Source organism: Wolbachia endosymbiont of Dirofilaria (Dirofilaria) immitis, assembly GCF_013365455.1.
Taxonomy (GTDB): Bacteria; Pseudomonadota; Alphaproteobacteria; order Rickettsiales; family Anaplasmataceae; genus Wolbachia.
The window spans coordinates 519044-576714 of record NZ_CP046578.1; the positions used below are offsets into that span (position 1 = coordinate 519044).

General features: G+C 33.2%; 48 protein-coding genes and 2 tRNA genes (1 of these 50 cut by a window edge). 14 read left to right on the forward strand and 36 right to left on the reverse strand.

Annotated features, from left to right (window positions below; translation table 11 throughout):
* Positions 1–596 precede the first annotated feature (596 nt).
* The gene (gene dapF, locus GOY12_RS02050; protein ID WP_175818411.1) at positions 597–1391 is read left to right on the forward strand and encodes a diaminopimelate epimerase; all 795 of its coding nucleotides are present in this window, start codon (positions 597–599) and stop codon (positions 1389–1391) included.
* A gap of 7 nt (positions 1392–1398) precedes the next feature.
* Here the strand turns inward: dapF and sucD are convergent, their stop codons facing one another.
* The 4 genes from sucD to secB all read right to left on the reverse strand — a co-directional run bounded on the left by sucD (position 1399) and on the right by secB (position 4374).
* Positions 1399–2277 (reverse strand): succinate--CoA ligase subunit alpha, encoded by an 879-nt coding sequence (gene sucD / locus GOY12_RS02055; RefSeq protein ID WP_175818412.1) that lies wholly within the window; start codon positions 2275–2277, stop codon positions 1399–1401.
* Between the two features lie 3 nt (positions 2278–2280).
* Positions 2281–3441 carry an ADP-forming succinate--CoA ligase subunit beta gene (gene sucC, locus GOY12_RS02060; protein WP_175818413.1) on the reverse strand — a complete coding sequence of 387 codons (1161 nt, stop codon included), beginning with the start codon at positions 3439–3441 and terminating at the stop codon, positions 2281–2283.
* Between the two features lie 33 nt (positions 3442–3474).
* Positions 3475–3675 carry a 30S ribosomal protein S21 gene (locus GOY12_RS02065; RefSeq protein WP_175818414.1) on the reverse strand — a complete coding sequence of 67 codons (201 nt, stop codon included), beginning with the start codon at positions 3673–3675 and terminating at the stop codon, positions 3475–3477.
* Positions 3676–3870: 195 nt separating this feature from the next.
* Complete coding sequence (gene secB / locus GOY12_RS02070) at positions 3871–4374, reverse strand: protein-export chaperone SecB (RefSeq protein ID WP_175818415.1); 504 nt, start codon at positions 4372–4374, stop codon at positions 3871–3873.
* Between the two features lie 164 nt (positions 4375–4538).
* Here secB and GOY12_RS02075 point away from each other — a divergent pair, with 164 nt between their 5' ends.
* The 3 genes from GOY12_RS02075 to GOY12_RS02085 are packed head-to-tail and all read left to right on the forward strand — an operon-like array spanning position 4539 to position 6579.
* Positions 4539–5204, forward strand: a complete 666-nt coding sequence (locus tag GOY12_RS02075; protein ID WP_175818416.1) for a Tim44/TimA family putative adaptor protein — start codon at positions 4539–4541, stop codon at positions 5202–5204.
* 18 nt (positions 5205–5222) lie between these two features.
* Entirely contained in the window at positions 5223–5918 is a 696-nt protein-coding gene (dnaQ, locus tag GOY12_RS02080; RefSeq protein WP_175818417.1) for a DNA polymerase III subunit epsilon, read from the forward strand.
* A 43-nt stretch (positions 5919–5961) separates the two neighbouring features.
* On the forward strand, positions 5962–6579 hold the full coding sequence (locus GOY12_RS02085; protein ID WP_175818418.1) for an SCO family protein: 618 nt from the start codon (positions 5962–5964) through the stop codon (positions 6577–6579).
* 82 nt (positions 6580–6661) lie between these two features.
* Here GOY12_RS02085 and GOY12_RS02090 read toward each other — a convergent pair whose 3' ends face one another.
* The 12 genes from GOY12_RS02090 to GOY12_RS02145 form a co-directional block, all read right to left on the reverse strand.
* Positions 6662–7912, reverse strand: coding sequence for a citrate synthase (locus tag GOY12_RS02090; protein WP_175818419.1), 1251 nt, complete (start codon positions 7910–7912; stop codon positions 6662–6664).
* Positions 7913–7994: 82 nt separating this feature from the next.
* Entirely contained in the window at positions 7995–8264 is a 270-nt protein-coding gene (gene rpsT / locus GOY12_RS02095; RefSeq protein ID WP_175818420.1) for a 30S ribosomal protein S20, read from the reverse strand.
* A gap of 34 nt (positions 8265–8298) precedes the next feature.
* The gene (locus GOY12_RS02100; protein ID WP_175818421.1) at positions 8299–8901 is read right to left on the reverse strand and encodes a lysophospholipid acyltransferase family protein; all 603 of its coding nucleotides are present in this window, start codon (positions 8899–8901) and stop codon (positions 8299–8301) included.
* 194 nt (positions 8902–9095) lie between these two features.
* Complete coding sequence (locus GOY12_RS02105; protein WP_175818422.1) at positions 9096–10082, reverse strand: tyrosine-type recombinase/integrase; 987 nt, start codon at positions 10080–10082, stop codon at positions 9096–9098.
* Positions 10072–10242 (reverse strand): hypothetical protein, encoded by a 171-nt coding sequence (locus tag GOY12_RS02110; protein ID WP_175818423.1) that lies wholly within the window; start codon positions 10240–10242, stop codon positions 10072–10074. Before GOY12_RS02110 ends, GOY12_RS02105 begins: the two co-directional genes overlap by 11 nt.
* 152 nt (positions 10243–10394) lie before the next feature.
* On the reverse strand, positions 10395–11048 hold the full coding sequence (locus tag GOY12_RS02115) for a DnaA ATPase domain-containing protein (protein WP_175818424.1): 654 nt from the start codon (positions 11046–11048) through the stop codon (positions 10395–10397).
* A 115-nt stretch (positions 11049–11163) separates the two neighbouring features.
* Positions 11164–12237, reverse strand: coding sequence for an AI-2E family transporter (locus GOY12_RS02120; protein WP_175818425.1), 1074 nt, complete (start codon positions 12235–12237; stop codon positions 11164–11166).
* A 531-nt stretch (positions 12238–12768) separates the two neighbouring features.
* Entirely contained in the window at positions 12769–15246 is a 2478-nt protein-coding gene (gene lon, locus GOY12_RS02125; protein WP_175818426.1) for an endopeptidase La, read from the reverse strand.
* A 15-nt stretch (positions 15247–15261) separates the two neighbouring features.
* Entirely contained in the window at positions 15262–16539 is a 1278-nt protein-coding gene (gene clpX, locus GOY12_RS02130; RefSeq protein WP_175818427.1) for an ATP-dependent Clp protease ATP-binding subunit ClpX, read from the reverse strand.
* Positions 16540–16550: 11 nt separating this feature from the next.
* Positions 16551–17150, reverse strand: coding sequence for an ATP-dependent Clp endopeptidase proteolytic subunit ClpP (gene clpP / locus GOY12_RS02135; RefSeq protein ID WP_175818428.1), 600 nt, complete (start codon positions 17148–17150; stop codon positions 16551–16553).
* A 10-nt stretch (positions 17151–17160) separates the two neighbouring features.
* The gene (tig, locus tag GOY12_RS02140) at positions 17161–18504 is read right to left on the reverse strand and encodes a trigger factor (protein WP_175818429.1); all 1344 of its coding nucleotides are present in this window, start codon (positions 18502–18504) and stop codon (positions 17161–17163) included.
* 150 nt (positions 18505–18654) lie between these two features.
* A tRNA-Leu gene (locus GOY12_RS02145) sits at positions 18655–18736 on the reverse strand.
* Between the two features lie 285 nt (positions 18737–19021).
* Here GOY12_RS02145 and GOY12_RS02150 point away from each other — a divergent pair.
* Both GOY12_RS02150 and gshB read left to right on the forward strand, forming a co-directional pair.
* Positions 19022–19615, forward strand: a complete 594-nt coding sequence (locus tag GOY12_RS02150) for a BON domain-containing protein (protein ID WP_175818430.1) — start codon at positions 19022–19024, stop codon at positions 19613–19615.
* 50 nt (positions 19616–19665) lie between these two features.
* Complete coding sequence (gene gshB / locus GOY12_RS02155; RefSeq protein ID WP_175818431.1) at positions 19666–20604, forward strand: glutathione synthase; 939 nt, start codon at positions 19666–19668, stop codon at positions 20602–20604.
* Here the strand turns inward: gshB and GOY12_RS02160 are convergent.
* The 12 genes from GOY12_RS02160 to rpsD form a co-directional block, all read right to left on the reverse strand.
* On the reverse strand, positions 20589–21626 hold the full coding sequence (locus GOY12_RS02160; protein WP_175818432.1) for a UDP-N-acetylglucosamine--N-acetylmuramyl-(pentapeptide) pyrophosphoryl-undecaprenol N-acetylglucosamine transferase: 1038 nt from the start codon (positions 21624–21626) through the stop codon (positions 20589–20591). The genes gshB and GOY12_RS02160 overlap by 16 nt on opposite strands.
* A 435-nt stretch (positions 21627–22061) precedes the next feature.
* The gene (gene lpdA, locus GOY12_RS02165; RefSeq protein WP_175818433.1) at positions 22062–23447 is read right to left on the reverse strand and encodes a dihydrolipoyl dehydrogenase; all 1386 of its coding nucleotides are present in this window, start codon (positions 23445–23447) and stop codon (positions 22062–22064) included.
* Positions 23448–24328: 881 nt separating this feature from the next.
* Positions 24329–25705, reverse strand: coding sequence for a PleD family two-component system response regulator (locus tag GOY12_RS02170; protein ID WP_175818434.1), 1377 nt, complete (start codon positions 25703–25705; stop codon positions 24329–24331).
* Positions 25677–25973 (reverse strand): Sec-independent protein translocase subunit TatB, encoded by a 297-nt coding sequence (gene tatB, locus GOY12_RS02175; protein WP_175818435.1) that lies wholly within the window; start codon positions 25971–25973, stop codon positions 25677–25679. Before tatB ends, GOY12_RS02170 begins: the two co-directional genes overlap by 29 nt.
* A gap of 4 nt (positions 25974–25977) precedes the next feature.
* Positions 25978–30711, reverse strand: a complete 4734-nt coding sequence (locus GOY12_RS02180) for an NAD-glutamate dehydrogenase (RefSeq protein WP_175818706.1) — start codon at positions 30709–30711, stop codon at positions 25978–25980.
* 24 nt (positions 30712–30735) lie between these two features.
* A complete protein-coding gene (clpB, locus tag GOY12_RS02185; protein WP_175818436.1) occupies positions 30736–33297 on the reverse strand; it encodes an ATP-dependent chaperone ClpB in 2562 nt (853 codons plus the stop codon).
* A gap of 200 nt (positions 33298–33497) precedes the next feature.
* Entirely contained in the window at positions 33498–34370 is an 873-nt protein-coding gene (lipA, locus tag GOY12_RS02190; protein WP_175818437.1) for a lipoyl synthase, read from the reverse strand.
* Positions 34363–34677, reverse strand: coding sequence for a 50S ribosomal protein L28 (gene rpmB / locus GOY12_RS02195; RefSeq protein ID WP_175818438.1), 315 nt, complete (start codon positions 34675–34677; stop codon positions 34363–34365). Before rpmB ends, lipA begins: the two co-directional genes overlap by 8 nt.
* A 37-nt stretch (positions 34678–34714) precedes the next feature.
* Positions 34715–35056 carry a DUF721 domain-containing protein gene (locus tag GOY12_RS02200; RefSeq protein ID WP_175818439.1) on the reverse strand — a complete coding sequence of 114 codons (342 nt, stop codon included), beginning with the start codon at positions 35054–35056 and terminating at the stop codon, positions 34715–34717.
* A gap of 885 nt (positions 35057–35941) precedes the next feature.
* Positions 35942–36136 carry a Fe-S cluster assembly protein IscX gene (iscX, locus tag GOY12_RS02205; protein ID WP_175818440.1) on the reverse strand — a complete coding sequence of 65 codons (195 nt, stop codon included), beginning with the start codon at positions 36134–36136 and terminating at the stop codon, positions 35942–35944.
* 22 nt (positions 36137–36158) lie between these two features.
* Positions 36159–36245: transfer RNA gene (locus tag GOY12_RS02210), tRNA-Leu, on the reverse strand.
* Positions 36246–36257: 12 nt separating this feature from the next.
* Entirely contained in the window at positions 36258–36872 is a 615-nt protein-coding gene (gene rpsD, locus GOY12_RS02215) for a 30S ribosomal protein S4 (protein WP_175818441.1), read from the reverse strand.
* Between the two features lie 112 nt (positions 36873–36984).
* Between rpsD and tkt the strand changes: the two genes are divergently transcribed.
* A complete protein-coding gene (gene tkt / locus GOY12_RS02220; RefSeq protein ID WP_175818442.1) occupies positions 36985–39009 on the forward strand; it encodes a transketolase in 2025 nt (674 codons plus the stop codon).
* 460 nt (positions 39010–39469) lie between these two features.
* Here tkt and prmC read toward each other — a convergent pair whose 3' ends face one another.
* Positions 39470–40306 (reverse strand): peptide chain release factor N(5)-glutamine methyltransferase, encoded by an 837-nt coding sequence (gene prmC, locus GOY12_RS02225; RefSeq protein WP_175818443.1) that lies wholly within the window; start codon positions 40304–40306, stop codon positions 39470–39472.
* A 1214-nt stretch (positions 40307–41520) separates the two neighbouring features.
* Between prmC and GOY12_RS02230 the strand changes: the two genes are divergently transcribed.
* From GOY12_RS02230 to GOY12_RS02260, 7 genes are all read left to right on the forward strand, one after another.
* A complete protein-coding gene (locus GOY12_RS02230; RefSeq protein WP_175818444.1) occupies positions 41521–43503 on the forward strand; it encodes a heme lyase CcmF/NrfE family subunit in 1983 nt (660 codons plus the stop codon).
* A gap of 861 nt (positions 43504–44364) precedes the next feature.
* Positions 44365–45246 carry a protein translocase subunit SecF gene (secF, locus tag GOY12_RS02235; protein WP_175818445.1) on the forward strand — a complete coding sequence of 294 codons (882 nt, stop codon included), beginning with the start codon at positions 44365–44367 and terminating at the stop codon, positions 45244–45246.
* 460 nt (positions 45247–45706) lie between these two features.
* Positions 45707–47425: a membrane protein insertase YidC gene (gene yidC, locus GOY12_RS02240; RefSeq protein ID WP_175818446.1), complete on the forward strand. Its 1719-nt coding sequence runs from the start codon at positions 45707–45709 to the stop codon at positions 47423–47425.
* Positions 47403–47831, forward strand: coding sequence for a 6,7-dimethyl-8-ribityllumazine synthase (locus tag GOY12_RS02245; protein ID WP_175818447.1), 429 nt, complete (start codon positions 47403–47405; stop codon positions 47829–47831). The genes yidC and GOY12_RS02245 overlap by 23 nt, the downstream gene beginning before the upstream one ends.
* On the forward strand, positions 47831–48307 hold the full coding sequence (nusB, locus tag GOY12_RS02250; protein ID WP_175818448.1) for a transcription antitermination factor NusB: 477 nt from the start codon (positions 47831–47833) through the stop codon (positions 48305–48307). The genes GOY12_RS02245 and nusB overlap by 1 nt, the downstream gene beginning before the upstream one ends.
* Before the next feature lie 121 nt (positions 48308–48428).
* On the forward strand, positions 48429–48692 hold the full coding sequence (gene infA, locus GOY12_RS02255; protein WP_175818449.1) for a translation initiation factor IF-1: 264 nt from the start codon (positions 48429–48431) through the stop codon (positions 48690–48692).
* Positions 48670–49266: a Maf family nucleotide pyrophosphatase gene (locus GOY12_RS02260; RefSeq protein ID WP_175818450.1), complete on the forward strand. Its 597-nt coding sequence runs from the start codon at positions 48670–48672 to the stop codon at positions 49264–49266. Before infA ends, GOY12_RS02260 begins: the two co-directional genes overlap by 23 nt.
* Positions 49267–49492: 226 nt before the next feature.
* On the opposite strand, the gene GOY12_RS03750 is transcribed toward GOY12_RS02260, so the two are convergent.
* The 7 genes from GOY12_RS03750 to GOY12_RS02290 form a co-directional block, all read right to left on the reverse strand.
* Positions 49493–49627 carry a hypothetical protein gene (locus GOY12_RS03750; protein ID WP_255498843.1) on the reverse strand — a complete coding sequence of 45 codons (135 nt, stop codon included), beginning with the start codon at positions 49625–49627 and terminating at the stop codon, positions 49493–49495.
* A 232-nt stretch (positions 49628–49859) separates the two neighbouring features.
* On the reverse strand, positions 49860–50006 hold the full coding sequence (locus tag GOY12_RS02265; protein ID WP_175818451.1) for a hypothetical protein: 147 nt from the start codon (positions 50004–50006) through the stop codon (positions 49860–49862).
* 793 nt (positions 50007–50799) lie between these two features.
* Positions 50800–52125, reverse strand: coding sequence for an alanine:cation symporter family protein (locus tag GOY12_RS02270; protein ID WP_175818452.1), 1326 nt, complete (start codon positions 52123–52125; stop codon positions 50800–50802).
* A gap of 227 nt (positions 52126–52352) precedes the next feature.
* Complete coding sequence (locus GOY12_RS02275; protein ID WP_175818453.1) at positions 52353–53231, reverse strand: P44/Msp2 family outer membrane protein; 879 nt, start codon at positions 53229–53231, stop codon at positions 52353–52355.
* Positions 53232–53342: 111 nt separating this feature from the next.
* On the reverse strand, positions 53343–55382 hold the full coding sequence (locus GOY12_RS02280) for a type IV secretory system conjugative DNA transfer family protein (protein WP_175818454.1): 2040 nt from the start codon (positions 55380–55382) through the stop codon (positions 53343–53345).
* Positions 55383–55410: 28 nt separating this feature from the next.
* Positions 55411–56403 (reverse strand): P-type DNA transfer ATPase VirB11, encoded by a 993-nt coding sequence (virB11, locus tag GOY12_RS02285; RefSeq protein ID WP_175818455.1) that lies wholly within the window; start codon positions 56401–56403, stop codon positions 55411–55413.
* A gap of 1 nt (position 56404) precedes the next feature.
* Positions 56405–57671: the 3' portion of a TrbI/VirB10 family protein gene (locus tag GOY12_RS02290; RefSeq protein ID WP_175818456.1), read on the reverse strand. 215 nt of this gene lie beyond the right edge of the window; the window shows 1267 of its 1482 coding nt (coding positions 216–1482); its start codon lies off the right edge, out of view — the gene reads right to left on this strand; its stop codon occupies positions 56405–56407.

The following is a 57671-nucleotide window of genomic DNA, read 5'->3' on the forward strand; positions in this document are numbered from 1 at the left end:
GTCAACTTTGCGAATGCTTCTGGTAAAGATTATAAAACTAAACAGATGATTTTAGACTCCATCTCAGTAGCTTACCTAATAGTATCGAGCTGAGTGCCAAATAGTCCTCCTAAGATATTGAATCAATAATAGCGTGATGTTTTTTTTTAAGCCTTCTTACAAAGCATTGCTAAAGCTTTTTTATTTTTGAAAACCTCAACTTAGTATAGTTGTAAATCATATTTACTATTATTACTTCTCCTTCTACTTCAATCTAGACCAGTTGAGCATTACCAGCACTACTAGTATTTTTTATTGATTAAAAAACACCTAAAGTATTTTTAAGTACTCCCAGATCTTTAGAAACCATATCCAACAATATAATCTATATTACCAAAAGAAAAAGTTATATTGCGTGTAGTTTCAAATTTATCAAGAGTAGGATAAATAAAGCCAATTTTACACTTCTTACCTCTTTCCTTTTTAACCTAAGTCCAACTGAAAGATAATTTTATTGTTGCTTGATATTAATTCAACATCCATACTACAAAAAACTTCAGTGTATAAAAACAGCTGCAACCAGAAAAGAAATTTTTGTTTATATAGTCTTTACTATAATGATAAGCAGTTTAACAGATAAAACTTCCTATATCAAGATGCACGGCACTGGTAACAACTTCGTTATCATAGACTCACGTGTAACAAATAACTTAGAATGGAGCTATAGAGAAATCGCAAACCAAAACGGATGCGATCAAGTAATAGTCATCACTGACTCTAGTACAGCTGATTGCTTTATGCACATTTATAATGCTGACGGTAGCAAAGTTGAAATGTGTGGGAATGCAGCGCGTTGCGTTGGATATCTGACAATGTTAGAAAAAGATACTGAGTATGCTACCATTGAGCTAGTAAATAATCGTATTTTAGAGTGTTTTAAAGTCAGTGACAAATTCATAAAGGTTAATATGGGTAAGCCCTTACTTAAATGGCATGAAATTCCTTTATCTATTGAATGTAACACTCTTTATTTACCTATAAAACTCGAGATGCTAAAAGATCCAGTCGCAGTAAATATTGGTAACCCTCACATAATTTTTTTTGTTGATAATGTAGATACAATACCATTACTAAACTTAGGACCAAAATTGGAAAACCATGTATTCTTTCCAAAAAAAACCAATGTTAGTATTGCACAGATTAAAAAATCTGGAGAAATAGCTTTGAGAGTCTGGGAAAGAGGTGCAGGTAACACTGCTTCATGTAGTAGTGCAGCTTGTGCAGCATTCGTCGCATCTATACTTCGTAAGTATTTAACTACTAAGCAAACTTCAGTAAGTTTACCAGGAGGAAACTTATTAGTTAAATGGACAAATAATGTATATGTAGCTGGCAATGTAGGGTTTCTATAACGATACTTTAAACTTGATGCATCACCTCTAAAATCTTTTTACCAATCACCGCTGGAGTTTCTGCAATTGCAATTCTTGCACTTTTCATAACCTCTAACTTTGCAGCGGCACTTCCACTACTAGAAGAAATAATAGCCCCAGCGTGCCCCATGCGTCTTCCTGGAGGCGCTGTTTGACCAGCTACAAATCCAACAACTGGCTTTTTAGTTTTCTCTGTCTTTATAAAATATGATACATCCTCCTCTTCATTTCCACCTATTTCACCAATAATTATAATTCCATGAGTATCCTCATCTCTTAAAAACAGTTCCATACAGTTAACAAATGTCATGCCATGAACAGGATCACCTCCAATTCCGACGCATGTTGATTGACCAAGGCCAATAGCAGTCGTTTGTGCTACCGCCTCATAAGTTAAAGTTCCAGAACGAGATATAATTCCTATATGGCCACGCTTGTGGATATATCCCGGCATAATTCCTATTTTACATTCTCCAGGTGTAATAACCCCTGGACAGTTTGGACCAATCAACCGACTTTTTGAACCTATAAGCTTATATTTAACTTTTACCATATCAAGTATAGGAATACCCTCTGTAATACAAACTATTAACTCTATCTCTGCACTTATTGCTTCAAGTATCGCATCAGCAGCAAACTTAGCAGGTACATATATTACTGTAGCATTCGCACCAGTTTTTTCTTTAGCTTCTCTTACAGTATTAAAAACTGGTAAATTTAGGTGAGTACTTCCACCTTTACCAGGAGTTACACCACCAACCATCTTTGTTCCATAACTTATTGCTTGCTCTGAGTGGAATGTACCCTGTGCACCAGTAAAACCCTGGCATATTAATTTTGTATCTTTATTTACTAAAATAGACATACTTTATTTTACCTCTTTTACTATCTTCTGCGCAGCTTCACCAAGTTCATCTGTAGCAATAATGCTTAACCCTGACCCCTCTAAGATTTCTTTTCCTTCTTTAAAATTAGTACCTGATAACCTAACCACTAAAGGAACTCCAATATTCACTCCTTTTACAGCTTCAACAATTCCACTTGCAACAACATCACAACGCATTATTCCACCAAATATGTTAACTAAAATCCCTTTTACATTACTATCAGATAATATAATCCTAAACGCCTTGGTGACAGCTTCCTTATTTGCTCCACCACCAATATCCAAAAAATTTGCAGGCTCTGCTCCATAGTACTTTATTATATCCATTGTTGCCATAGCAAGACCAGCACCATTCACCATGCAACCAATATTACCACCCATCTTTATATAACTAAGCCCATGCTTTGAAGCTTCTATTTCTTCTTTTACTTCCTCATCATAATCACGTAGTTGTACAATTTCTGGATGACGATATAAAGCATTGTCATCAAAATTAATTTTTGCATCAAGTGCAATAAAATCACCTGAATTTGTTTCAGCTAGTGGATTAATCTCTATTTGACTTGCATCAGTTGTAATAAATGCATTATATACACTTTTTGCAACATCTGTTATTTTCTCTATTTGCTCTGGATTTAAATCAAAACTACTGTTTAATTTTCTGCTATCAAAACTTGCTAAACCAGAAGCAGGATTAATATCGAGCTTTACAATTTTCGTAGGAGAATCTTTTGCAACTTTTTCAATATCCACTCCACCTTCTGAAGAAAATATGAATGTTGGCCTGCTGAGCTTTAAATCAATTACTAAACCTAAATAATACTCTTTCTTAATATTCAAACCCTCTTCAATGTATACCCTTTTTACTTGCTGCCCACTTGGTCCCGTTTGGTAAGTCACCAAAGTCATACCAAGCATATCCCTCACAAGCTGTTGAGCTTCTTCAGTTGACTTTGCCAGTCTTACACCACCAGCTTTACCTCTACCACCTGCATGAATCTGAGCTTTAACTATAAGCACATCAGACTCTAATTGATTTATTCTAGTTTCTATTCCTTCTGCAGATGTAGTAACAAAACCCCTTAATACTGGAACATTAAATTTACGTAAAACCTCTTTTGCTTGATATTCATGAACATTCATAAAATAACCAACATAAACATAAATTATTAAAAACTACCAACCATACCGTTGCCTTCTGCTCTCTTGTTGGCGCCTCTTTTTTTTGACTTCAGCCTTCTTCTTAGCTCTTATTTCCGATTTCTTTTCATGATATTGTTTTTTTATTTTTACCCCTCTTCCTTCCTTTTGAATTGTTTTTTTTAATATTGGAAAAGCTCTACTTACATCACCATAATGAACTGATACCTCGATCAAACTCTATACCTCCATTCATAACTATCTCAAAAAACTACTTATAAATTAGAAAATTAACATCGTCAATTACTTTATAAACTCAAGCATTAAGTTATACTGCAACTGGAACACTAAGCTCTACCTGTCAAAAACGTCAAAGCCCTCTAGCTTCTTGTGCACAATTCTCTCACATTGGAACAACAAGGATAGACCATATCAATTAAAATTCTCACTGCTCACATTATCTGTTTGGTGTTGACTTTGTTGCTTATACATAGCTTCAAAATCTATAGGATCCAATATAAGAGCAGGAAATCCACCACTACTTGTAATCCTTGCAATTATTTCCCTGACAAAAGGGAAAAGAAAAGTAGGACCACCTATAAACAGAGTTTGCCTTATCTCTTCCACATTTAGCTTCATAGAGTTTTCTATTGAAAAAATACCACAGTATTTTGTTTCACAAATGAAAGCAACACCATTTTTTATATTTTCACCTTCCACCACTGCTTTAGCTTCTATATGCAAAGTAACCTCATGAAAAGATTTTTCTTCACCATTTCCTTCTTTACCTTCAGTTCCTTCTAACTTCACTGAATTAACATTAACCATTACATTAATACTTGGAGCTTCTCTTAAAAAAAGAAATGGTGAATTCGGATTTTCAAATGATAGATCCTTAATATATTGGCCATGAATCTTTATTTTGCGTTGTGACATTTCTTACGCTCCATAATCAAGTTGAAGTATTTAATATTTTCCTCTACAATATAGTCATTTGTAAATGAATAGCAAATCTAAATCGTAGGTTGATATAGAATAAGCATATTTTATTAACAATTCATAATGTTCAGGTACTTTACATTCTAAGGAGTTGAGTTACTATGGTAGAGCTTGTAGTATATGCTTTATTAGCAGCATTTATTTTTTCACGGTTATATAACTCTTTAGGAAAGTTAACAAATCCAAATTTAAGAAAATTAACTAATGTACTCGATGTAGGCAAAAGTAATGAAGACATAACAGAAAACATTGAAGACTACATTAATAGTAATAACAAAAGCTTAATAAAAGCCGCTTACAAACAAATACTACAAAAAAACAAAGACTTTTCCATTTCCTATTTTATGGAAGGTTCAAGTATAGCTTTTGAGCTAATAATAAAATACTTCAATCAAGGAAATCTATCTCAATTAAAACCTCTTTTAGATAAAGGCTTATATAACAACTTTGCAGAGAAAATCAGACACCGCCAAGAAACACACGAATCTATAATTGTTTCTATTATTTCACAAAAGATTTTAGAAATAAAACTAGTGAAAAATGTAGTGTTTATTGCAGTGTATTTCCTTTCAGAGCAAATTAATTTTGTTAAGGATGATAAAGGAAATATTATATCAGGTAGCACATCTACGATCAATAAAGTTGAGGATATATGGCAATTCAAAAAAAATATCAATTCATCAGACCCAAGCTGGCTGCTTGTTTCTATTAACTACAATAAAGACAATGATGATAAAAAACCAATAACCAATGGTAAACAGTGTTAGCCCTGTTTAAAATCGATCATGAAAAGTAAGCTGCGTGAAATAGTACTTGATACTGAAACTACTGGCCTTGATATTGAATTTGGTCACCGGATTATCGAAATAGGATGTATAGAATTGATTAACCGCGTCCCAACAGGTAAAGTATTCCATCAGTACCTTAATCCAGAAAGGAATATACCTTATCATTCATTTAAGATTCATGGCATTAGCGAAGAATTTTTGGAAGATAAACCATTATTTTCAGATATTGTACTTGAATTTCTTGACTTTATATCTAGCGATATCTTAATAATCCATAATGCTGAATTCGATATCAAGTTCCTTAACATGGAACTTAGTAAACTGAATGCCGGATCAATTTCCTTAAACAGAGTACTAGATACATTACCACTTGCAAGAAAAAAGTTTGTAGGATCACCAGCATCTTTAAGTGCATTATGCAAACGATTTGATATATCGCTAGGGAACAGAGAATTACACGGAGCACTAATTGATGCTCAACTGCTTGCAAAAGTTTATGTTGAGCTTACAGGAGGGTTACAAACTTTCTTATTTGATAATCAATATAAACAAGATAACAACTCTGCAATTATTTATCACAAAGTGCGTGATTTAGCTCACAGGAAACATTCATTAAGTGATGAAGAAGTTAATGAACATAGAAAACTGTTAGATAAAATTAATAACCCACTTTGGAAAGAATATATTGAGTAAATTAATTAATAAGATATAATCTTATTTTTTCAAGGTGTTTTTGATGACCAAGTTTACAAGATTGTTACCTGTTATGCTAATAGCATTATTAGTAGTCATTTTTCTTAGTTATTGTTATTTCACCAAAAGATACATATTTACCTCAATAGCTACCCACAACACAGAAGTTAAAATAGGAAGAGATTTTGTTCTAATTAACCAAGACAATCAAATTATACACAGTCAAGATTTTAAAGATAAGTATATGATGATTTTCTTTGGGTTCTCTTCATGTAAAAAGGTTTGCCCTATGAATCTTGGAATAATTTCAGAGGTACTTACAAAACTAGATGAGAAAACTAATAAGAAGCTACAAACATTTTTCATAACAGTTGACCCTGAACGTGACAGTACAGAAAAGCTTAAAGAATTTCAGCAGCAATTTGACTATAGAATACAGATGTTGACTGGTGAAAGAGAAAAAATAGATGAGGTAATTACAAGTTATAAAGTATACGCTAGCAAAACTGGCGGAGAAGAAGAGATTAACCATTCTTCGATAATATATCTTATTGGCCCTAAGGGAAAATACATCACACACTTTACAGCTGATCTAAACTCAGATGAAAGTCAATCTGATAAGATTGCAGCTGAAATTAAGAAATATATAAATGAACTATAGGCTCCCTGTACCTAAATGGATCTGTACCTAAATGGATATATTAAATCTGTGGCAATTAACGCTTAAAATTAGGAATGCAGGTTCACTTACCAATATAGAGTTGTCTCGGCCTACAAACCTTAGTTTCTCTATCACTCATCATTTCATACCATTGAGCGACCCACCCAGTGGTTCTTGAAAGAGCAAAAATAGGCGTGAACATATTTGAAGGAATATTAATAGCATTCATTATTATACCAGAGTAAAAATCAACATTAGGATATAACTTACGCACAACAAAATACTCATCCTTTAAAGCTATTTCCCCAAGCTTCTTTGCAATCTCAAGTAGTTCATTATTCTGCTCGAGCTTATCTAAAACCTCATCACAAGTGTCTTTCAATATACGTGCACGCGGATCGTAGTTTTTATAAACACGATGCCCAAATCCCATTAGTCTAAATGGATCTTTATCATCTCTAGCTTTTTTAATAAATTTATCTATATCCCCACTTTGTCTTATTTCCTTTAACATACTTATAGTTGCCTCATTAGCTCCACCATGTGCTGGCCCCCAAAGGGCAGCAACCCCTGCAGACAGACTCGCTAATAGATTAGAACCAGCTGACCCTACTAATCTAACAGCTGTCGTAGAAGCATTTTGCTCATGGTCAGCATGAAGAGTAAATATTTTATCCAGAGCCCTTGCAAAAAGAGTGCTTCTATTACTATCAAAAGTATCACCAAACATCATCCTTAAGAAATTTTCACTATAGTTTAATTCACTATCAGCATCTATGAATGTCTGATTGTTGATATATCTATATATCATTGCAACAATTGCAGGAACTTGTGCTATCGCAGAGATTCCAAAATCCAGGTCTTTATTATTAATATTAGTACCATGCTCTTCATAGTACAATGCTGACAAACTTGCAAAACATGCAATCAAAATTGACATAGGATGAGCAGTTTTTGGAAACGCTTTAATCACATCAATAACCTGCTCTGGCACTTTGGACAACCTTTTTATTTTTAGAAGAAACATTTCATATTGTTCTAGACTGGGCAACTTACCATAGAGTAATAAATAAATTACAGTAGTAAAATCATTATTCTCTGCCAAATCAGTTATATCATGCCCCCTATACCTAAGTACTCCTTCATTCCCATCAATGAATGTAATTGCAGAAGAACACGCAGATGTGGAAATAAACCCTGGATCATAAGTAAATAGTCCTGTCACCTTATATAAGTCCTTAATATTTAATACATCAGGACCTATTGTTCCGCTTAATATGGGTAGCTCAACTTTTAATCCATTGCTTAATTCTAATAACGCCTTTTTATCCATAATTTAAGCTACTCAAACTTTATATAAAGCACGTAAACCAAAAAGTACACATAAAACCTTAATTAACCTTAGATTAATTGCATCAAACAGTCATCAATGCTTTTACTCTCGCATTCAAGCGACTTATCTTACGTGCAGCAGTCTTCTTATGAAGAACACCTTTATTTACACACTTATGCAAATTAGACTCAGCGTTTCGAAATGCTAGAATAACACTCTCTTTATTACCAGATTTAATTATATCAACTAATTTTCTAATAGCAGTACGAGTTTTACTTTTGCGCATTTTGTTTATCAAAGTGCGCTTTGTTATCACTTTCACCATTTTTTTAGCACTTTTATGATTTGCCATATATTAATAACTACAACACTATATTTCCTTCTCATTATAAAAACTTTCCACTAATTTGCAATACCAGTTTTCCTTCAGCCAATTCACTACTTTTTTCTTCAATATTTTTTTCTAATTTTTTTAAAAATTCACCTCTGCTTAATCCCGGATATATTGAAGGCAATATCTCTATTATCGCCTTTCCAGGATTTTTTTTCACAGAAAGTATGCTCTTTGGCCAAAATAAACCAGTATTTAAAGCAACTGGTAACACAGGAACAGATAATATACTATATAAAGCAGCTACACCCGATTGATACTTCACCTTTTGCTTTGCAAGCGTCCTGGTACCTTCAGGAAATATAATTATGCTCCTATTTTCTTTTACACGTACCTTTGCTAGCTTAACAATATGGCGTATAGAGCTGATACCATCCAAGCGGTTAATAAAAATCATTCCAAGCACGACGAGATGTAAGCCAACAAATGGGATCCACTTTAGTTCACGTTTTAAAACAAAAACTGCATTTCTAAATAAAAGTATAAAAATAAATGTCTCAAACGGAGATTGGTGTTTAGAGGCTACTATAAAGGGCTGCTTTGGAATGTTTTCCACCCCTCTAATTTCATACTCAATACCACATAATAAACGAAGCATGTAAAATACAACCTTAACTGAAAAGGCAAGAAAAATAGTTACTACATGTGTAGGAAAAAAGAGTACAGGAAGAGTAACTAAAGTATAAAGTACTCCCCACAATACAAGAAAAAAGTTAAATAACAAATTCAAAGCTACCAAATCTAGATGAATTTATTTAAGTTTAACTCTACTACAAACTTTAAACAATAAGTTTAACTATTAATCACCTGAGTAATAGGGTGTAAGTCAGCTAATTTACCTTTCAATTCTTTGTTAGTAACATGAGTATATATTTGAGTTGTAGAAAGGTTAGTATGACCAAGAATTCTTTGTATCAGTACAATACTTGCTCCACTATCCAGTAAATGAGTAGCAAAAGAATGCCTAATTACATGCGGAGAGATTTTACTTTCATCAATATTACACTTTTTTGCTAATTCCTTAATTAATTGACCGATTCTCTGTCTTGTAATTGGCTTATTAGGTTTACTACCTGGAAATAACCAATCAGACTCCTTATCTCCAGGTATTAGGTTACAACGAACTGATAAATAATTTTTAAGGCTTTTTAGTGCTTGTTCATTAAAAAGGATTTGCCTTTCTTTACCACTTTTCCCTTTTATAATTATAAAACATTCTCTGTCATTACTATTTACTAAATGTAATACCTCACATAACTTCATATTAATCAGTTCAGTAATACGCATACCAGAAGAGTAAAGGATATCTAAAATGGCACATAGTCTCTTATTGCTTATCTCTTTATTCGATCCGCTTACTGATTTTCTGACTGTATTCATCAGCAAAAGCATTTCTCCAACACTTAAACACTTTGGTAGAGGACGAGAAACTCTCGGACTTTTTAATTCATCATCATTAGCTGGAGCTGGATTAAAATCTATTATTCCATCATTAAATAAGCACTTATAAAAATTTTTCACAGCAGATATCTTTCTTGATATAGAACTACCTTTATATTTCTTTTGCATGCTTAGAGACTTCACATAATCTTTAATATTAGCTTTACTTGCATTAATTAAAGTAGTACCACCTCTCAATAAAAAATCCTCAAGCTGAAGTAAATCCGAACGATAACTTTCTAAAGTATTTTGCGTAGCAGACCTCTCTGATACTAAAACATCTATATAATAGGTTATATAAAGATTTTCTTTTTTATCTTGCAATTGTTCACTCTCCACCACTAACTCCTATATTTATTTCTTTAACTACAGTTTGATTAGAAACGTTACTCATATTTTTTATCAAAAAATATGAGATAAACAAAGCATTCACCAATATTATAAGTACAATAAGCCTGCGTCTTAATTTCTTTTTTAGATTTGACCTTACTTTTACCATAGTTAAATTATAATATCAAACCTATAGAAAATATCTACAAACTACTGCAATACATTACCCTTAGCCACATCCAATTATACCTACAGTAGTTTTATAGCACCAGAGTAATTAAGCGGTAGATCATTTGCTAGACCACAGATACTAATAAATCCCTAATATATATAACAACCACTCTTTTTTAGTAAAGTACTAATAAAGGGAATAGTAATATTTGATCCCATGGATTCATTATCTATTTTCTCCATAATTTTATTAACACTGCAAAAAGAACGTTCTATCCTTGCTAAAATATAATCAATCACCCTCAAATTAACCCTAAGTTGTTTATCTGAAAATCGTTTTATCAGCATAATTCGTAATAACTCTTCGCTTGCAGGCGGAATTTTAACACTGGTAGTTGATAGTACACGAGAACTTAAATCTTTTAACCTTAAATTAAGTCTTTTTGGCGAAGCTGAAGAAGTAATAAGTAGCCTTTTGTTATTTTCCTTCATATAGTTGTAACAATGTAATAACATCACTTGATCTTGAACATTTTGTATATCCTCTAAAACAAAAGCATCACTATATTTCATCTTACTGACAAAATTATTCACATTAATAAAAATCGCATTGTTTACTGATCGCCAGATGTGAGCAAGGTGAGTCTTACCAGAACCTCGAGGACCAAAAAGAATCAGACATTTCCAAAATAGATCATCAATTACTGAACTGTATACGTGCTTATTTTCACATAAAATAATAAAATTTTGCCTACTATAATCAGCTTGATTATTGTTGAATAAATTTAACTGTACATTAAACATCCTATATCCCTGACAGTGAGTTTATATCAAAATTCACTTATTCTTCTAGTATACACAGGATATTTTATTATCCACCTCTTCATTATCAATATAGACTAGTTATACAAAAAATCTGCTAGCTACCCTTATAAAACTCACTTTGCAGATATACATCTACTACATACTTTATTGATACATTAAAAATCGCTATTATTGGAATAAAAAATAATATACCTATCAGTCCAAAATATGAAGCGCACGTAGTTATTCCAAGAATAACTACACCCGGGTGCATATGAACTTTTTTCCCTATTAACAAAGGAACTAGTATGTTCGCATCTATTAACTGTCCAACACTAAACAATAATAAAACAGCAGCACTCTTGAACCACCAGCTGAACTGAGCAATAGCACTGAAAAAACCAACAGTAGTATATATTAATGGCCCTATATAAGGTATAAACGTTAGCGTTCCTGCTAAAATTCCAATAGCAATAGGATGTTTTAACCCAATTACACTAAGACCTATAGAATAAAAGGCTACCATAATAACACATATATTTGCCTGTCCTTTTAGGTAATTAAATATAATAAAATCCACTTTTAAAAAAAAATCTGTAACTTTTTCTTTATAAAGAACAGGAACTAATTCACTAATCTTTACTATAATCAGAGGCCAATCACGCAACATATAGAAAAACATTGTTGGAATAACTACTACCAATGATAATGCATGAATTAAGCCAAAGCTCGAACTCAACGCCTGAACAATAAAATTAACTACAATACCAAAAGCATTTATAGAATAAGACATATAATTACCACAATTTTTTGCTAGATTTTCGGATAAAAGATCAAATAAACCATCTCCTACTTTTATATTAAGAAACTCTAACACAGATGGGATAGCTTTAAGGTTTAATGAAGGTGCTTGACTAATTAAAAAATTTAACACCGAAGTAATTTGAACATATATGATAGGTAAAACAAACATAATAACCAATACAAGAGCCAACAGTAGCACAAATATTATAAAAATAACAGAATATAGGCGTGGTATTTTATGCTTTTCAAACTTTACCACTAGCGGATTAAATGAATATGCGACAATAACAGATATTAAGCACGGGAAAATCATATGGTACACTAAGAACAACATACCAATTATAGGAACCAGTGCAAAATAAACAGGTATATGAAATTTTTGCATACCTTTAGTGTGCTAATTAATAAAAAAATACACAACTTATTTTACTCACTTAAAAGGCACTTTTCAATTTACTATCAATTACGTTCCGCAGAACTACTTTAGAAAGCTGGATACCAAATGAAGTCCTTGAAACATTACACTATCGTATAGCTTTCTCGCATTTAATAACCATGATTCAGTGTTCTCTAATACAACTAACCTTTAGTCATAAACATTTATGAAATTCACCAATAAAAAAGAAGGTAAAAGAGGCCTTGTAACATCTCTCCCTAATTTTGTAACTACTATCTTAACGCTTTACAAATTCATTTCAGCTTATATAAACAAACCAGGAAATGTCGTAAAGATATAAGGTACATACAATACAAAAATTAAACATAGAATATCAATTATGTAATACTTTTATCGCTTAATCTACACAAAATTAAAGATAATTGAATACTTATCATTATCATAATAAGAAGGATAGCAAAAATTTGGTAAGCAGTTTTCATTCTGTTTCATAGCTATTTGAAACTTATTATTGCACTACTAAAGCCATAAAAAGGTCTGATGCTTTAGTGTTTTTAACTCAGGAAAGCTACCGCCTCTATTTTCTACAGAAGAAGATGGTGTGTTATTCCCGGTATTACCTTCGATTTGAATAGTGGGTCGTATCAAAGCAACCTTTATCACCTCATCAATATTCTTGACAAGAACTATGTTAACCTTTTCCTTAATCTTTGCTGGAATTTCTTGTATATCTTTCTCATTTTCGCTAGGTATAACTACAGTCTTAATTAATCCTCTAAGTGCTGCAAGTAACTTTTCCCTTAAACCTCCAATAGCCAAAACTCTACCGCGTAATGTCACTTCACCTGTCATAGCAACACTTTTGTCAACTGGTATACTTGTCATAAGAGAAACAATAGACGTACATACTGCACTACCAGCAGAAGGCCCATCTTTTGGTACAGCACCTTCAGGTATATGTAAATGTATATCATTACTTTGAAACCTTTCAGGCTCTATACCAAAAAATAGACAATTCGATCGAACATAACTATATGCAGCTTTTATAGATTCTTGCATCACCTCTCCAAGTTTCCCAGTGTATTTTATTTCCCCCTTACCGGGAATCAGAACTGACTCTATCATTAAAATGTCACCACCTGTTTCAGTATAAGCAAGTCCAGTTACCACCCCCACTAAACTCTCATTTTCTGCAATACCAAAAGTATATTTACGTACACCTAAATAATCTTGTAAATTATCAACCCCTACAGATATTTTCTTACTTTTATCAATCAATATTTTTTTGACTGCCTTCCTCATAAGTTTTGCAAGCTCCCTTTCCATACTACGCACACCACTTTCACGTGTGTATAAGCGTATTAACTCATATAATGCATCATCATCTATACTCCATTCCTTCTGACGTAAACCATGCTCCTTTTTCAACTTAGGAATTAGATAATACCTAGCAATATTAACCTTCTCATCTTCAGTGTAACCAGACAATTGTATAATCTCCATCCTATCAAGCAAAGGATACGGCAAATTTAAGCTATTCGCTGTAGCTACAAACATTACACTTGAAAGATCAAACTCAACCTCTAAATAATGATCTGTAAAGTGCATATTATGTTCTGTATCCAAAACCTCAAGCAATGCAGACGCAGGATCATCACGCGAATCAGAACCCATCTTATCTATCTCATCAAGCAAAAAGAGCGGATTACACGAATTAGCTTTTTTCATGTGTTGAATAATCTTACCAGGCATTGAACCAATATAAGTCTTTCTATGACCACGTATCTCAGATTCATCACGTATACCACCAAGAGCAATACGGACAAAGTCTCTACCTACTGCTTTTGCTATAGATTTAGCTAAGGAAGTTTTACCAACACCAGGTGGCCCAACTAAGCAAAGTATAGGACCTTTTATCTCTTTTACTCTTTTCAATACTGCTAAAAATTCTACTATCCTATCTTTTACTTTCCCTATTCCATAATGATTCTTATCTAAGATTTTCTTTGCTGTATTTAAGTTAATTTTTGTATCCTTATACTTTCCCCACGGCAGATCAAGCAACCAATACAGATAATTAGATATAACTGTAGCTTCAGGAGAAACTGGATTCATTTTCCTATATCTCTTCAACTCAGTTACAGCTTTTTCTTTTGCTTCCTGAGAAAGCTTCGTTTCATTTATTTTTTTCTCAAATTCATTTACTGTACTTCCTTCTTCTCCATTTTCAAATTCGCCTAATTCTTTCTGAATAGCTTTCAACTGTTCATTAAGATAGTAAGCTTTCTGAGTGCTCTCAACTTGCGATTTAATTGTTTTACACAAACGGTTTTGTGCATCTAAAATGCTTATCTCTCTTTCAATAAAAGTAAAAGTTTTTCTTAAACGCTCTACTGGGTTATAAGTTTCAAGTATGCTTTGTTTATCTGAGGCCTTTACATTTAGGCACGAAATTATTGTATCTACAAGCTGATCAAGCTTCTTGATTTGTTCAATGGGGTTGATAATAATTTCAGGATGATTCTTCTTGTTCAGTTTACACCAGCTATCAAATGCACTTATAACAGAACGTCTCAAAGCCTCTAGATCAACATTATCTTCATCATCTTCATGCTCATAATAATTACTCAACTCTACTTTAGCCTGTAATAAAGTATGAGAGCTAATATATTCTAAAACTCTTCCCCTGTTTACTCCTTGAACTACAACCTTTACTGCATTATCAGGTAATCTTATTAATGATTGTACAATATTTGCCAGCACACCTACCTCATAAAGGTCTTGTGGCTCCGGGTTATCAACAGAACCATCTCGTTGTGTTACAAGGAAAATCTCATTTTGACAACTGCTATCATCAATTGCACGCTCTAATGCATTGATAGACCTTTCCCTACCTATAAACAAAGGAACGACCATACTTGGGAAAACTACTACATCCCTTAAAGGCAATACTGGCAATGTAACAAAACTAGAGTCTATAGCACATTCAACGCTCATAATATATATCTTAAATCAATCATTAACTGTGATAACAGTGTCTTTGTTATTACAACTAATCACTGCTTTTCCTACCTCTACCATTTCCTTAGTGATTACTATTGTACTACCTTCAAAACCTCCATTTCCAGCTGTATACATAATATCAAGCAAAAGTGACTCTAAAATAGCACGCAACATTCTTGCACCTGTTTTATAACTCATAGCCTTTTCAGCTATTGCTGATATTGCTTCATCTGTAAACTCAAGGTTCACTTTGCTAAACGCAAGTAATGCCTTGTACTGTTTTATTAATGCATTTCTTGGCTCTATTAATACATGTACTAAATCTTCATGATCTAACTCATCTAAAACAGCAGTTATTTGAACCCGCCCTACAAATTCTGGTATTAAACCAAATCTAATCAAATCTTCTGGTTGAACATCATGTAGAACATTCTTTTTCCTTTGCTCCCTAGAATGACTAATATCCGCTCCAAAGCCAACCGATGTTCCTCTTTTCCTTGCTTCAATGATCTTATCTAGACCTTCAAAAGCTCCTCCACAAATAAATAATATATTATTAGTATCCACTTGTATAAGTTCTTGCTGCGGATGTTTACGTCCTCCATGCGGTGGAACATAAGCAACTGTACCTTCCATAATCTTAAGCAGAGCTTGCTGCACTCCTTCACCTGAAACGTCACGCGTTATTGAAGTGCTCTCAGATTTCCTCGTAATTTTATCTATCTCATCTATAAATACTATACCACGCTGTGCTTTTGTAACATCATAATTTGCAGCTTGCAATAGACGCGACAACACACTTTCTACATCATCACCTACATAACCTGCTTCCGTTAAAGTTGTCGCGTCAGCCATAGCGAATGGCACATCTGAGACTTTAGCAAGTGTTTTAGCTAACAAAGTTTTGCCAGAACCAGTGGGACCAATGAGCATTACATTTGATTTTTCAATCTCAACATCACTTATAGAGTGAACTTGTGCCATGGATTGACAATGATTATACATAGCCACAGACAAAACATGTTGTGCATGCTTTTGACCTACAACATGTTTGCTAAGAAAATTTTTTATGTCTTCAGGCTTCTTCAATAATAACTTCACATCAGACATATAATCTGAATTGAAAGGCCCTCCTTTCTTTTGACTTATTGCCCTATGAGATAACTCTATGCACTCATTACAAATAAACACCTTTAAACCATCTGAAGAATTAGTGATCAATTTATCTACTTCATTTTGTGCTTTATTACAAAAAGAACAACGGTGTAAATCATTATTGTTACCCATTAATTTACCCTCTACTTAATTTTAACATCTTCACGCTCAGCCATCACTCTATCAACTAAGCCAATTTTCTTAGCTTCCTCAGAATCCATGAATTTATCCCTCTCCATCATTTCTTCAATTTTCTTTAGTGAATTTCCAGTATGCTTCTCATAGATCTGATTTAGCTTCTTCTTAACTCGCAAAATCTCATTAGCATGTATCTCTATATCAGTTGCCTGACCTTGATAACCACCAGATGGCTGATGTATCATAATTCTTGAATGAGGCAAAGAATAACGCTTGCCCTTTGTACCAGCTGCAAGCAACAGAGAACCCATAGATGCAGCTTGACCTATACACAAAGTTGAAACATCCGGCTTTATATACTGCATCGTATCATAGATCGACAGACCAGCAGTCACAATACCACCTGGCGAGTTAATATACATATAAATATCTTTGTCAGGGTTTTCTGACTCTAAAAATAAAAGCTGTGCCACTATTACACTAGCCATGCTATCTTCAATAGGTCCAGTGACAAAAATTATCCTCTCTTTTACTAATCTTGAATATATATCATAAGCACGCTCGCCACGACTAGTTTGCTCAATTACAATCGGTATAAGAGTCATACCCTTCCTATTAAATATTATAAAATAACTCCTTTAACTCTTTCACAGAAACAACTTGCTCTTCCTTATTAACCTTTTCCATTATATAACCTGTAACTTTATGCTCAAGAGCTTGTCCTTTAACTAACCCTTGAAACTGCTTATCTGACTTAAAATGCTTCACTACTTTATCAAGCGGCATGCTCTTATCGACATACTGATTCATAACAACACTTAGAATATCATTTTGAGTCAACGATATTTTATGCTCCGTACTAAACTTCATAAATAACACTGCAAGCTTTACACGCCTTTCAGCCTCCTTACAGGAATCATCCCTAAAATTCAATTCCTTTTCTACTCTCTGTTGTTCCTGTTTTACTACCTCTGTAGGTAATCCAAAGCTATAATTAGCATCTAAATAATCAAACAACTCCTTCTTAATCAAGATATCCCCCATTTCTTTACACTGATTACCAATTATTTCTTTAGCATAATTTTTCAGTAATGAATAATCTTTAAACCCCATTCTTTTAGCTACTTCATCATCACTTCCAAAACCTTGAATAATTTTAATATCACTAACTAGAACAAAAAAATCAGCTTCCTGTCCTGCGATAGGAATCACCTGATAATCTTCAGGGAACTTCAACTTAAAGTTTTTCGTTTCTCCCTTTCTCATACCAATCAATTGATCCTCAAAACCATTAACAAGTGTCCCGGAACCTAAAATCACATTAAAGTTCTTGTCACTTCCACCTCGAAAAAGCTTATTTCTAATTCGCCCTTTAAAGTCAATTATAAGTTTATCTCCATTTTTTGCTCGATAAGAAACATCACTAACAGAGACAAAATCAGGAAATTTTGCCTTCATAGAATCAATAAATTCTTTTATATCTTCCTCTTCAATTTTTGCTTCAACTCTCTTCAAATTTATTTTGTCAAGATCTATCGCTGGCACTTCTGGCATCGATTCGAAAGATAGCCTATATATAAAATCGTTCTCTTTATCCTTTTTGTCCAGATTTGGCAGTGACACAATGTCAACCTTAGGATAAACGTGAAATTTAACTCCAACCTTTTTTATCAGATCACTAGAGCAATAATCAATCACATTATTTACCACATACTCTAAAGCCTCGCTTTTATAATTCGTAACAACAAGATCATAAGGCATCTTTCCAGAACGAAATCCAGGCAATTTTGCATTCTTCGCTATTTCTTGCAGCCTAGAACCCATTTTCTGCCTTATGCAATCACTACTCACTGTGATTTCATATTCATGCTTAAGTTTATCTATACCTAACTCCCTATAAGTATAAATGCTACCCAATACACCTATTTCGACTGCACTTTGAGGTATACTACTAGACATTGTAATCTATTTATAAGTATTTTAATACACACCTTAATAAAGTTATTTTACCAGAATTTAATTTAAATACAATCCTTAAGAAGGGTTTTTTACACAAACAAAAATGTATCTAGTGATTATAAATTTTTACTTAAACTTAAATTATACAAGTGCGGATAGAGGGACTTGAACCCCCACGAACAAGCTCACCAAGACCTAAACCTGGCACGTCTACCAATTCCGCCATATCCGCAAGAATTTTCCAGCAATTCGTAGCTGCCATAAACTCATTCTATCACCCTATAATAGGATTAAGCTTGAAGATCAAATTTGAGTGTCACAAATTTAGTTAACAACTTATAATATTGACCAACCCTACTTATAAATCTACTTAAGCAAGCATAAATCACTTAATTAATATTATAAATATAACATCAAAATACTCAAGATCTAAAGTCTTATCAACTTATGGCATTTACACAATCAGAAAAGCTTATTAATATCTTTTAACGAAAATTCTAAATTCTGAAAATCAATAATGAGACTGATAGTAAATTTTTTACTTGCAACTTTCTTGATTACACAGAGTGGGTGCACAACTCTTATAATAAGTGGCGTAGTAGCCACAACAGCAACAGCAGTAGCAATGCAAGATAAATCTTTAGGAAATACTGTTGACGATACAACTATAATAATTAGAATCAATAAGAGCCTCTTAAAACATGGACTATTTTCATCCATAAAGGTTAAAGTAAGTGAAGGAAGAGTATTGCTCATTGGAAATGTTGATACACCTGAAAAACAGCTTACAGCAGAAAGAATAGCCTGGCAAGAAAAAGAAGTCAAAGAGGTGATAAATGAAATAAGGGTAACACCAATTCAAACAAATTCTATACTTGATACTATTATAGATGGTATGATAACAGCAGAAATAAGAACAAGGTTCCTGGGAAAAAGAAACATCAAATCAATTAATTACAGCGTCAACACTGTTGATGGAGCTGTTTATTTAATGGGTATAGCTCAAAATAAAGCAGAACTAAAAGCCGTAATAGCAATTGCAAGAAAGGTTAAAGGAGTAAAGCAAGTTGTAAGCTACGTACGACATAGACACAGTAAGCTACGACGCTAATGAAAACTTAGCTTATAAACGGTAGTTTTATTTTAAAGGTGGTATGTAAAATGAGAATTGCTTTTCAAATGGATGAAAATATAAATTTTGAAACTGACACTACATTTGCATTAATAAAAGAAGCACAAAAAAGGAACCACGAGATCTTCATCTATGTTCCTAATAATTTAGCATTAAATTTAAACCAGCCAGTCGCTCTTGCTCAGAAAGTCAGCGCTGATGATTCTAGTTTTACCTCGAGAAAAGATGTAACAATCAATTTGAATGAAATAGAAATCATTTTTATTAGACAGAATCCACCTTTTGATATACGTTACATTACAACTACCTATATTTTAGAAAAGACTAATGCTTTAGTAATAAATAACCCAACAGAGATAAGAAATTGTCCTGAAAAATTAATCACTTCACTATTTCCAGAATTAACTTTACCAACTTTAATTACCGAGAATATATCAATGATTAGAAGTTTTTACCACAATCATAATAAAAATATTATTCTGAAGCCATTATATAATTATGGAGGAAACGACGTAATAAGAATAAAAGATGAAAGCAACATTCAAGTAGTAGCAGAACTCATGATTTCAAAATATGAATGCCCTGTAATTGCGCAAGCATTTTGCAAAAATACAGATAAAGATAAAAGAACACTACTATTGGATGGCCAACCAATTGGAGTAATGAAACGAATCCCAAGAGCTAGTGAAGAAATAAGAACAAACTTGCAACTTGGAGCAAGTTTTGTACCTGTTGAAATGAATGATAGAGACAACGAAATTTGTAATAAAATCGGCCCTGAACTAAAGAAAAGAGGATTAATATTTGTTGGCATTGACATTATAGATAATTTTCTCCTTGAAATTAATACAACTTCACCTACAGGTATAGTTTACATTAATAAGCTATATAATATAGCATTAGAGAAAAAACTATGGGATACATTTGAAGAAAAAGTAAGTAGCCACACTCATCATCCAAATCTTTGAGCTATTACCTTAATAAACTCATTAACTCCATTTTTTACCCTTGCTTTCTTAGTATTATTAGCCATATCACTCAATTTTTGAGTATTTCCTAATAAACCAATTAGTAATTCTTTCAAATTTCTTTTCGTCTCACCATTTTGCTCAATTATCACAGCTGCTCCCAAACTCTCAATATATTTTGCATTGTAAAATTGATGACCATCTTTTGAGTAAGGATAAGGAATATATATAGCAGGACGCCCAGCAAGAGTAATTTCTGCTATTGAAGTCGCCCCTGCTCTGCTAATTACCAAATGAGCACTTGCTAACCTACTCTCCATATCATTGAAAAACTCACTTAATTCACTATTAACCTTTACACTTTTATACAGGCCTTTGACCTTATTAATATTCTTCTTAGTACATTGCTGTATTACTTTAAGCTTTTTTTTCACTTCAATAGGTAAATTACAAATCACATCACTTACTACATCATCAAAAAAACTTGCACCCTGACTAGCTGCTATCACTAATATATTCAAGCTCTTTCCAGAGTGAATATAAGAATAGTCCTGCGCTCTTACATAAACAAAATTTCCTGTAAAAATACACCTATTGCTCTCTACATATTTAGTTTCTGGAAAGCTAGTCGCAATCAGCTCTGCACTATTAAGAAAAAATCTATTTACCCTTCCTAAAACTATATTTTGTTCATGTAAAATTACAGGTATAAAAAGAATTTTTGCCGCAAGAAGAGTTGGAAAAGAAGCATAGCTGCCAAAACCAATAACTAGCCTTGGCTTCAATTTTTTTATTCGACACAATGCTAATATAAAACTATACGTTAACAAAAGGAAAAATTTAAATTTACTGCTGCTTGGCTTACATAATGGTAGGGTATAGCTCTCTACATCTGTATTTTTATCTATTTTTTTATTAGTAAACAATATACAACTGTACCCTTGCAACTCTAGTGCTTTCGCCAAGGTCATAGCTGGAAAAATGTGCCCACCTGTTCCGCCTGTTGCGAGAATAATATCCATCTGCGTATAGCAATTAGTATTAGATTGTTAACTATTATTTAATAATTTGCACATTGAATTCTATCAAGCTTTATAGTAGAAAGTCAAAAGTACTTAACAAAAATAAGCCTAAAGACAAATAGAAGCCAAAATGAAGAGGCTTCACATGGAACTGCTAAAAAGTAGATAAAAGTTTCCTTAATTTGAGTGTCAGTATATTTCAGCAAAAGCTGACATAACAAAAATGGGAAACACTAATTTAAGCAACAAGATTTAGGTAATAAAGGATACAAAAGATCTCAAATCCGAAGATAAAGCTTAAAGTGAAAGCAGCAGCCGAAGAACTAAAAGAAAGGTAACAGAAGCCTGACAATGATATCAATCCGTTATAGGTTAAAACACATAATAAAACTTCTGCTCAAGATACTTGCAGCTTTAAAATAATGGAACGCTAACTCAACTATTTAGTGACTCATTATCCGCAGCAAGTACTGATTCATGTATCATTTCCGAAACAGTTGGGTGAGGAAAAATTGTAGATTTTATATCAAGATCTGTTGCTTCTATTTGCTTTGCAAAAACAAAATTGCTAACCAACTCTGTTACTTCCGCTCCTAACAGGTGAGCTCCAAGTAGCTCACCTGTTTTTTTATCTATTACCGTTTTCACTAATCCTCCAGTTTCATCGAACACAATAGATTTACCATTAAAGTTAGAATAAAACTTTCCTACTTTTATATCATATCCACCTTTAATCGCTTGTTCTTCAGTTAGGCCAACACTTGCTATTTGTGGGTGAGAGTAAGTACAATTTGGTATGCACTCTTTTTTTAATACATGAGTACCCTTACCAGCAATCTTTTCAACACAGATCATAGCTTCATAACTCGCTTTATGTGCTAAACATGGAGGGCCAGCTACATCACCTATTGCATATATATTCGGCTCACATGTTTCATACCATTCATTCGTTTCAATAAAGCCAGAAGGACTCAATTTAATCTTTGTATTCTCTAGACCTATATTCTCAGTGTTTGCTTGAACGCCAACTGCAACAATCACTCTATCAAATTCCTTGCTTTTACCACTACTTAGCTGTACTTTAACAGAGCCTCTATTTTTAGTTACAGTCTTTATACTATTGTTTGTATATATTTTTATTCCCTGTTTCATAAATATTTCTTGCGCTAATCCTGAAATATCCCTATCTTCTAACGGCAAAATAGTGTCTTTTACCTCTATAATTGAAACATCAACTCCCAAAGTACTACAGAAGCTTGCAAATTCCACCCCAATTGCACCAGATCCTATGATTAGCAACGATTTTGGTAATTTCTCTGGAGCTACAGCATGACGAGCACTCCATATCAAGTCTCCATCTACTTCCACTCCAGGCAGATTTCGTGCTCTTACACCTGTTGCTAAAATAATATGCTTAGAAGAAATTTCTTGCTCTTTTCCGCTACTAAAAATCCTTATAGTACAATTACCTACAAGTTTACCAAAACCATGATAGACTTTAATGTCATTTTTTTTCATTAAGTATGAAAGACTACTTGACAATTTATCAATAATATTTTTTGAGTATTTTACTATCGATTGTATATCAAAGCTCACATCCTTTACCTTTATACCAAACCTCTCCGATTTCTTTATAAGTCCATAGACTTCAGATGCCCTAAGTATCGATTTAGTTGGTATGCATCCCCAATTTAAGCATACGCCACCTAATTTTTCTTCTTTTTCAACAATTGCAGCTTTAAACCCAAGCTGTACCGCTCTAATTGCTGCTATATAGCCACCAGGACCACCACCTACAACTACTATATCATATCTATCCATTATCTTTCATATTTAGAAACACTATATATAACAAATGGAACTAATATAATCAATGGCATTACTCCCCACTATCTAAATAGTTAACTAGCTTACGTTCTTAATTCATAAGAACAGTATCAAAAACTACTTAACAGACTTCTCCAGCCTCTCTATCATAACAATAAAGATATTTAGTTATCTTCATAATCTGCACAAGTTGAATAACAAAAGCATCACGTAGTTGGTATCTTATGTTTAATTTTGTGCGGTATGTATCACCCAATGTACTTATAAAGTTTCAAGCTTTTACCACTTATACAAGCTGAAGTACGCTTATAAAGTTTTAGAATAATAATAGACACCAGCTTATATGAGATTAGAAAGAATAGCTAGTCATTATAAGATTTCTTTTACCTCCTTCCTTTATTTAATAAATTTATCAATGTCTATAACTGAAAATTATACAAATGCTGTAATTACAGGATCAACCACTGCTAGTGAGGTGCCATTCTAGTACTCTCATGATATCATCTAAGTAGCCAGCTCTGAGGTTTAGCAGGTTTGTTTACTATACATAAAAAGTTTATATTTATACACTCATAAATAAATACAATAAAGTTTTACATATAGACGCTACATAAAAATCCAGTTAAATAAGCTTGAAAACATAAAAACAAGGTTATTTCTAGCTTTGCACTAAAATATGATATGTAAAAACTAGAAAAGAGAGTTAAAAAAATTAATTTGATTGTGAAAAGAAATCTATATATTAGGTTAATTTATATAAAGAAATCATAAAATAAAACTAGATCCCAGTGTTAGGAACTCTTAAGATGACAGGAAAAAAGGAGCTACATATCTATAAACATACATTGCTTTAGCCCTATCATCTAATTCAGGAATTAGTCAGCAATCACCTTATTTCTACCACTATTCTTTGCTTTATATAAATACCTGTCAGCACGTACTATAAATTTTTTAATATTATCATCAGATTTTTGCATTTCTGTAACTCCAATACTTACAGTTACATTATGAGTTGTGTTTTTGTCTGAAAATGCAAAAGGTTCCATAGCAATAATTTTGCGTATCCTTTCTGCAACAGCATGAGCATCCGATATGCTAGCGTCTGGCATTACAACAACAAATTCCTCACCACCAAACCTAGCTAACAAATCCGTTACTCTAATATTTTCAGAAATTCTTTTCTGTATTTGCTTTAAAAGCTCATCACCAGCACTATGTCCAAAATCGTCATTCACTACTTTAAAATAGTCTATGTCAAGTATCATAAGAGATAGCCTCCTATTCTTCTCTATAGAGTCCTTAACAATATTTTTTAAGTGTGCATCAAAATATCTTCTATTATAACAGTTAGTTAGTGGATCCTTTATAGACATTTCCATATTATTGAATAAGTTCATTCTCAAAGCATCTTGATACCTCTTGCGCTTCACTTGTAAATTAACTCTTGCTATCAACTCACTTTCGTCTAATGGCACTGTTAAGTAGTCGTTAGCACCAACATCCAGTGCTTTTACTAAATTGCTTTTATCGTAATCTTCAGAAAGAATCAGAATTGGTGTATAACGTGTTTCTACTTTACTACGAAACTCAGAACATAAACGTAGGCCATCGGTTTTCGAGAATTGCATATCTGAAATAATTAAATCGTAATTATCTTCAATACCAACCTTTAATGCTTCAATTGGGTCATTTAGTATTTTAATCAACCTAAAGCGCTGTTTTAGTACATTATATATCTGCCGCCCTGCCTGAAAGATATCTTCATCTATAACAAGTATGTTAGCATCAAGAATCTGGTTGGAATAACCCATAATACTACTTCCTTCCACCCCACCAATTTCAGCATTAGTTTCCCCTCTTAAACGCAATTCATCTATTATCATCTTTAAGCGTGTAAGAGATTTAATTCGTGCAGATAGAGCAGTTTCATCTATCGGTTTAGTCAAAAAGTCATCTGCACCAGCATTAATACCTTGTACTCTATCGTAAGTATCATGCAGTACAGTCACCATAATTATTGGAATATGAGTTGTTAAGGGATCACTCTTTAAGCTCCTACAGACTTCAAAGCCATTTATTTTTGGCATCATAATATCGAGCAATATAATATCAGGCTGTTGTTTCGCTACTAAGTCTATAGCTTCTTTACCATCATGAGCTACAATAACTGCATAGTACTCCGCTTTTAGCCGAGCTTCTAAAAGCTTAACATTAGATAGCACATCATCTACTACCAGTATCTTCGCTGTCATTATCTTTAGATATATTATCTATATTGTAACTAGGATAAAATTTGCCATCTTTACCAACTATATAATTTACCTTCTCGTGGTTATGCTCCTTACATAAATCTTCAATTCCAGCATTTTCTAACAAGCTTCTGATTCTTGACTTTACGATTACAAAATACCTATATATATCCCTAATAAAACTAATAAACACAGGCACCTTATTTTTATCAAGAACAATCACACCCACTAGAGCTACAACTAAAATTTCTGGAAGGCCTATGTTGAACATTTTCTTATGAGGCGAGCACCTTAATTCTTCTAATTATAAATACCAATTTGCTTAAATCAAGCTTAGAAGCAACCATTTCATTTAAGAAGCTATTGTAATGTTCTATGTAATCTACATCATCACGTGCCCAAGCCTGGACCTTATTTTCACAGTCATTAGCTGATTTTATAACTTTAACAGTTAGCTTGTAATGATAATTACTTAAATCATCCAATAGATCATTAATTAAGCTACGATCCCAATAAGAAGAATGACTCTTCATCTTAATAGCAATTGTTCTAATCAGATCAAATCTTAGTAGCGATTTTAACTCAAAGTATATTTTACCAACATTGAGAATAGATAAAGATGTTTGCTCAGAAATAGATATAACGTCCAATGCATAAGCCAAAATGCACAAGTCAGCAACTTTCTTCGCTAGATCTTTATCTATATTAAGTTCTATTAAAGAAACGGACCCATGACGATAAACTTTCAATAGATGTTCATCTAAAACATCAGTCAAGTTCTGACCTAGAGTTTCAATTGCATCTTTAAACTTTGCAACATCACTCAAATCTATAAAACTAAGTTTACCTAGATTTTTTACTAACCAAAATGATACCTTACCAATAAACTTTTGCACGCTCCTTACCACTTGCAAGTATGAGCTAACATCAATCTTTCCATCTAATTCATCAATTTTCTGCCATAAGCTATTTAAACTATATAGATGATTAACAATAATATACAAATTAACTGCCTCGTACACCTTAATTCCAGTTTTTTCAACTAAATTATTAATAAATATACACCCCATCCTATTCACTATATCATTTGCAATGCAAGTAGAAACAATTTCTCTACGCAGTTGGTGCTTCAATATAAAATCTCTAAACTCTGTTGCCATCTCTTGTGGAAAGTAATTTAGTAAGTAATCACGACATAAAGAATCCTTTTCAGGAAGTTCAGAACATATAATCTCACTTTTTATTGCTGTCCTAGCATAAGACATAAGAATAGCAAGCTGAGGAGAGTTAAAGCCTTCTGCTCCAGTCAACATTCTCGCTATTTCCTCATCAGCTGGAAGAAATTCCACATTTCTATCCAATAATCCAGATTTTTCTAAACTGAGCAATAATCTATGGTGCTGTTCCAACCTTTCTTTAGCTTGTAAGCACTCAAGGAGCAACGCTTTCGTTTCAACTTTGTTATGGTCTTCAAGCACCTTGGATGCAACTTCATCTATCATACTAGAAAGTATTTCATTCCTTTTTTTTAGGGAAATACCACCTTCTTTCATAACTGAAACAAATGCAATTTTGATATTAACTTCAAGATCAGAACATATTACTCCTGCTGAATTATCAATAAAATCTGCATTGATATATCCACCACTTTTAGCATATTCTATCCTTCCAAGCTGTGTGCAACCAAGATTACCACCCTCTATGAACATAGAAGCCCTGATATCTCTACCATTCACTCTTAACTCATCGTTTGCTTTATCACCAACTACATCATGACTTTCACTTTTTGCCTTAACAAAGGTGCCAATTCCCCCATTCCATATCAAATCTACTTCTGCCTTTAGCAAATATCGGATCAAGCTGTTTGGAGATAACACGTCCTCTGTTATACCAAAGCACTTTTTCATTTCTCTAGAAACGTTTACCTGTTTACTGCTACGCTCAAACACCCCTCCACCTTGAGAAATCAAACCTTTATTATAATCCATCCAAGTTGAAAATGGTAACTCAAAAAGACGTTTACGTTCTGTGAAACTACTTTTTGCATCAGGGTTTGGATCAATAAAAATATGCATATGGTTAAATGCACCTATCAAACGCACATTTCTTGAAAGTAGCATGCCATTCCCAAATAGATCACCAGCCATATCCCCGATCCCAATAACAACCACATTTTGATAAATACTCTTATTAATCTTCCAAAAATGTCTTTGTGCTGCAATCCACGCACCTCTAGCTGTGATACCCATTCTTTTATGATCATAACCAGATGATCCACCAGATGCAAACGCATCACCAAGCCAAAAATTATACTCGGAGGCTATTTGGTTAGCATAATCAGAAAATGAAGCAGTACCTTTATCTGCCGCAACTACTAAATATGGGTCATCTTCATCATATCTAATCACATTTTTTGGTGGAATTATTTCACCATCAACTATATTATCAGTAACATCAAGCATTCCCCTGATAAAATTCTTATAGCATTCAATACCTTTTTCCCTTAAAGTATTTTCATCTCTATAGACTTTCTTTATTACAAATCCACCCTTTGCACCAACAGGAACGATAACTGCATTTTTCGTCATCTGAGCTTTCATAAGCCCTAAAATTTCAGTACGAAAATCCTCTGTTCTATCTGACCATCTTAGACCACCACGTGCTAATTTTCCTCCTCTTAAATGAATTCCCTCAAAAAGGTTTGAATAAATATACAATTCACAGTATGGACGCGGATTAGGTAAACCATTTATTTTATTTGAATCAAATTTCATGGATAAGTAAGGTTTATCATTTTGATAATAACTAGTCCTCAAAATGGACATTATCAAGTTAAATATAGAACGTAAAACATAATCATGTGAAACATTACTGACTCCCCTCAGAAGTTCTTCAATTTTCTCTCTGAAAATATCAGTAGTTTCTACTCTATCAATATCTATGTTAGGATCAAATCTCACATGAAACAGCTGTATCAAATACTTTACTACTTTTGGATACTCTGAGACCACTTTTTGGATATATCCTGGATCGTAGTTAAATGACATTTGCTTTAAGTAAGCACTTAATGCTCTAATTAGAAGCACTTCTTTCCACTCTAAGCCAGCAATAATGATCAAACTGTTAAAATAGTCATTTTTGATTTCCCTATTGAATACTTTCGTAATCGTCATCTCAAACTGCTCTTTTAGAGTGATGTTATTTATTAATTTATCAACCCTTGATAACACAAAATGGTGTATCCACATCCCACCATTAATCTCTATGTAATAACTATTATGAGACAGGATCTTTGTCCCTAAATTCTTAGTAATTTTTAATATCTTCGATAATTCAAGCCCACCGTTACTTGAAGTGTAAACCTTCAATTGATAATTAAGATTATCACGAGTAAGCTTCAAATCAACTTCACTCGTTCCTTTCCTTCTCACCATCTCTAATTTCTTCATATCATAATATGCACTATGAGGTTCAAAACTCTCCTGATAGCTTATTGGAAATGCTTTGCAGTAACGGATGAATATATCTTCAACAGTACTGAAAGTGCCATATAGGTTATCTATAAAACGATCCTCCCACTTTTCTGTAATATTCCTTAACTTATTTTCAATACACAAAACCTTATCATTAAGAACACTAACACTTTTATTCTTTAGAACCACATGCAATTTCATTAAATCATACTCATTAATAATATGATTATTGCAAATATCTGAACTTTCCGCATTCGTCTCATTTTTTAATATATCACGTATCTTGAACATTAATCTAGCACTAGCATACCGCATTGGTATTAGTATTATACAACTAATAAAATTCCCTACTCTTCTTAAAAAGAGTTTAACTCTTGGCCTAATTGCAAGAGACATGATTGAAGTACAAATCTTAAATAATTCGTCTTCATTCGATTGAAATAATTCATCACAAGAAAATGCTTGTAAAATAGAAACCAAAGCCTTATTATTGTGTCCACCAGGCACAAATCCTGTTTTTCTCTCTATTGCTTTAACTTTACTCTTTACTATTGGAATAGTGCGAATATCCTGAACTTCTGCTATAGAAGTAAATAATCCAAAAAAACGACTCTCCTTTACCATATTACCCTGATCATTAAATTCTTTCACTCCTATACAATTCATGTATGTACGTCGATGAACTATTGAGATCAGATCTGACCTTATTATATACAAATTCAAATCCTCAGAAGAAGTTAAAGAACCTTGATATTCTTTGCTTGCTCTCATCAAACCAAGATTTTTCTCATCACTAGAAACAAGTTTTCCATCTCTATCGGTAATGCATTCTTGATAACCTAAAAATATAAAATTATTATTTCTCAACCAAATTAGAAAATCTATAACTTGATCAGCAGTATACAACGGTGAAACCTGGACCTTAACATCTGTTATTTGAGTAACAGAACAAAGTCCATTCTTCATTTCGTCTAGCCTTTGTAGCATTAGGCGCCAATCTTTTACAACATAATTAACTGCCTTCAGTGTTTCTCGTAGAGACTCTTTCAGAGTATTAACAAAACTATCACTTATACCCTTAATAATTACATATATCACCGACTCCTTTACACCATTATTTTCTTCTACATCATAAATCTCATCAATCAAGCCACTTTTTCTTTTAATATTAATTACACTATTACTATAATAGTATATAGTCAAGTCGTGCGATTTAATAGCAGCAACAACAGAGTCAACCAGAAAAGGCATATCATCATTCGTTATCTTAACTATAGTAAAATTACCCTTTACTCCTGGTATATCATTTACATTACTTACCCTTAATTTACTTTTCTCTCTTTCCTTTTTAAGAATGAAGTTGTATGCATCCTCTGCAATATACAGAAGGAACCTATTATTAACCTTCAAATCACTACTATAAACAAAACTATAAAAATACTTTACAAATTCTCTAATTTTTTCTTTTTCTTTTTTGTTCCCTTGATTAATCAACTTAAATAAAGATTCAGTGTCAATATTATTATTCACACACATTTTTTCACGCAACACACAGTAATTTTAAACCTTTTTAATTAAGATTTCATTATTAAGGGCATATACTATTAACTCACTACCCTCTACTACTTCTTCTGCTAAAACTAACTTAGCTAGATTATTTTGAATACACTCCTGTATTACCCTTTTTAGAGGCCTTGCCCCATATTCAGGGTCATAGCCAGTTTGTGCTATTAATTCTTTAGCTTCCTGTGATAAACTTATACTTAGTTTAAGTTTAGCAAGCGTTCTTTGTAAATGAGAAAACTGAACATCTATTATTCTATAAATATCATCCTTAGTTAAGCTGTGAAATATAATAACCTCATCTAACCTATTTAAAAATTCTGGACGAAATGCTAGCTTAACTATTTGCATCACTTCACTTTTCACAGAGTCAGCAATTCCCTTTAGCATTATTTCAGCACCAAGATTAGAAGTTAAAATTAGTATAGTATTACGAAAATCAATCAATTTACCGTGGCTATCAGTCAGCCTACCTTCATCTAAAACCTGCAACAATAGGTTAAATATATCCGGATTTGCCTTTTCTATTTCATCAAATAAGATCACCTGATATGGTCTCCTTCTCACTGCTTCAGTCAATCTTCCTCCTTGTTCATAGCCAATATACCCTGGAGGTGCACCAATCAGCTTTGAGACAGAATGTTTTTCCATATATTCAGACATATCAAAGCGCAAAAGTGCTCCTTGGTTATCAAACAAAAACTCAGCAAGAACTTTTGCTAGCTCAGTTTTTCCAACTCCAGTTGGACCCAAAAATAAAAATGAACCAAAGGGACGATTAGTATCTTGCACACCAGAACGAGAGCGCCTAACTGCATTACTTACTGCTTCTATCGCATCCTTCTGCCCTATCACCCTTTTCCCTATTTCATTTTCCATGCTAAGAAGCTTTTCTTTTTCACTGTGCATCATACTATCAACCGGAATACCTGTCCATTTTGAAACAATATTTGCAATATCATTTTCAGCAACTTCTTTTTTTAGAAAACTATCAGTAACTTTCTCCTGTTTTTTTAACTCATTTTCAAGCTGAGGAATTATACCATACATCAACTCCCCTGCTCTTCCTAAATTTCCACTGCGCTGAGCCAGTTCCAACTCTTTTCTAGCGCTATCTAATTTCCCAGCCGTTTCTTGTATTCTAGCTATCCTACTCTTCTCCATCTGCCATCTGCTGTTTAAATCAGCAAATTTGCTATTAAAGGTTTCGATTTCTTCATTTATCTTTTTTAAACGCTGCTTAGAATTTTCATCATGCTCTCTCTTTAAAGCTTCTGACTCAATTCTCAGCTGTATTATCTTTCTCTCAAGTTCATCAATGACTTCAGGCTTACTATCCATTTCAATTCTCACCCTGCTTGCTGCTTCATCAATCAAGTCAATCGCCTTATCAGGTAAAAATCTGTCTGTTATATACCTATTGGAGAGCGTTGCAGCAGCAATTATCGCACCATCTGTAATTCTTATACCATGGTGCACCTCATATTTTTCCTTCAAACCCCTGAGTATTGAAATGGTATTAGCTTCAGTTGGTTGAGAGATAAACACAGGCTGAAAACGTCTTGCAAGTGCAGGATCTTTCTCTATATGTTCACGATACTCATCTAATGTTGTAGCTCCTATACAGCGAATTTCCCCACGTGCAAGAGCAGGTTTCAGCAGATTTGAAGCATCCATTGCACCACTTGTTGCTCCTGCTCCAGCCAAAGTATGAAGCTCATCTATAAACAAAATAACTTTTTCTTCCGTTTTTACAAGCTCATTAATAACCGCTTTTAGCCTTTCTTCAAACTCTCCTCTAAATTTTGTTCCAGCAATTAATGCGCCAAGATCTAAGGCTAAAACCTTAGCATCACGTAAACCAAGCGGCACATCGTTTGTAACAATTCTATTTGCTAATCCTTCCACTATTGCAGTTTTTCCAACACCAGGCTCACCTATTAGCACTGGATTATTCTTTGTCCGCCTGAGTGATACCTGTATAGTCCTTCTAATCTCATCATCACGACCAATCACAGGATCAAGCTTGCCTTGCATAGCAAGCTCCGTAACATCCTTTGTATATTTCTTTGATACAGTCAACTTTCCCCTTACTGTCAGCGGGACTGTACTATTATCTTTCCTCATTTCTGTAATAACTGAGTTCAACCTCTGCTGTGTAACACCATTTTCTGCTAGAATCTTACCTACAGTATCACTCTTTTGTGCAGCCAAACTCTGCAGTAATTGCTCAACAGTAACAAATGTGTCTTTATTCTTCCTAGCAATACTTACTGAATCTTCAAAAACTCTTGCCATTTCTCTTGAAAGTTGAAGGCCACTACTCCCTGGACCTTCAACTACTGGAATTTTTTTTAGCGCACTATTTATAGCATCAGAGATACCATGTATATCACCGCCACAAGCTACTATCAAATCCTGAACCAAATCCGATTCATCTTCAAGCATTACTTTTAGTAAATGCTCAGGCACAAAAACTTGATGCCCAGCTCCCAACGCTTTCATTTGAGCACCTTGGATCAGACTCTTTGCTTTTTCAGTAAATTTATTCAAATCCATAATATAAACTTAACCTATACTTACTAGTATATATAGCAACTCCTTCCCCAATTTTAAACTGAAAGCTGTTCACCATTAGGTAAAAATTTACCTTAATGCATGCAACTTAAACTTTATGCTCATATATACAGTAAACTCTTAAAGGTTATGTAAATCCAAGAACACCCTATATGTTGCAACTAAGGCTTGTCAAGTACCTTTCATACCGGAAGATGATAAGCCTTGAGCTTGCTAAAAGCTTCTTCAGCATGATATGATGACCTAGTTAATGGACTTGATGCAACCATTAAGAACCCCTTAGAATAAGCAATGTATTTATAATGCTCAAATTCCTCCGGAGTAATGTATCTATCAACTTTTGCATGCTTTGAAGTTGGCTGTAGGTATTGACCTATCGTTATAAAGTCAACTTCAGCATTTCGTAAATCATCCATAACCTGAAGCACCTCTTCTTTTGTTTCTCCAAGACCAACCATGAGTCCTGATTTTATAAAAAGTTTAGGATTAATCTGCTTTACCATCTTCAGCAAATATAACGAATGAAAATAACGAGCCCTTGGCCTTATCTTTGCATATAATCTTGGCACTGTTTCAATATTGTGATTATAGACATCAGGTGATGCAATAGCAATCGCTTCAAATGCACCTTTCTTATTCAAAAAATCAGGAGTCAAAATTTCTATTGTTGTTTTCGGAGTGATTTTTCTAACTTCTTCTATACATTTTATAAATTGATCTGCACCCCCATCTGGTAAATCATCACGATTAACAGAAGTAATAACAACATGTTTCAAATTTAACTTTTTTACTGCCTTTGCTAAATTTTCTGGCTCATGAGGATCTAATTTATCAGGTGTACCAGTTGCAATATTGCAAAATGCACAAGCACGAGTGCAAACAGAACCAAGAATCATCACAGTAGCATGACGTTTATTCCAGCATTCACCAATATTTGGACAGGCAGCTTTTTCACACACTGTATGTAAGTTATACAACTTAACAGTGTTTAAGGTTTCATTAAATGTTTCACCAGCTGGAACTTTTGTCCTGAGCCATGGAGGCTTATTATACATCTGAAGCGATTAACCCTACCTCTTGCTTTGCTAAAACTTTTTTTAATCTCCTTTTTATTTTCTGTGCTTTCTTACTTAATTTAACCGCTTTTGTGGTAAGCAAAAAAGCATCAAGATCGCCTTTATAAGCTATAGTTCTTAAAGTTCTTGCTGCTACACGAAACTTAAATTTTTCATTCAATATGTTACTCATCAATGTGACACTATGCAAATTCAAGAGAAAGGCGCGTTTTGTTTTATGATTTGAATGTGATACCTTATTACCAAAAGATTTCTTTCTATTTGTTAGCTCGCAAATTCTACTCACTTTGATATACCAAATTACCCCATGTACCTAGACTACTTTATATGGTAAAATAGTCAACACTCTCTTGCCTAATTTTTATATTAAATACTGCTTTATAGCCAAAGAATACCGTGATTCTTTCTATCATAAGAGAGGTCATATGCTGAATTTCAAGTGCTTTACCACCATTTATTACTGTCAGATATACCACACCTGTATTTACATTTTGTACATAGGAAATCTTTTTTGGCTTTGTACACTCTGCTATCTCTACTCCAACTATGCTTCTCCAGTTTAAAATAAGACATATTTCATTTTTACTCATCTTACCCTTCATGCATTTCAAGGCATAACTTTCTACTACAGATTTTAATTCCCTCAGGTTACTGTGTTTGAGCATTTTTTTACCATAAACTCTTTGATAATTACAAAATAGTGTGATAGGTATATTATTATAAGCTCCAGTAATTATATCAACAACAAAATTAGTTTACATAATAGATTCGATAAAGTAACCCAATTGAACAGCTACTACCTCAGAATTAGCATGATAAAAAGATGACCAATCTAAGATAGATTACGTATAACACACTTAAACTTTTCTATTAAACCACCTTCATCATCTACTAACTCTATCTAAATTGCTTATGTAGAACTAAAAAAATTATTGCAAAACAACCAGTAAATAAATTACTTATTAGTAATACTAAAATATACCCCATGGAGACATATAGTATACAAAATATTCTGCACTATAAAATAGTTTTTTATCATCCTTTCATCTTGCTATAGATCAAAAATCCTTGCATTTTCAGTAAAATATGCTAGAATATAACTTTACTTTTTAGTTTCATACTGTAAAAAAGCAATATTTTATGGAAAGTTTATACTAAAACAGCATTTGTTAAATATATTGCAACTATTTCACCTACTAAGTTTCTATGCTGCTATTCTTATTCTACAATTGATTAACCTTCTCCAGTTCCAATTAGCATTAGTTTAACCATTATTAACTAGAGTGAATTTTCTTCTCTCATTATTATCTTAACCTTAACACTAGAAGCCAGAATTTTACTTATAAGCAAGCATATCAAGTTAGTGAACATAAATGTACCTTCTTATGCTAAGAGAAACTTCTTTGATAAAAGAATAGCAAGCCTGACACTATTACCAATTACCTACACAGTATCTCTCTGGCAAATTCAAATTACAGCAGCCACATAGATATACACCACATATTAGAGCAGTAACCAAGATCATTCAATAGTGGCTACTATTTTTATAGTCAAGACCTCTCCTCAATCCAAGCCACTTGAATAGCCTCAAGTATTTTTTCATTACAACGTTTTTCATCATCATCAAACTTTTCTAAACTTAAGACTTTTTTTTTAAGCTCAGTAAATCTGATATTAATTACATCCTCATCTGGAAATTTCTCTTCTAAAGCTTCTATAATGCTTTCTATATCAAGCCATTTCATACTTTTCGCACCCTTTTAAAACTGGTGCCCATGGGGAGACTTGAACTCCCAAGGCCATAAAACCCACGGATTTTAAGTCCGCTGCGTCTACCGATTCCGCCACACAGGCCTTTTTTTTATCCTACCTAGAATAAAATTCTACTACCAAATTAACTTCCATGTTTGCTGAGTAAGGAACTTCAGAATACTGAGGTACTCTTAGATACTTCACTGAATACTCTTTACTGTTTATTTCTAAATAGCCCGGAGCTTTGCGTTCTTGTTTTTCTGTAGTCTCTATTACTATAGGAATTTTTACTGCGCTCTCCCTTATTCTTACTATATCACCAGGCCTTACTCGATAACTCGATATATTAACCACTCTACCATTAACTGTAACATGCTTATGAGATATGAGCTGCTTTGCTGAGTAGATCGTTGGCACAAGACCAGAATGATATAAAATAGCACTCAATCTTGATTCCAAGATACCAATAAAATTATCAGCTGTATAACCTTTTCTGTTATAAGCATCTAAAAATATACGCCTGAGTTGCTTACTTGAAATTGCATAATAAAACTTAAACTTCTTATGCGCAGCAAACTGCTTACCAAAATCAGATAACCTTTTGAATCCAAGAATACCATGCTGGCCTGGAGGATATTTCCTTTTGTTTACTGGATCTTTTACCCTACCCCACAAATTTACGCCAAGCCTACGGCTGATTCTATACTTTCTACTAATAATAGTTGTCATATAAAACTCTCACAATCTAACTTTAGATCATTAAGGATTTCAACATTAAGTGTCAACTTGTTTTTATTAATATAATATATTACACTTCACCTTTAAGTTTCCTTATCAATATATGAACCATCTACTTCTGAAATCTATGGCAAACGCCGTCCGTTTTTTGTCAATTGATGCAATACAAAAAGCAAACTCCGGACACTTAGGTATGCCACTTGGCATGGCGGATATTGCAACTGTCTTATTTACTAAATATTTTAACCATAACCCTGATAATTCTAAGTGGTTTAATAGGGACCGTTTCGTTCTATCAAATGGTCATGGTTCAATGTTACTATATTCCATACTATACCTAACAGGTTATATCAATATAGATGAATTAAAAAATTTTAGGCAATTCAAATCCAAAACTCCAGGTCACCCAGAATTTGGCTTAACCCCCGGAGTGGAAGCAACAACAGGTCCACTAGGGCAAGGATTTGCTATTTCAGTCGGTATGGCACTTGCTGAATTAATTCTTGAAAAGCAGTTTGGAACTCATCACTACACTTATGTAATGTCAGGAGATGGTTGTCTTATGGAAGGAATAAGTCACGAAGCAGCATCACTTGCTGGACATCTTAAATTGAATAAGTTGATAGCTTTTTTTGATGACAATGATATTACCATAGACGGTGCTACTAGCCTTTCCTGCTCTGATAATGTAAAAGAGCGCTTCTTAGCATATGGATGGAATGTCAATAAGATTGATGGACATGATTTTAACTCTATATCGCTTGCAATTAAGCAAGCACAAAAGTCTGATAAACCTACACTAATCTGTTGCAAAACTATCATTGGAAAATTTTCAATCTGTTCTGGTACAGCTTCCGCTCACAGTGGTGCTTTTACAGAGGAAGACATAAAACAAATAAGAGAAAAATTAAATTGGAATTACGAACCATTTTACGTACCAGAAAATATAAAAAATGCCTGGATTAAAACAGTTAAGAGAGCAAAACAAAACTATAATTCAATGTTATTTCAGCATATGGCTAAAGAAGAAAAAAAAGAATGGATCTCAGTTTATGATACTAAAATAACAAGATATAATGCAGAACTTCAAAGACGGCTAGATAAACGTTTACCAGACAATATTGAAAGCGATCTAACAAACTTAAAGAAACAAATACACAAAACGATGCCAAGTGAAGCTACACGATCCTCTTTTGGAAAGGTAATGGAGTTTTTAACTGAGTCTATGCCAGAATTAATTGGAGGATCTGCTGATCTTACCGAATCAAATTGCACTAAATATAAGCATATGAAGATAATAAATAGAAATAATTATAATGGTTCTTACCTCCATTATGGAGTAAGAGAACACGCTATGGCAGCCTGTATGAATGGCATGGCTCTTCATGGTGGTATTATTCCTTATGGCGGCACTTTTTTAGTATTTTCTGATTATTACCGTCCCGCTATACGCCTTTCAGCTTTGATGAAACAGCAAGTTATATATGTAACGACTCACGATTCAATTGGAGTAGGAGAAGATGGCCCAACTCATCAGCCGATAGAGCATTTATCCTCTCTTCGAGCTATACCAAATCTATATGTTTTTAGACCAGCCGATGCAATTGAAACTTTAGAATGCATTAGTATAGCATTGAAAAAAAAGGAATCACCTACATTATTTGTGCTTTCAAGGCAAACCGTGAATTACACGCGCAAATTCCACTTTGACATTGGTCAATCTGCTAACTTATCGAAGCTTGGTGCATATATTTTATGTGAATGCTCAGAAAGATTAGAAGTAACTATATTTGCTACCGGATCTGAAGTTGAAACTGCAGTCGAAGCAAGAGAAAAATTACAGGAAAAAGGCATAGATACAAGAGTTATTTCTATGCCATGTTGGAGACTTTTTGATGAGCAAAGTAACGAGTATAAAAAGGCAATATTAGATAATGACAGCATCAAAGTTGCAATTGAAGCTGGAAGTGAAATGGGCTGGCACAAATATATAGGTTCGAACGGTATATTTATTGGCATGAAAAGCTTTGGAAAATCAGCACCTTACAAAGTACTTTACAAGCATTTTAACATTAGTGCTGATCATGTAGTAAAATGTGTGTGTGAGAAGCTAATTCATGCTAAGTAGATTTCTTATATAACATATGAAATCCTCTTCTTTCTTCTGCTTTAGTACATGACGCACAACTGTATAAATTAAGATTTAAAAACAGGAGAACAGAACTACTCAACAATCTTTACCTAGCTTTCCTATTACAGAGTACTGAAGCTACCCATTTACCTTTAGTCTATGTAGATTAAATAGAAAAACAGCATATTTAATACATCAAATGAATCATATATTTTCTAAATCTAAAGTTTTTTCATTTTCCACCTATAATAAGGTGAAACGCGCTTATAAAGCGCTCAAGACATTAAAACCGCTGATGCTACAAGATAAGGTAGTGAATAACTAGTTGTTCAGAATTTCTTTCTTTTGCCTTTTCTTCTTTACTTGATAAAGCTCTTAAGACAATCTAAGAGGCATAGAGAACTACAAAAGCACCATATTCAAAATACAAGCTCTTCTCTAGATTATATAAGAAAGTCTATTGCTTAATAATAATACACCTTTTCATCCCTGTTAAATCGTACACATATTCTTGAAAAAATAACCCATACAAAGGAATTATTTTATCAATATTACTTTGATCTTCACCTATTTCCAATATTACAAATCCATTTCTCCTAAGGCACCTTCTCAATATTTGAAAGATACTCAAGTAACAGTCCAAGCCATCAACACCACCATCAAGAGCCATTCTAGGTTCCTTCTGTACTTCAGCTTGCAGATCTTTCAACTTATTTCTTTTGATATATGGAGGATTACTAATTATAAGATCAAATGAGCCTCTGCACTCCGTCCATGAACTTGGAAGTATTTTAGCTCTACTAAGCAAGTTATGCTTTTTTACATTCTGGCAGGCAACTTTATATGCCTTTAAACTCTTCTCAAAACCGACACCAACAGCATATTCATACTCACTAAGCAAGGATATCAGTAAGCAACCCGTACCTGTGCCAAAATCTGCAATTTCTAATCTCTGTTTTTTGTTTGGGTAGCATTTTAACACTGCTAAAATTATTGTTTCACTGGCTGGTCTTGGATCCAAAACATGCTGATTAACTATAAAATTTTTACTCCAGAACTCACGTTTACCTACTATTTGCGATACCGGATACCTTTCTGCTCTTCTTCTTGTTAATTTCCAAAATATCTGTTCTTTCTCTATTGGTACTTGATTAGTATAGTTCATAATTATAAATGATCTTTCCACACCAAGAACGTGCTGCATTATGATTTCACAATCCAAATATGGTGATTCAACTTTATGCAATGATAACAGTTTCGATCCCTCTTGGATTAAAGTGCTGATCGTTTTCATTACTTTAAAAACTTGACCTTCTTAATTGTACACAAACATTATGATTTAAGCCTACTAAAAAAAACACTGCATTCTCCCCATTATTCAAAGTAACTGATACTAGAGATCTAATTTTCATCACACAACTCTACCAAAAACAGTACATCAATTTGCAACTAAGTTTTGTAAACCCCAGCATCAGCTACTTAAGTGATACCTTGTAGATATATAAGTGCAAAACTTAAGCTTAGAGTAACTCTGTACTAAACTCTAGTGTCAAACAAAGTTACAACCTCTGTCCACTTCAATTTTACCATCAATTCATGAAGCCTTTCCCCCTAACCTTATTAAGGACCCCACATTTTTTCAGCCTAGTATTTAAATTATACCATACACTTGATAAAGCTGAATTAAAACTTCTATCAATCTGTCTTGTTTCATATACATTATCTCACTAATTCTCAAACCATTCCACATTATATAAATCTCCTACTCCGTGTAGCATGCTTTCAAACATTCTTCTTGCTTAGGCTAAACTTTGGCAAACCTTCGCTAATATCAACAACCATTCTCTAATATACACATGTTCAGTTGCTTCCCGACACGTGCTTCTCCAAATGAATATTTCACTTTTTTCTTATGTAATAATTTCGAAAGTTTTTATGATTAGGCACTACCTACCTATATTTTTATGTCACTAATCACACTAGCTATTGGCTTATTTATCTTTCTCAAGCTCTTCCGTTATTTTTTTTGATGCACTTCAGTACTAAATACCCAATTTTTGCAAAAAATTACCACAAACAATACATTTTACAATTTACTCACCTGTACACAACCTATTTCCTTTTAAAACTAATCAACAAATAGTCGTTAAATCTCTTTATTAAAAATAATTTACTTATATTTAAAACCTTTCTCACTATCAAATTATAAAATTATAAAATAGAATAGAGATTCTTTTTAATTACTAATTTTCGCTATTGCTGTTCTGTTATCTTATTATTTCTATTGATATCTATTGATACAGAGATTTACTACGATTGCGCCCACAATATTACCTTAACAACTAATACTACAAAATAAAAGTGTAAAACTTGATACTTAACTTTTACTTACTGGCACTGTGATTTGCATAGTGAAATATAGAAGTACTATACTAGTCTTATTTCTGTATTAAAACTTTAACTCCTAGCTCGTTATTAGTAATATCATTGTATAAATACCTATAACTTATGTCTGAGCTTGGAAATATATCACTATTAATAGCCTGCTTATTATCCTTAACATATTCATTTTTACCTTTCAGGTTTTACCGATTTATTACCATAATTATATTTTTCTGCACATCAGCATCAATGGCTATTTTGATTTACTGTCATATCACAGACGATTTTTTACTTGAAAATGTATATTATTACTCTCATACAACAAAGCCTTTAATCTATAAAATCTGTGGTGTTTGGGGAAACAAAAAAGGGTCCATGTTACTTTGGACCTTAGTGCTCACCTTTTACCTATTTTTAATGGACATTTTCGTTGATAACAGTAGCAAATTGAAGAAGATATCCTTAATCATCCAAAGCTTGATTTGCTTCTGTTTCTTGTTATTCACTTTACTTGAATCCAATCCTTTTATTAAAATGATAAGTATTGAAACAGATGGCCTTGGTTTTAACCCGATATTGCAAGATATTGGCCTTATAATCCATCCACCAATACTATATTTAGGATATCTTGGGTTTAGCGTTCCTTTCTCACTTTCTATAGCCGGGTTAATTATAAACACTGAAGGAAATGTTTGGGCTAGTATTGTTAGGCCTTGGGTACTCATCTCTTGGTCATTACTTACTTCCGGCATTAGCCTTGGCAGTTGGTGGGCATATCGCGAGCTTGGTTGGGGCGGATTTTGGTTCTGGGATCCGGTAGAAAACGTTTCCTTGATGCCGTGGTTAATTGCAGTAGCATTAACACATTTGTTACTCGTAGTACAAAATTTCAATATTTTAAGGAATTTTGCCGCTCTGCTTACACTTGTAACCTTTATACTGAGTGTAGTTGGAACATTTTTAGTTCGATCAGGAATACTTGCTTCAGTGCACACGTTTGCAGACGATCCAAGGTATGGATTGTATATATTAGCTTTACTTAGCGTAATTGCAGTTAGCAGCTTAGTAATATTTATAGTGTTTACAAGAAAAAACTATATATCTTCGCCGTCATTCCAGTACTTGACACCGCAATTTAGAAAAAAAGAAAACATGGAACCGGATAGTCAAGTTAATCAAATACCAGAAAGTAGAAGATTCTTCTCACGCTTCACAATGGTATTGATAAACAATTTACTGTTCATCACCGCATTTTTTATCGTGCTCATCGGTACTTTATACCCTACAATACTTGAATATTCAACCGGTGAACTTATCTCAGTCGGAGCATCATACTACAATTCTTTATTTAACCCTATCATGCTAGTCACTCTGGTGCTTACCATGGCAGGACAATACTGTTGTTGGCAGGGAAATAGTCTATCACCAATACTCCGTGAATATAAATTCTCATTTTGTAGCGCTGCAGCTATTTTGCCATTTATTCTTCATGTAGAACTAATGATTGTACTATCAATTACCATTTCTATAGCATTATTAGTTTTTGTTCTGGAAGCATATAGTAAAAGAATCCGTTTATTTAAGGTGTCACTGAGTAAATCAATTTCATTAGCAAGAAGAGTTTCCAAATCTTACTACGCAATGATGCTCGCTCATGCTGGAGTAGCAACTCTAGTGCTTGGTATATCCTATTCAGTTGGTTGGCAGGAAAAAAGAGAAAACTACTTAAAGATAGGAGATAGCATAACAGTCAATAAATTCAAAGTTACCTTACAAAATATTGAATTGATAAGAAAAAAAAATTTCCAAGCAGTGAAAGGTATAATGGATGTCAGGAACCTATTGAGCAACAAAGTATTAGGTAAAGTAACCCCTGAATACAGATTTTACCTTATAGAAGGTCAGAAAAATGTTGAAAGCAGTATTTACCACAATTTATTCTCTGATATTTACGTTGTAATTGGCGAAATTAACAAAAATAAGAACAAGATCGCTACCAAAGTATACTACAAACCCGGGATGTCTATAATTTGGCTAGGGTCTTTTCTTATCGCTTTTGGCTCGCTTCTCGCTGCTTTTTCTCCTGATAAACAAGCAAAGGCTACCTAGCCATAGGTCATAGACTATCACTACACCTTAGAAAGGGTTATATTAGGGTTATATTAAATTCAATTGAAAAGACAGGCATCTTATAGAAGCTCTAACAGAAATTATCTCACACAGGCTGCTACTATAATAGCCGTATTATTAATAACAGCTTATTTATAAAAACTCATAATATGAGTAGCTATCAATGATAGCGATGATAAAAAATATATTAATTCTATAAACTAGAAAACATAGCAAAAATATCCTTATTAGGGTTTAGCAAACAAAATTGGAGTACCAAAACAGCAAGTACTAATACACGAACAAGAGGTAAATAATATTTATTCACACGCACTCTATGTTACAGTAAAAGTGTTATCAATTTGACATCAAAAAATCTGCTTCTTAGGCAAAGAGCACTAAAAAATAGCTATTTTAATAAAGATAGGTAAAATTTCATAGAAAAGCAACGCAAAAACAGTAAAAATAGTATTATCTTACTCAAAGCAGGACTTTCTGTTAACACTATTTACTAAGTAACTGGCTTATTAGCGGATGAATATGATAATAAAGTACATGTAGGTTTTACATGTTAAACTATAGGATAATAAAAAGTATGCTAAGGCAAATTTAGTAAGCAAGGCTAGAGTAAGCACAACAGCAAATACAAAGGTATAAAAAAGACTAACAATCTTCTTCAAACTGATAAATTATGCTATAGTAGTGCTAATAATCTTTATATTAGGTGTTTCTATTGACATTATCTCCTAAGTAACTGGCTTATCAATTGATAAAACCACATGATCTGAAAGCTATTCAACCATAAAACAAACTAGTGAATCTTTTGAAAAAAAATATAAGATTTAGGTTTAAATAAAGAACATGGTAGTCAGAATCATTTCAGATAACTTCAATATTAAATTTAGTAAATACAGAAAATTGACTATGCTAATTAGTGTTATTCTGGTCATCTTTTCAATATTCACTGTTATGTTACGTGGAGTGAATCTAGGCATAGACTTTACGGGAGGAATTTTGATAGAGATAAAGTCTTCAAATGAAGATCATGTTATTCTTAATATATTAAAAGAGAACAGTCTTACGGCGCAGAGTTCAAAAGCAGGTGATAGTTTAGTCATGCGCTTTAAAAAGGAAAGAAACGAAGATAAAATTAAAAAGATAAAAAACGTATTAGAAAAAAAGTTAGGTAGCTCGATAAGCTATCGTAAAATAGACTATGTTGGGCCACAAATAGGCTCATCACAAATATTTGAAGGAATGTTATCAATGTTGATTGCAATTGCTGGAATATTTTTTTATGTCTGGCTTAGGTTTAATTGGCAATGTGGATTTAGTGGAATAATAGCACTAGCTCATGACATGATTTTAACCACCGGTTTTATTAGCTTAACTGGCATTGAATTTAATACCTCATCAATCGCAGCTCTTCTTACTGTAATTGGTTACTCAATCAATAATTCAGTGGTTATATACGATCGAATTCGAGAATATCAAAAAAATCGTAAGGAGAAACATATAAGTGAAATAGTAGATGCGAGTATTAATGCCACGTTACTTCGTACTGTCTTAACCTCAGGTACAACATTACTTGCTGCTCTTCCTTTGACATTAATTTGTACAGGTACAGTCAGAGATTTCAGCTTGATCATCTTTTTTGGTATCTTAATTGGCACTTGCTCTGCAATATTCATCTCTGCTCCTATATTGACCTGCAGAATTTTAATAAGCAGGTTCACGATATAACATTAGCTCATCATTCCCTATAGTGAGACGAGAACATCAAAAAAAATTCACCTCAAGTAGTGAGCAAAATATGGAACAGAGCTGATACTTGCCTGCACATCATTAACCAAGAATGCCATAGTACTGACATAAATTTGAGCTTAAGTATAAAAGTGTCCAGTCACAAGATTTTTTAAATTCAATACTCACACTGTTTTGAATCTTCTCTTTCATGGTAAAAAAGTACTGAGAAACTCATTCTAGTTTATCCCTTTATAAATCGATAAGCATTACAATAATAATGATATTATCAGCAGCTAAACAAATAGTTTTTTACTGTGTTTATATTATTAAAATATGAAGCTATTACAATAAATTATAAAGATTAGCGTTAAAAGTCATTATTAAAAATAAGTAAATTTTATTGTTTTAGTACAATATTTAATATACACTTTAAGGAAGTGCATTTAGCTTAAGTTTTATGTCAGAAGCAAGAAATCTAATTTTGACAGTTATTCTTTCTATATTAATTATAGTATCTTGGTATGTTATTTATGATAATTTTCTCAATATAGATCAAAATAATCCACCAATTAAAAATATTGAACATATAGAATCTTTTAATGACCTTGTTCCTATAATGTACCAAAATCGTTCAGAAATCATTAATTCTACTCAAGGGCAAAGGATCAATCTAACTAATAACATGGTTAAAGGGTCGATTTCTTTAAAGGGTATCAGGTTTGATGACCTAATCTTAATCAACTACCGCTTAGAGCTAAATCCCTCCTCTCCACAAGTGGTATTGCTGTCACCTGCAGAATCAAAAGATGTATATTTTGCAGAATTTGGTTGGCTCGATCCAAGTGGCAAAATAAAAATTCCAGACTCTAAAACAGTTTGGCAAGTTGATGAAGCTGAGTTAACTAATCGAAAAGCAGTTAATCTATCTTGGGATAATAAAAATGGCATCGTATTCAGAACAAAAGTGAGCCTTGACGACAGCTACATGTTTAAGATCGAGCAAATTGTTGAGAATAATACAAAGGACAATATAATCTTAGTCCCTTATGGTAAAATTAACCGCAAACGTGATAACATTAACGAATCTTATTGGATATCACATGAAGGAGTATTAGGTACATTTGATAACAAACTAGAAGAATGGACATATAAAGATATCGCCAAAAAACATTTAATAAAAGCTAGCACAAGCGGAAAAAATTGGTTTGGTTTTGCTGATAAATATTGGCTTACAGCCATTATACCTGAGAAACCGGATAAAATAAATGTTAGCATCAAACATACAAATATTAATAACATTGATAAATTTCAAGCAGATTTTGTCAAATCTCACAAAAGCATACTTCCTGGCACAAGTATCTCTAGTGTAAACTACTTTTTTGCTGGAGCAAAAAAACTAAATTTATTAGATTATTATAAAAGTGCTCTCAATATACCTTTGTTTGACAAAGCTGTAGATTTTGGCATTCTTTACTTCGTAACCAAGCCAGTATTTCTGCTGCTTGAATATTTTAACTTCATCTTAAAAAATTTTGGCTTAGCAATATTAGCACTAACCTTAGTAATAAAACTCTTAATGCTTCCTTTATCCAACAGGTCATATATTTCAATGTTTAAAATAAAAATTCTACAGCCTGAAGTAACTCGTATAAAGGAATTATATAAAAATGATAATTTAAAACAGCACAAAGAGATAGTTGCATTGTTCAAAAGAAACAAAGTCAACCCAATGTCAAGCATCCTTCCTATAATAGTACAAATACCGGTATTTTTTGCTCTATACAAAGTATTATTCGTTACTATAGAGATGAGGCATGCCCCTTTTTATTTATGGATTAAGGACCTTTCAGCTCCTGATCCAATAAACATCTTTACATTATTTGGATTATTTAATTACAATTTCCCTGTTTCTGTAGGCATTCTGCCCGCAATTTTAGGCATTACCATGATAGCTCAGCAAAAGATCAGTGAAAAAGATCATAATAATGAAGATGATGTTCAAGTAAATATCATGAGATTTTTACCTTACATTTCCATCTTTATTTTTTCTTCTTTTCCCGCAGGCTTAGTAATATATTGGATATTTAGTAATATTATAACTTTAATTCAACAATCTGTAATGAAATCATTCTTAACGAGAAAAGTGGGAATAAATGTCGAAAATACTAATAGTTAATTCGGTTTATTATACTAAAATAGCTAACCTTCTACTTGAAGGTGCAACTGATAAATTTAAAGATAGCAGTGCCAGTTACGATATAGCTGAGGTTCCTGGTGTATTTGAGATACCAGCTACAATCCTTTTTACAGTTAAAAGTAAGTATGTCAATCATGAAGGTTATTTAGTTTTTGAATGCATAATACATGGCAAAACTGATCATTATCAGTACGTTTGTAAAGGAGTAATCAAATGCTTAAACGAAATTATTATACGCTATGCAGTATTACTTGGCATAGGTATAATTACTGCTGACAGCAAAGATAAAGCTTTAGTAAGAGCTAGCAAAAGCAAAAAGAACATAGGTGATCATGCAGCCTTAGTTGTTTTATACATGATAGATTTATATAAAAGACTAAGCTAATGGAGAAAGAGCATGTAGAAAGAAAGTGGTACATAAAGAGAAGTACAGCAAGGTTTCTTACCGTACAAGTTGCTTACTCAAATATTTTTATAGGCTACGACAAAAACACCTTTGAACTAGAAAACTGTGAGCTTAGGAACTATGTCAATAAGTTAGTGGATATATTTGAATGCAAAGAGTTTGATTATCAATTTTTAGAAAAGCTATCATATAAAGTCATAAGAAACAGTAAAGAATATGATAAAATAATAGAACTTTATTTACACCCAAGCTGGTCTCTTGCACGGCTGAATCTCATAAGTCTATCTATTTTACGTGTTGCAATATGTGAGTTAGCTAATTGTGATACACCGGCTCCAGTTGTTATTAATGAATATACTAACATTGCATCTGATCTACTCAATAAGTCAAGCGAAATTGGTTTCATTAATGGATTATTAGATAAGGCAAAAGATGTGGCTAAGTTAAACAAGTAATCTTAATAATTCTCTTAAACGGCATAAACATTAGAGAATAAAAAGAAGGTAGTGAAAAGACCTTTTATCTTCTTTAAGATCTATGGTAGACTGACAAGAACTATTAACTATAGCATAATAAATGGTAAAAGACGAAAAGTCAAAAGCAATTTTTGAGGTAGAAGGAACAGTGACTGTCTTATTACCTGCAGCAGAATTTAGAGTGAAGTTAGACAATGAACACGAAATCATTTGTCATGTATCAGGAAGAGTAAGAAGAAGTAAAATACGCATTGTTATCGGAGATAGGGTACTAGTTGAAATGAGTATTTACGATAGGAATGCAAAAAAAGGTCGTATAATTAGAAGGCTTAAAGGTACAAGTGAAAGAACCATCTCTAAATAGTCTTATTCTTGCTTCATCATCAGAAAGGCGCATAGCCTTACTAAAACAAATAAATATTAAACCAGGCTTAATTTTGTCAGCAGATATAGATAAAACTCCCTTGAAGAAGGAACTCCCAAAAGATTATTCAATCCGCATGGCAAAAGGTAAAGCTGAAAAAATACAAAGCTCGAATCCAAATTACTTTGTGCTCGGTGTTGATACCGTCGTTGCCTGTGGCAGGAGGATATTACTTAAAGCAGAAAACATTGAACAAGCAGGAAAATACATTCGCTTATTATCAGGAAGAAGGCATAAAGTATATACCAGTGTGTGTCTATTAACCCCCCATCGATCCAAACAGCATATTAGAACTGTAGTTACAATAGTAAAATTCAAACATCTCAGTGTACAGGAAATTAAATATTATTTAGCATCAGAAGAGTGGAAAAACAAAGCAGGAGGATGCAATATACAAGGCCTTGCTGAAATGTTCGTATTGTTCTTACGTGGCTCATACTCTTCTATTATAGGACTACCGTTACATGAAACCTATTGTTTGCTAAGTAACTACTTTAATCTTAACTTATATTGACATACCTTTATCTTTCTATTTTTGTTGCTTAGTATAATCTCACTGTGGTATTACTATTAGATGTTTGACTAGAATATCTTTTTTTCTTCTTCTACCACCCCAATTTTCAGTTGTACTATATCTTCTTGGTAAATTTTTCCATAAGTAAAGTGCTCTCACTTTGTTAAACACCTCCTCTATCTTTTTCCAGAGCTAAATGAAAATAGAGTTTTGTTATTATCATTCTCTACTTCTCTATGGTATCTAGATTTTGATTATTTTCTTTACCTACTATCCCCCTATCTCTAGCCATTTGTATATTAGTTTTTTCCCTTATTTTCTGCAAAATGTTTCCCGAAAATGAATCTTTTAGTACATTCATTGCTTGATCGGCCAGGTTAAAGATTAAATATTTTTTAACTCTTTATCAACCGGTTCACCTGTTTTACATAAGTTTTACCACTGTGATCTTTACTATTTTCCTCTTCCCCTCCCAATAATTTGTCTTTCCTTTAAGAACTTAACTTTTCTTTCCAAGTCTATCTAGCATTTCTTCTTCCCATTTTTTTAATGCTTTATTTGCTCTTTAAAAATTCTTCTCTTTTTCCTCAGTGCTAACTGAAGACGACCTCTGCCACTATCATCAGAAGGTACACTGGCAACGTGCTTCCTACACTTGAATCACTTTTACTATTTAGTGTTGGAGCAAAGACACCAATAGTTGAGTCCACTACTTTTTTCATATTTGGTCGAACTGTCATCTTTATCACTTCTTTCTATTGATGCTTTTCTGCTCTTAATACCAACATGCCATAAGTCTCCTTCCCCCTTTTTCTCATTGTTGACCTTGGGTGTTAAATTCCTCCACTCACATCTTTGCTTATCTTTAATTGCTCTTTATCACTTAATTAATTTACCCTAAATAAATTTTATAACTTAATTCCTAACCTTAATCTTAACAACGCACTTCTGTACATTTTTATTAAACTAATTTAGAGCACTTTACATGAATCATCAGTTATATGATACAGTCATCTTATTTTTCTCCCTCACTTCCCTCTTCACCGTACAAAGTTAAAAATCCCGTAATTCCATTCTATCACCTTTTAGCATAATACTAGCGTGGTTACCACATATTAAATATCTTTAATATACTACTAATATAATTTATCAACATATAACTCAGTTTCACTTTTAAGCTTTTGTACATCTTTTCTTTATCATACTAAGCCTCTTCTGCAGAACTTCATAAACTTTATCCTTGTTCAATTAACATTTTTGTCCAACTCACATCATCTTTTATTAAATGACTTAACTATACTAAAATCAACCACTGTATTACAAACTAATTTATCCTCTTTTATCTTAATGAATAAAGACAAAAAATTTTGAATAAAGTTGTCACAGCTATTCAATTATTTATTCTTTAACATCATATTCCATCTCACTAATGATTATTTACCTCTTAGTTCCTAGCTAGTATAATTACTATGGTAATTAGCAAGCTTTCATAAAGGAAGCTGTGCTTTTAGATGGCAACTAACTGTTTTTTACTTACAATTTTAAATATCTATTACTCATAGTAAACACTTCTGGACTTCTAAAAGTTAGCTTGAATATAGCAAGTATGTTGATAAATAATAAAGCAGCAATCGAGATATCAGCAATATTCCAGAGTAATTGAACCTCACTTATTGCACCAAGCGGAATAATTGCAGTAAAAATTACAATCCAGATTTTAATGTATTTATCATTCATAGATACGTAGCGTATTGTTTGTTTTGCACAGAAAAACCAAGTAAAAATAGTAGTAAAAGCAAAACAAAACATTATGACTATGATCAAGTAATCAATACAAGGATAACTCATAGCCCTTCTAAAAGCAAATATACACATGTTAGTACTCTCTAAATCAGTAACCCAAGAATCTGTAACAAGTAGTACCATTGCTGTAATGAACACTATAAATGCAACTACAAAAGGTGATATTATAGTGATCAGACTCTGTTCAATAATAAACCTATTGCTATTTTTCTTAGGAATAATCGAAGAGTGTACAATACCTTCAAGGCCAAGTCCTATATCTGTTGCAAAAATACCACGTAAAGTTCCTACTTGAATAATAGTTAACACTTCCAAAATCAAACCTAGAGATAAACCAGAGTTAAAACCACTAGTTGTAAAGAAACTACTTGTTATCAATTTCAAAGAAGGAAGAACATTTTCACTAAACTTAAATAATATGATACTACAAAGTGTAAGATAACTTACCGTCATTATTGGTATCATAGCCGATATAAAAATTTTAATTTTTTTAAAGCTGAAAGCTACAACAGCAAAAAACATTATAGCCATAACAACTCCACCAACAACCATAGGCACATTTACCATGCCAAGCGGTATTGACAGAGAATTTACCTGAACAAGGTTACCAACAGTTATGGAAGCTACTATCATAATGGCTAAAAACGTAACCGTAGCCTTTTTGGAATTAAATGCATCAGCCATACAAGCTATAGGACCACCGATAAACTGTCCATTTTTCTTCTTTCTGGTCCTCATACTCAGGTAACAAGTAACATATTTTATTATAGAAGTGACAACAATAACTATTGCCATCCATAAAATGGAACCTGGTCCCCCAGTTTTTAGAGCAACAGCAGTTCCTGAAATATTCCCTACTCCTAAATTTCCCCCTAAAATTGTAAATAGAGCAACTACAGAAGAAAATTTATTTTCTCCTCTTTTAGCTCCAATGAGTGAAAACGCGTATGGCAATCTAAATACTTGTAACCATTTCAGTTTAACTGATAGATAAATACTGGTGATTAGTACTAGTAATATTGTTAGCAGTAATAAAACAAATTTTACTGTATCCATCTACAAGCTAAAGATAAGCTTTTTGACTTAAGTATACAAACAAAAGTTAAAAATGCCTAAGCCTATTTTCTGTAAAAGTTTATACAGCTAACAAGTTTGTTTTTGTCAGCTCATAGCATGACCATGAATCAGACACCCCCCGTCCACACAACGCATCAGGGGCTGACAAAACAAAAAAAAAGAGCACCAGAACGATCAAAAAAAACCTATTCTAGTTCCTTAAAAGGCTAAGCTTCATTAGCAAAATGGAAAGTAAGACCAGCTTCTATACCATGTGTAGTCAATAACCCACTACTCGCATTTATATTCTCTTGTTTTTCAATACCTATTAGTGGAATTCCTCTAACACTGTCGTCAAGAAGTGTCGATCTTGTTCCTGAAGTACCTGACTTTACTTCTCCCAATAAATCTGCTTTTAGCTTATAGCCTTTACTAAAGGCACCAAAATGTCTATATCCAACACGCATATTTACATCTTTGTTTATTCGATAAGCAAGACCAGCTTTTAATTGATATGCAGGTCCTACTGATGCCTCACCAAACATTTTCATTCTTGTTAAACCGATTCCAGCTCCAATGTAAGGAAAGAAAGAGAAACTATCACTTTTTAAGTAATAGCAAGCATTTGCCATTATAGATGTGTTCTCAATTCGGTCATTATCAACTTTAGCAGCATACATGTAAGTTTTTCTGTTTTCACCTTCCCCAATCACCCTAAAGTACAATACACTCACCCAGTTACCTTTCAAGCCAATATTATCTGCCTTTACAGAAGAATACATCCCTTCTAATTCAGCTCTATAATTATTGTTACCTAACTTTCCTTCATAACCAAATGCTATACCTCCAGCAAAAGGTGGATTATAGTCTCCTCTATATTCACTTGTTTTTTGATCTTTTATCTTGTTAGAAAGATACATCTTATTTATAGTTATGTGTTTTCTAGGATCATTTTCCATTTTTCTCACTTTCAATAAACCTATGCTATTAAAAAGTTGACTGTGGTATCCACTATCAAAATAAAATCCTTCCGTTTTACTTGCAAAAGACTGTTGCGATAATAATAAAGCAAATACTGTAACTACTAATATTTTTTTATTGTTCATTATTACTTTCCTACTTAAAATAGCTAATTTAATACTAATTAATTAAAAATAACTTAATGTAAAAAATTAATATAACTTATTTTCTAAACTAGAAAATAGACAAAGCTGACCTTACTTTTCACTGTTTTTTGACTCATCGCCAATATTTTCATCTTCAAATTCATCCTCTTCGCCATCAAATCTATCATCATCTTTTTCATCTTCAAATTCATCTTCAAATTCATTATCACTCTCTTCATCTTCAAACTTGTCTTCAACACCTTCATTACCAATACTTCCATCTTTAAATTTATCGTCAATCTCCGATTCATCACATGCCTCATTTTCAGCTTGAGCTTCAATAGGACAATCAGCAGTGTTAGTCCCTTCAACAACAGCATCATTCTCTTCTTCGTCACTAACTCTACTATTACTAACAGAAAAGACTTTATTTGGGTCATACGGCTCCTGTGTAGGTACACGAGTTGGCTTAAATAATTTTCTTGTGAAGGCACTATCATTATAGTACAAAACTTTCTTTGATTTAATTGGGTAAGTAGACTCTATTAAAATTATCTGCTCATCACGCGGCAACATAATAATCTCTTGAGGCAACAGTAACGCTCTCTGTGTTTCAGAGATATGCAACGATCTTGAAGCAGGATTTAAATCTAAAAACTTAGGTTTATTCAACGACTCCTGTTGCACAGTTTTATTCCCTATAAGCTGCGATATTAAATTAGCAGTTTCAATGTTATTAGCTGCAAAAGTTATTCTATAAGTTGAGTTTGATAAAAAAGAGTTCATTCCTGCTTCTTCATATATTCCTTTGAGCTGCTCAGTATCTTGAACAATCAAGAATAATCTAACTCTATACCCACGAAAATATGCAATACCAGTTTGAAATTGCTCCATTTTCCCAAGTGTTGGAAACTCATCCATTAAAAATAACACACCATAAGGCTCATCATCTAAAGGCAACTTTCTACACAGAAACTCAGTTGCTTGCTGATAGAAAACTTGCATTAAAGGTCTTAACCTATTTAAGTTATCTGGAGTTAACCCAACATAAACTGTAACTTTCTTCTTCTTAAAATCTAAAATATTGAAATCACTCGTCGTAGTTGCAGTGTCAATCAGCGGGTTTGCCCATAATTCAAGCGATGAATTCATAGTTGAAACAACACCTGACCTTTCTTTATCAGCTTTTTGCAAAAAGGCCGCAATGTTCATATACGCTACAGGATGTATAACCTTACCCATCGTATCCAAAACAACAGCAAGGTTATAAACCACATCATCACTACGCATCGTACGTACAACTTCACCAAAAGATTTCACCTTCTCTGGTGTAGCAAGTAAATATAGTACTACTCCAACAAACAAACTTCTTGCTTCATTTTGCCAAAAATCTTGTTCAGGCATAATCAAATTTGCTATTTTCTGCACATCATCGACCATTTGTCCAGGTTTTTCGCTAATCCATTCTAATGGATTATAACAGTGACTAATTCCATCTGGCTGTGCTGGATTCCATACGTATACTTCTTGCCCTTGTCGTTCTCGCCAGCCGCTCGTTATTTCATAATTCTCTAATTTTATGTCATGTACAATTACCGAATCAGTCCAGAATAACAAATTAGGGATTACAAAACCAACACCTTTACCAGAACCTGTAGGTGCAAATAATAATGTGTGTTGATACCCATCAGCAATAAAATATCCTCTCTTATCCTTACCAAGCAATAATCCTTTTTTGCTTCTTAATCCTGCCTTTCGTATATCTTTCTCTGACGCCCACTTTGAATCTCCGTGGAGCGATTCTTTTTTTTTAAATGGCCGCCATTCAATTATTCTCTCTCTTAAATTCCATAAAATAATCATCAAAATAATAATAGGTAATACAGAAGATACAATTAGTTTAACTATGAGTTCAGAGCCATATAACTCTGGATGATACCAACAATATTGTATATGATCAAAAATTGTCGGCCAGAGAGCTTGAGGAAAAGGAGTTAAACTAGGGTTAACTGCTTTAAAATCCACACCATCTGGACCATCAACAAACAGATAGAACAATATCCCAGATAAATAGAAACAAAACTCTAGTATACTGAAAACCACAATACCACCTATCAAAATATTGCGTAGGTGGTTTCCACTATAACTCATAAACTACTTTCTCTTACTCTATATAAATTCAGAAATCTCCATTTATAGATCTAGTAAATAATATTTCAGAAATGCTTCTTCTTCCTCCACTGGTCCTTTTTAGCTGAATGACAATATCAATCACATTCTTAATGTACGACATAATCTGATCTGGAGATATACCAAGGTTTGCTTGCATAACCATTAATTTTATTTGCTCAAGGGCCATTGTTGGACTATCCGCATGAAGAGTTGATATTGATCCTGAGTGACCAGTGTTTATTGCTCTAAGAAAACTAAAAGCTTCTGCCCCACGCAGCTCACCGACTATTATTCTGTCTGGCCTTAAACGTAAGCACGCCTCTATCAAATCTTGAGTAGTTACTTTTGCCCTGCCCTGCCCTCCTTTGGAGGCAATCAAATGTACTCTATTAAGATGACCATTCAAAATGATTTCCCTTGCATCCTCGACAGTAATAATTCTTTCTTCAGCTGGAATGGCACGCAAAGTAGCATTAGTAAAAGTAGTTTTACCGGTAGAAGTTCCACCACTAATTATGATATTTTTCCTATTTACTACAGCGTACTCTAAAAACTCTTTTATTTTCTTTTGCTTTAATAGCAGATACAGGTGACGATCTACTGGATTATCAGTCACTTCTATAGCAGTCTCAGAAAAAGCTCCCATTTTCTCATAATCATCTAATGCTAATTGCATGGTGGAAGGTTTACGAATCGACATGATCGCTTTATCAGGCTCACATGCCGGAGGAAATACTATCTGTATACGATACCCATTCGGCAACGTTGCCGAAAGTAGCGGTGCTTCCTCACTCAATTTTTGTTCCGTAGCTTGAGCGATCAACCTACCAAGAGACTTCAAATGATTAAGATCAAACACTTCTAATTTTTCACATCTCATTTCACCACGATTTTCAATCCATACTTCTTTTGGCTTATTTATTGATATTTCATTTACACCCTCTTCTTGAAAGATGTCTTGTAACGGCTCTAAATATGTATCAAGTGCAGCATAGTTCATCTTATTGATTTAATATCACCTGTGGAGAAAACACTATATCTTGGTTAACAAATACTCTCAACGCAGTACCTTGATCAACATAAATAATTGGCTTTTTATTTGTATACCTACTAACTATATCCCGCATATCTCTAGAAAAATCGTTAATTAATTTTTTAATTGATTCTTCGTAGATAGACTTGTTTTCTTGCCTTTGTAATAATAGTTTTATATCCTCCAAAGTAATTTCATCAACTTTATTATCGTCAATCGAAGTTAATTCTAGATCTTTTACTACTTGCTTAAATATCTTAAGCAAACTCTGTTCATCAGATGCATTCTTAATTTTCCTGATAGCTCCAAATTCAAGCTTCCACTCATCATTTTTTGCCCTCTCTTTATCCTCTTTAGAACTGCTCTTTTTACCAATAATATCCTTAAGAGGGGAGATATCTATTTCAGTTACAGCAATAGATCTCACTAGATTCATGGCAGTAAACACATCAATAAGATTAGAGGCCTTTTGCGCTATAATAGCTGAACTAATTGAGACACCTGCAAGTAGTATTGAAGAAAATAACGCACTTACTACTTTATTATCAATCATGCCAGTGATTCCTGCTCTACCAAGTTTATCGGTACCAAGTGATGAAATGGTAATATCTATTCCATGTGGAAGAATAATCCTATTCCAATTTATATTTATGCGTGCTCTTGTTATATCTGAATCGAATGAATAACTGCCTATTAACCTCGAACCTTTAGGTATTAAAACTGTATCACCAGCTTCTGCATAAACATTACCACTAACTATAGCACGCAATACACCTTGCAGATCAGAATCTATTGCAGTCTCAAGAACAGCATCAATAATTTTACCTTGAGCAATCACAAACCCGAGCTTTCCTATCTTGGTAGCCGTATTCAACTGCGCTGAAGTATCAGCCAAAATAGCATTAGCAGCCTCTTTCTCATTACTTAACATTGCTAACATTTGTGCACCACGTCTATCTTTAGGATAACCACTACTCCCTATTGCAGACAATGAAGTAGGTAAATTACTATTAACACTGCTATAAGGAAAATTTTGTTTTGGCAAAACAGGTATATTTGATACATGAGTTTCTTTTGGTTTTTCCTCCTCCTTCTTTAGTACTTTCTCTTTTTTAACCTGCTTTACTTCCGGTATAATTTGTGGTATAGGAAGAGGAGGCAAAGATGGCAAATCAGTTATTATCCTTTCATGAACCATCGTATCATCTGGAACTTTTTCCAATTTTTCTTTTAAC

What these genes read in the sequence shown, in the direction of transcription:
- dapF (WP_175818411.1), top strand. Translation starts at nt 597, where the DNA reads ATGATAAGCAGTTTAACAGATAAAACTTCCTATATCAAGATGCACGGC.
- sucD (WP_175818412.1), bottom strand. Translation starts at nt 2,277, where the DNA reads ATGTCTATTTTAGTAAATAAAGATACAAAATTAATATGCCAGGGTTTT.
- sucC (WP_175818413.1), bottom strand. Translation starts at nt 3,441, where the DNA reads ATGAATGTTCATGAATATCAAGCAAAAGAGGTTTTACGTAAATTTAAT.
- secB (WP_175818415.1), bottom strand. Translation starts at nt 4,374, where the DNA reads ATGTCACAACGCAAAATAAAGATTCATGGCCAATATATTAAGGATCTA.
- GOY12_RS02075 (WP_175818416.1), top strand. Translation starts at nt 4,539, where the DNA reads ATGGTAGAGCTTGTAGTATATGCTTTATTAGCAGCATTTATTTTTTCA.
- dnaQ (WP_175818417.1), top strand. Translation starts at nt 5,223, where the DNA reads ATGAAAAGTAAGCTGCGTGAAATAGTACTTGATACTGAAACTACTGGC.
- GOY12_RS02085 (WP_175818418.1), top strand. Translation starts at nt 5,962, where the DNA reads ATGACCAAGTTTACAAGATTGTTACCTGTTATGCTAATAGCATTATTA.
- GOY12_RS02090 (WP_175818419.1), bottom strand. Translation starts at nt 7,912, where the DNA reads ATGGATAAAAAGGCGTTATTAGAATTAAGCAATGGATTAAAAGTTGAG.
- rpsT (WP_175818420.1), bottom strand. Translation starts at nt 8,264, where the DNA reads ATGGCAAATCATAAAAGTGCTAAAAAAATGGTGAAAGTGATAACAAAG.
- GOY12_RS02100 (WP_175818421.1), bottom strand. Translation starts at nt 8,901, where the DNA reads ATGCTTCGTTTATTATGTGGTATTGAGTATGAAATTAGAGGGGTGGAA.
- GOY12_RS02110 (WP_175818423.1), bottom strand. Translation starts at nt 10,242, where the DNA reads ATGGTAAAAGTAAGGTCAAATCTAAAAAAGAAATTAAGACGCAGGCTT.
- GOY12_RS02115 (WP_175818424.1), bottom strand. Translation starts at nt 11,048, where the DNA reads ATGTTTAATGTACAGTTAAATTTATTCAACAATAATCAAGCTGATTAT.
- GOY12_RS02120 (WP_175818425.1), bottom strand. Translation starts at nt 12,237, where the DNA reads ATGCAAAAATTTCATATACCTGTTTATTTTGCACTGGTTCCTATAATT.
- lon (WP_175818426.1), bottom strand. Translation starts at nt 15,246, where the DNA reads ATGAGCGTTGAATGTGCTATAGACTCTAGTTTTGTTACATTGCCAGTA.
- clpX (WP_175818427.1), bottom strand. Translation starts at nt 16,539, where the DNA reads ATGGGTAACAATAATGATTTACACCGTTGTTCTTTTTGTAATAAAGCA.
- clpP (WP_175818428.1), bottom strand. Translation starts at nt 17,150, where the DNA reads ATGACTCTTATACCGATTGTAATTGAGCAAACTAGTCGTGGCGAGCGT.
- tig (WP_175818429.1), bottom strand. Translation starts at nt 18,504, where the DNA reads ATGTCTAGTAGTATACCTCAAAGTGCAGTCGAAATAGGTGTATTGGGT.
- GOY12_RS02150 (WP_175818430.1), top strand. Translation starts at nt 19,022, where the DNA reads ATGAGACTGATAGTAAATTTTTTACTTGCAACTTTCTTGATTACACAG.
- gshB (WP_175818431.1), top strand. Translation starts at nt 19,666, where the DNA reads ATGAGAATTGCTTTTCAAATGGATGAAAATATAAATTTTGAAACTGAC.
- GOY12_RS02160 (WP_175818432.1), bottom strand. Translation starts at nt 21,626, where the DNA reads ATGGATATTATTCTCGCAACAGGCGGAACAGGTGGGCACATTTTTCCA.
- lpdA (WP_175818433.1), bottom strand. Translation starts at nt 23,447, where the DNA reads ATGGATAGATATGATATAGTAGTTGTAGGTGGTGGTCCTGGTGGCTAT.
- GOY12_RS02170 (WP_175818434.1), bottom strand. Translation starts at nt 25,705, where the DNA reads ATGACAGCGAAGATACTGGTAGTAGATGATGTGCTATCTAATGTTAAG.
- tatB (WP_175818435.1), bottom strand. Translation starts at nt 25,973, where the DNA reads ATGTTCAACATAGGCCTTCCAGAAATTTTAGTTGTAGCTCTAGTGGGT.
- GOY12_RS02180 (WP_175818706.1), bottom strand. Translation starts at nt 30,711, where the DNA reads ATGTGTGTGAATAATAATATTGACACTGAATCTTTATTTAAGTTGATT.
- clpB (WP_175818436.1), bottom strand. Translation starts at nt 33,297, where the DNA reads ATGGATTTGAATAAATTTACTGAAAAAGCAAAGAGTCTGATCCAAGGT.
- lipA (WP_175818437.1), bottom strand. Translation starts at nt 34,370, where the DNA reads ATGTATAATAAGCCTCCATGGCTCAGGACAAAAGTTCCAGCTGGTGAA.
- GOY12_RS02200 (WP_175818439.1), bottom strand. Translation starts at nt 35,056, where the DNA reads ATGCTCAAACACAGTAACCTGAGGGAATTAAAATCTGTAGTAGAAAGT.
- iscX (WP_175818440.1), bottom strand. Translation starts at nt 36,136, where the DNA reads ATGAAATGGCTTGATATAGAAAGCATTATAGAAGCTTTAGAAGAGAAA.
- rpsD (WP_175818441.1), bottom strand. Translation starts at nt 36,872, where the DNA reads ATGACAACTATTATTAGTAGAAAGTATAGAATCAGCCGTAGGCTTGGC.
- tkt (WP_175818442.1), top strand. Translation starts at nt 36,985, where the DNA reads ATGAACCATCTACTTCTGAAATCTATGGCAAACGCCGTCCGTTTTTTG.
- prmC (WP_175818443.1), bottom strand. Translation starts at nt 40,306, where the DNA reads ATGAAAACGATCAGCACTTTAATCCAAGAGGGATCGAAACTGTTATCA.
- GOY12_RS02230 (WP_175818444.1), top strand. Translation starts at nt 41,521, where the DNA reads ATGTCTGAGCTTGGAAATATATCACTATTAATAGCCTGCTTATTATCC.
- secF (WP_175818445.1), top strand. Translation starts at nt 44,365, where the DNA reads ATGGTAGTCAGAATCATTTCAGATAACTTCAATATTAAATTTAGTAAA.
- yidC (WP_175818446.1), top strand. Translation starts at nt 45,707, where the DNA reads ATGTCAGAAGCAAGAAATCTAATTTTGACAGTTATTCTTTCTATATTA.
- GOY12_RS02245 (WP_175818447.1), top strand. Translation starts at nt 47,403, where the DNA reads ATGTCGAAAATACTAATAGTTAATTCGGTTTATTATACTAAAATAGCT.
- nusB (WP_175818448.1), top strand. Translation starts at nt 47,831, where the DNA reads ATGGAGAAAGAGCATGTAGAAAGAAAGTGGTACATAAAGAGAAGTACA.
- infA (WP_175818449.1), top strand. Translation starts at nt 48,429, where the DNA reads ATGGTAAAAGACGAAAAGTCAAAAGCAATTTTTGAGGTAGAAGGAACA.
- GOY12_RS03750 (WP_255498843.1), bottom strand. Translation starts at nt 49,627, where the DNA reads ATGAATGTACTAAAAGATTCATTTTCGGGAAACATTTTGCAGAAAATA.
- GOY12_RS02265 (WP_175818451.1), bottom strand. Translation starts at nt 50,006, where the DNA reads ATGACAGTTCGACCAAATATGAAAAAAGTAGTGGACTCAACTATTGGT.
- GOY12_RS02270 (WP_175818452.1), bottom strand. Translation starts at nt 52,125, where the DNA reads ATGGATACAGTAAAATTTGTTTTATTACTGCTAACAATATTACTAGTA.
- GOY12_RS02275 (WP_175818453.1), bottom strand. Translation starts at nt 53,231, where the DNA reads ATGAACAATAAAAAAATATTAGTAGTTACAGTATTTGCTTTATTATTA.
- GOY12_RS02280 (WP_175818454.1), bottom strand. Translation starts at nt 55,382, where the DNA reads ATGAGTTATAGTGGAAACCACCTACGCAATATTTTGATAGGTGGTATT.
- virB11 (WP_175818455.1), bottom strand. Translation starts at nt 56,403, where the DNA reads ATGAACTATGCTGCACTTGATACATATTTAGAGCCGTTACAAGACATC.